This is a genomic window from Ehrlichia ruminantium str. Welgevonden, from assembly GCF_000026005.1.
GTDB classification, from domain to species: Bacteria; Pseudomonadota; Alphaproteobacteria; order Rickettsiales; family Anaplasmataceae; genus Ehrlichia; species Ehrlichia ruminantium.
The window spans coordinates 576,715-634,385 of record NC_005295.2; the positions used below are offsets into that span (position 1 = coordinate 576,715).

Here is a 57,671-nt window from a genome sequence, read left to right on the forward strand (position 1 = left end):
CTTTATGTGATAGTGTGATGTCTAAGAATGTATTATTGTTGGAATTACAAAAAGCTGGTTTAAGTCATTTAATAGATTATGTCTTCAAAAAAATGGTGGGTTTCAAATATAATACTACTTTATCGCATGATAAAAAAAATGATCATCTAGCAATTTCTAAAAAAGAAATAGAGAAAATAATGCTTGTTGAGCAATTACGGTATCTTCAAGAAGAAATTTTAGATTTACGTTTAAGTGGAAAGGACTCTTTAGCAGAAAAATTATCACATCAAGCTCAAGCTATAGATACTAGGTTGAGAGAATTATGGGATTATTAGAATTGAGAGATATGTAGATGCCTTTTGTTAGGTAATATATTTGTATTTTTTGGTAATTTATCACTTAGCTATGGAAGAAAAATTTTTAAAGTTGAATATTGTATTTTATAAGTTACTTCACTTATCTGTTTAGTGTGTTGTGCTTAATGATAACTTTTTTGGTATTCAAAAGATTATGTACTTGTTATTAAGTTTATTGTTGTATTTGTCATGTAAGATGTTAGTTTATATGGTTTATACATTTTAAATTGTATTAATTAAAACTTTTTTGTCATTGTAATACTAGGCCTAATTATATAGAAGAATTATTTAAGTTGTAAATAGGTGTAGTACTAGTTTAAAAATGTTTTATGTATAGTAGATAAGAATCTCTTATGATACTTTGTAGTATTTTTTTGTAATGTGTACTAATTGGTAATGCATTATTGGATTGATTATATTTGATTAAAGATTTCTCTAACTACATTCTGTAAATAGTATATGCATTTAGGTATTTAAGGGTTAAATAAAATTACTTATTAGGGTATCTTTACTGTTATTTTGGATAAAAATGCTTGTAGCTCCTTTTATATTGGGTAAGGTATAATTAATGAAGGTAAATATTTTTTATAACATGATCTTTAATGTATTATAAGCTGAATAGTTTTTTTCCTAATTGATAGGATTTGTATTGTTTAAATGTACTATTTAAATGGATGTTATATTAATTATGTATTTGTATTATAAAGATGTAAGAAATTAAACTTATAATTAAATATTACTGCTAGGGTTTTGTATATTTTTTTTTATCTTGTTATATTAAAACTTATAATGATTTTATGTTATAAGTGAGGGTGTTATATTTATTAAGCATATATGGAAGTGCTTACAGATTTGTATATGGAATCAAGATAAAGAAAACTTATTGTTTTTAAATTAAGTATTATTTAGAAAGTTTATCTCTTAAAATTACTCATAAAGGAATGTTTAAATGGTAAATACAGCTGTGTATTAAACTAATAACAGTAAAACAGATATAAATATAAAAATCTATCATTTATCAATTAGGTTTACCCGGGGGAAATCTATTATGGTATAACTATTGAGTTGATTGTAAAGTAGTAAAAGGTAATGAATATGGTATTAGATAATGTGTTAAATTATACTAATTGATTTTTCGAGTACTGTTATATGTACACATAGTGTGTATAATAATACTTTACATAATAATTTGCTAATGCTCAATTATATTATTTAATTTTTGTTAATACTATTATCTAAAATGTGTTTTATCATTGTTTGTGCTTTTTGTTGTTAAAAAGTATTTGATTTATTATGTATATAGGTAGTAGAAAAGCATAGTACTATAGTAAGTACAAAGCACTAGGTATGTTTAAAGCTTCCCTTATCGAGTGTAACTACTATATGCCTAGTTCAATTATTCATTATTTATATTGTTTTGTTACAATAAAGAACTTTATTTAAAAAAACCCTCGTAATTTTCTTGCACGGCTTGGATGGCGTAATTTACGTAAAGCCTTTGCTTCAATCTGCCTTATACGTTCTCTTGTTACATTGAATAATTTACCTACTTCTTCAAGAGTGTGATCTTTTCCACCTTTGCCTATACCAAATCGCATACGCAATATTCTTTCTTCTTTTGGAGTTAATGTTGATAATACTTTTGTAGTAATTTCCCGTAAATCTGCAAGTACTGCTGCATCTTCTGGTCTTACTGCTCGCTTATCTTCAATGCAATCACCAAATGTACTACTATCATCATCCCCTATAGGACTCTCTAAGCTAACCGGGTCCTTGACTATTTTCATAACTTTACGTATCTTATCTACGTTGATGTTTAATCTTGCTGACAGTTCTTCTAAAGTAGGTTCTCTACCAATTTCATGTAGCATTTGTCTTAGAGTACGGTTAATTTTATTCACAGTTTCAATCATATGTACTGGAATTCTGATAGTTCTTGCTTGATCTGCTATTGCTCTGGTTATAGCTTGTCTGACCCACCATGTTGCATAAGTTGAGAACTTATATCCACGTTTATAATCAAATTTATCTACTGCTTTCATTAAACCAATATTTCCTTCTTGTACTAAATCAAGAAATTGCAACCCTCTGTTTGAATACTTTTTTGCGATAGATACTACTAATCTTAGATTTGCTTTTATCATTTCTTGTTTTGCTTGGGTTGCTGCACGCTCATGCTTTTGTATTTTTGTTACTAAAGATTTAAATTCAGCTAAACTATTTTCTCCAGAAAGTAATTTTATTTTATTATACATACTAACTATGTTAGTTTCTTCTTTTTCTATCATATTATTCCATGCAGGAGATGTACCTTTTTTTTCTAGTACAGAATTAGTATTATATGCATCGAGGAATTCTTTACGTGGTATACCATAACTTTCTGCAAGGGAAATAATTTTTGCTTCTTCTGCTGCAATCGATTTATTCAGACTGTAAATTTGTTGTGTAATTGACAATACTGCAGAATTACTGAGTTTAATCTGATATATCATTTCCCATATATTATCATGTAAATCATTATATTGTTTTTCAATATCTTTAGTCAATTTTCCTTTATGTTGCTTCTTAAGCTCCAGAATCTTTTCTGCTGATTCAATTACTGCATCTAAAATACTTACTACTTTAGGGAGTAATGCACTTTCCATTTCAAGGATTGAAGCATTTATTGAAGTATTATCATCGTCATCATCATCATCTGAGATATCATCAGTATCATCTTCGTCCATTAAATCTTTATCATAATCTAAAACACTCTCATCATCAACGTCAGAGAATTTTTCAGGAAATTCATAACGATAATTTGCATCTAAATCTATTAAATCCCTTAACATTATTTGTTCATTTACTAAGTCGTCTCTCCATGACATAAACGTGCGTAATACCATTGGTGATTCTACTAACGACCTAAGCATATTAACTTTTTCTGATTTTATTTTCTTTGCAATTTCAATTTCTCCTTCACGAGATAATAATTCAACTGAGCTCATTTCACATAAATACATGCGTATAGGATCATCTGTTTGCCCAAAATCCCAAGATTTTATACTTGTATCTGAAACATCATCATCGTCAATACCATCTTTGAGCCTGCCACTTTCTACTATACTACTAGCTTCATCTTCATCACTCTGTTCAAGTACGTTGATACCTGAGTCTTGAAGCAGTGAAATTGTTTCATCTATATTATCAGCTGATAATACATAATCAGAAAAAACATCATTAATGTCATTAAATGTAACAAAGCCTTGCTTTATCCCTTTACTAACAAGGGTTCTTATTAGCTCCTTATCTGTCTGTAGATCTTTCATAATTAATGTTTAAGGAATGACAAATCTCACCAAGTACCATACTATAAATATATTGTCAATTATAAAACGTAATAAGAGAGCATACATAATATCATAATTTAAGAATTTTATAACTAAGAGGGTTTTTAATTCTTGTAATAGGTAAAGTTAATTCTGTGAAAGAAATTTATAGATGTGTTATCAACTTAAAAGACAGAGTATATGTATGGTCTTATTAATTAGTAACAGTTTGTTATAATTAATTGATATTTTAGTAATATAATAAAAGTTGGTTATGTAAAGAATTCGGTAAGTATATTGTTAATTATAAGAAGATAAAGGATATTGTCTGATATAACATAATTTTTAATGCTTGTTATAATTTAAAATAATTAATTATTGTAAGATGATCAAATTAATTATTTGAAAAGAATCTAATGCATGTATTATTACCTATATAAATATATGATACATTTTGTGTACAATAATTGCATTTAAATGTTTATATTAATTCACATGGTCATTAATACCTTTATATAAGGTAAATGTTTTTTATGAAATAACCTGATGTGTATACTACAAGTTATTGTATGCAGCATCACAATGTAATATCACATATAAATGTATTATTATGATTTTAAAGATAATCAATATTTGAATAATAGAAAAAAGATTACTTTGGTGAGAAAAAGTTTAATATTTGATCTCTAATAAATTGATGATTGTTTGAACAGTTGACTTTACTTCTAAATTCTGTAGAGTTTTCTAGGCAAGCGCTGTACCAGCCTATATGTTTTTTTGATATCTTAACTCCAATGTCCTTTCCATAATGTTCTATGATGTTGTCGTAGTGATTTATAATAATTTGTAATTTTTCAGATACTGTTGGATCTGGTAAAATAATACCTGATTTTATAAATTGTAGTGCTTTATTTATAATCCATGGTTTACCATATGCACCTCTTCCTATCATTATTCCATCAGCTTGTGACTCTTCTAATGCTATTTTTATATCATCTAGAGTTTTTATATCGCCATTGACTATAATCGGAATTCTAACACATTTTTTTATGTTACTGATGAACTTCCAGTCTGCTTTTCCGGTAAACATTTGTGCTCTGGTTCTACCATGTATGGTGATCATTTTAATACCAGTGTTTTCAGCAATTTTTGCTAATCTAGGAGAATTTAGGTTCTGACTGTCCCATCCAATACGCATTTTTAATGTTACTGGTACTTTTACTGCTTTTACTACAGCTTCTAAAATCTTTGCAGCTGTTATTTCATCTTTCATTAGTGCTGATCCAGCATAGCTATTAACTACTTTTTTTACAGGACATCCAAAATTTATGTCAATAATTTGTGCACCCATGTCTTCATTAAGTTTTGCTGCTTCTGCCATTATTAGTGGATCGCATCCAGCTAATTGTACAGCAGTATTAGATTGTATATGTGACTTCTGTAAACTATCTTTAGTTTGTTTGATCATTCCACGGCTTGCTATCATTTCTGACACTAATAATCCTGCTCCAAGGTTTTTGACAAGAGAACGAAATGGAAAATCAGTTATACCAGACATAGGTGCTAATATTACAGGATAGTCAGAAATAAATTGAGACAAATTCATGTTTGTTAGGTTGCATAACTAGTTTATTAAATAATTGTGATATAAATTCACAATATTATCAATCATAATACTAAAATGTAATTAAAGAAAATATACTTAATTTTTATCAATAATTGTAATTTATTGTTGTTATTTTACAGAACTGATAGCTTAAGTTTTATTGTATACAGTTCAGAATTAGTCTCAGTAAAGGATATTTATAATTTTATGGACAAATTATTGTGTTGAAAAAGCTTAGTATAATTAATTTTTGTAAGTTGTATAATTATTTTATTAGTTTCATTGTAAGGTAGTTTTAAATTATTGTGTTAACTTTACGGTTAATTATGTGTTAAAAATTAGCTAAAATAGAAGTTATAAGATTATTTTTGATTCCTAATATTTTTCACGTTCCTTTATAGAAATTTTATCACTTTCTGTATACCTGTGTCTTTTGTAAATATATTATTTAGAAGTTTAGTATACTCTGTTTTGGATTTACACTACAGCATTACTTTAGTAATTTGTGTTGTGTAGTAATATATGTGTTAAAGCTTATAATATTGGTTTTATAATCTGTAGTTATATAAGTACATGTTTAACTTTTGCATATTATAAATAAATATTATCTTAATACAGATCTTGCATTACAAATTAACTTTAACTAATCATCTTGTCTTGCCGGTAAATTATTGCATGTCGGAGAAGAAAAAGTACATGCTATTTTTTTTGTACATAACTTACTAATGATTACTGATGTTTATAATGAGTAAGTGTTATATCATTCCAGGAAATTAATTTATACTTTTTCTAGTATATATTTATTGTATTATTTTTATGAAACAGTATCATATTAAAAATTTATTAAAGTTTTTTATGATAACAGAACACGTGATACAAATTGCCTAGTGTAGTTAATCAGTATGTATGGTATACTAATGTGGTATTAAAAAAATATTTATGTCAAAATTTTTAGTTAAAGCGCCAGCAAAAATTAATTTATTTTTGCACATTCTTGGTAAGAATAGTAATTATCATTCTTTAGAGTCTTTGCTTGTTTTTGTTAATATTTATGATATTTTGGAGGTAACTATAGATGCACCAAGAAGTGGTGTATATTTTACTAATTTAAAGATTAATAGGTATAACAATACTATAACTAAGGTGATTTACCTGTTGTCACAACATAGTACTTCTTCTGTTAATGTTTTTGTTAGTGTTATCAAAAATATTTTAGTTTCTGCAGGTTTAGCAGGTGGTTCAGCTGATGCTGCTGCTGTTATGCGTTTATTAGGGAATGTATGGGATATTCAACCTCAAGTTTTGGAGGAATTAGCTTTAGAGATTGGTAGTGATGTTCCTGCATGTTTACACTCGAAAACTCTTTTCGCTAGAGGGAGAGGAGAAGATATATTGTTACTTCCTGATTTGTGTTTACCTAAATATATTGTTATTGTTGCTCCAAAAGGTAAACCATTAAGTACTGTAAAAGTTTTTAATAATTATGAACCATCTGCTTTTTCTTCTCCGATATGCGATAATTTACCAGTAAGACAAGATGATTGGTTAGAGTTAATTTATAATGCAAGAAATGATTTATTAGATACTGCATTAAAGTTTGTACCTGAAATAGAAGAAATACTTTTTGTATTGAGAAAATTCAGAAATTGCTTAATAGCACGTATGACTGGTAGTGGGGCAACTTGTTTTGCTTTATTTAATGAGTTAAGTGATGCTGAAGTTGTAGTTAGAGAATTACAAATGACTCGTCCTGATTGGATAGTATTTAATGCAAAAATACTTTAAGGTATAATATATTTTAATAATGGATACATTTTTGTAGAATATGAACTTTCACGAGAATTATAATATCTATTTTGTAATATAAACATCGTACTTTATATGTTATAACAACATTTGTTTTTTAAATCTGTAAGTTATTAGAGAGTATGAGCAATAGAAGCTTTTTGTAATTATGTTTTTTTAATTAAATTAGTAATAGGATTTACTTTTCTAATAAAGTATTGCTGATCCAGTGTAAAAACTTATCGTTTACATGTGTAGGATCTATAGTAATAATTGCAGGTGTATCGTAAGGGTGTATTTCCTCTAGCTTGCTAACAGCTTCTTTAGTTAAGTGTTTTGTTGTTTTTAGTATCATGATATATTCTTCAGTAGTGTGTATTTCATCTTTCCAGTAATATATTGATGTTACGTTATTGAATATATTAGCACATGCTATTAGTTTATCTTCTAAAAGGGTGCTGCTTATATAATATGCATCTTCATAGTTAGAAATTGTAGTATAAATTAAAGAAATGTTATTCATAATCATATTTTTTAAATTATCATTTTTCATGTTATTATGAATATAAAAATAAAGTAAAGATATAACATGATATAATTTCTATCTAGACTTATAATAAGAGTAATTTGATTAAGTATTTTGTTATGTAAAACTGCCTAATATTTCTGATACTTTTTCTGTTAATTGTTTTAAGGTGAAAGGTTTAGATAAAAAATTTATTTTACTTGCATCAATATTGCTGTGTTTATTAAATACTTCTTCGGCGTATCCAGAAATAAAAATAACTTTAATGTTTGGTTGAATTTTTAATATTTGATCTATTATTTCTGGTCCACTAATTTTTGGCATGACTACGTCACTAATGACTATATCTATGTTTTGGTTTTTTATTATGTCTATAGCTTTGTCTCCACAATTTATATCTATTACATTAAATCCTTTTTTTACGAGTGCTTTTGTGGCAAATATTCGTACTGGATCTTCGTCTTCAATTAATAAAATGTTTTTGGTTGTATTATTAATTTCTTGTGTTACAGCACCTATATACTCTGAATCTTGATTAGATTCTAGATTAGTGTTGTTGGTGTTATGTAATAAATGTACTGTTGGAAGAAGAATAATGAAAGTTGTACCTATACCTATTGTACTTGTGACATATATATATCCATCAGTTTGTTTAACTATTCCATATACTGTAGATAAACCTAATCCTATGCCTTCTGTTGTTTTTTTTGTTGAGAAAAATGGATCAAAGATTTTCTTCATCACTTTTTCTTCCATTCCATGTCCAGTATCTGATATTTCTATTGCAACATATTCTCCATCTTCGATTTGTTCTTTATCAGGTGAAAACATATCTTTGAGTAATACTTTTAAAGCATCTGCTTTTATATTATAGGTTTTTATAGTCAACTGTCCTCCAGTTTCCATAGCAGATCTTGCATTTACTACTAAGTTTATAATTACTTGTTCTAATTGACATAAATCTGCTTTTATTAAATTAATATTTTGTTCATATTGAATTTTAAGTTCTATACTTTCATTGATCAGTCTTTTGATCATATGTATAAGATCTGCTATTATATTGTTTATATCTAAAATCTTGGGTTGTAAAGTTTGTTTTCTTGAAAATGCTAACAGTTGTTTTATTAAATTTGTGGCTCTATTAGCATTCTGTTTTATTTGCATTATATCTGAAAATGAAGGGTCTGTTGTGGAGTGTTTTATTAGTAATAAATCACAAAATCCTATTATTGCAGTGAGAATATTATTGAAATCATGTGCTATTCCTCCTGCAAGTTGGCCAATAGCTTGCATTTTTTGTGACTGTTCTAATTGTATTTCTAAGTTTTTACGGTCTTTACTATCAATTATGTAGCATATAATTAACATATCATTGTTGTGTATAAATTTATTGAAATAGATTTTAACATACGAATTATTATGCAATTGTGCTTCTAATGATAAGTCTTTGACGATATTGTTTTCTAAATATTTCTTTATTTTTTTGTTATATGATGGTAGTACATAGTCATATATATACTCTTTATTGTGCTTTACTAGCCTTTTTAATGTGTTATTGGATTTAATAATTTTACCATCTGTATTGCACTGTAGGATAGCTATAGGTGCTTCCATAAAACATGGATGTAAGTGATAATCATGAATTCCGGAATTTATTGGTGTTAACAATCCATAAATGTAACTTTGGTTATTTTTATCATAAAACGCAACTTGTGAGATATATGCCTTGAATTTAACTCCTGTAGCTGTTAATAGGTTTACTATGTTACTATCTGTAGTTTTTTCTTTATTGTAACTTTTTACTAAGAAGTTGGTGAATGTTGCTCCATTTTCAATGAAGTCTAGCTCTAGCATTTTTAAAAAGCTATTATTTGAATGTAATATGACTCCTCTACTATTTAGTAAATAAGCTCCTACACAGTGTTCCTGAATTAATCTTTCATATACTTGTTCTTTACTGATTTTAACAGCTTTCAGTACGAAGTATTCTTGAGGCCTTGCTATAGGTGTGAAAAATAGGTTTGTAATTTTTGTACAATTGACCTCTATTTCTGGGTTTTCTACTACTGGGTCTAATATTAATGTGAAGTTAGAAGTTTTATTTTTTGTATTAAGTGAAAAGTAAGTGTGAATAGATGATTTGTTTTTTAAAGCATTATTGAATAGCTCAATTTCTTGATTACTAATGTTACCTAATTTTAATATAGTAGGCAGGTCTAATTTCTTGTCTTGGTTCTTGATAAACCTTTCATAAAATCTTGCATCTGCGTAAACAATTTCTCCGTTATTTTTTATGATTAAGCAAAATTCTGTATTGTGGTTTAAGGCATTTGCAAAAATCATATTTTGATATTCTATAGAAGCTATAGTACGTAAATATTGTTTAATTTGTATTGATATTGCTAATATACTTATACTGGTAAATATACAATTGATTATTATATTGATATAACTATCATATATATTAAAAACATATAATACTAGTATAAATAGTAGTGGAATTATCAAAAATATAGATAGTTTAGCTACTGATAATCCATATCTTCTTATGACAAAATCTACTTTATTATTATGTATTGTATTATCAGTATGTCGTTTTTTCATTTAAAAATATTTAAAAAATATATTGTATTATATATAATGTATGTAAAATTGCTATATAATCTATTTTTATAATCATACTATTAACGATATAATTAACGTTTTCTTGAAAAACTAGAATAATTTTAGTGCTATTGTCATGCCTTCTTCAGTGGGAAGTAAAGTTGTGAGGTATTTATTTTTATTAGATAGTCTTTTATTAAAGTTGCACATATTGTCTATTGTATTTTTAGATACCTTTTTTGTAATATTATCAGCATATACGTTACCAAAGAGTAGGGTATTGTCTGCAACAATTATACCATTCTTTTTTATATTTATTTCTGCCCAATCTAGGTAATCACAATATTCTGATTTTTTGGCATCTATAAATATCATATCAAATGGAGACATAGAAGTTAGTTGGTTCAATGCTACTATAGCAGTATTATTTATGATTGTTATTTTATTAGATAGATTATATTCATTAAAATTATTTTGTGCCTGTTGTGCATTAATGGAATTGTTTTCTATGGTATATATATGTCCATTTTTTGGTAAGACTTTAGCCATACACATAGCGGAAAATCCAATAAATGTGCCAATCTCTACTATAGATGTTACGTTATTCATTTTTATTAGTAATTGTAATATCTGTCCTTCTGTGGGACTGAGTTGCATAGATGATATGTCTTCATTGATTGATTTATTTATTGATATAAGTTCTGTATCTGTTACTGAAAATAGATCATGTATATATTGTGATTTTTTATTTAATATTTTACTACGCATAATAATAATTTTCTAAAAATGAAATTTAATATATTTTACTATATAATCTTGTTTGTAATGTGATAAAAGTTTTTATTCAATTATTGATACGCATTAAGTGATAATAAAATCACACTTTTCTTTAAAAATGTGGTATATCGATAATTTTTTGTATAGTTTTGCTATGATTGTATGATACAATTAACATTATTAAATAGTTATAAAAACTAATAATATAGTTAATATGGCGAGGTAGTGATAGCAATGAGTTTTTACACACATGATGTAATAAAGAAACAAATACCAGAAACTTTTAATAAAACAAGTAGTAATACCTACTCTGTTCTGAATGATCCTGCATATCGTGATAGATATAGGGAGAAGTTCTTAGAAGCTCAAAAGAAAGGTATGGATATGGTGGTATATTATGATGGCACTATAGCACTAATAGAAAATAAGATTGCAATGTATCAATATGGTTGGCATAAGAAAAGACGTGAGTTTGAACGTATTAAGTTTGCTTCAGAAACAAAGAAAAAAAGGGGTTAGCTTTAATATCTATCTAGGATACTAAATACTTCTTATGTAAGGTTATTCTTGTATTGTTAATATTTAGCATGTTATTATTTTGAACCTTATTAATAGAGAATAATGGCTATGATAGTTTTAAGTGCTGCCCAAGTACTTGCTTGTGAGAATCGGTGTAGTATACCGATTGCTAGTCTTATTCAAAAAGCTGGTAAGGCTGTAAGTGATGTAATAATTAGTTCATTTCAAAGGCAGGGTGTAACTATATTAGCAGGTCCAGGTAATAATGGAAAAGATGGTATTGTTGTTGCAAGAACATTAAAAAGTTTTGGTTGGCCAGTAACATTAATGCTGTATTGCTGTGATACTGATATATATGAAGATTGGATAGTTTCATTAACTTATGATGGTATCGTTAATTGTACAAATAGTATAATTGTTGATGCATTATTTGGGATAGGTTTGTCACGTGATGTATGTGATGATTTGTCTAAAATATTTAATTATATTAATTCTTCCAATAAAATAGTTGTTGCAGTTGATATTTCTAGTGGGGTGAATTGTGATACAGGTCAGGTTATGGGGTGTGCTTTACGTGCTGATCTTACTATAACTTTTTCTGTATTAAAGATGGCACATGTTTTATTTCCAGGTTGTTATTATTCAGGAAGAGTTCATGTTGTTGATATTGGTATTGATATTGACGATAGTGTGGTTAAAATACACAAGAACACTCCTATTCTGTGGAAGGATGAGATACCTAAGTTAACATATACTTCAAATAAGTATAATCGTGGATACACACTAGTATGTTCTATAGGTAATAAATCAATTGGTGCTTCAAAACTTGCTGCGATGTCTGCATTAAAGGTAGGTTCAGGTATTGTGAGTATAGCTTGTGACAGTGTTGCTCTAGATTTATATGCAGTTTGTTTGACATCAATTATGTATAAACTTTATGATGATGTTATTGATGACGATAGAATTACATCTGTTTTAATAGGTCCAGGTTGTGGCACTAGTGATATAACAAAACAGAGGGTTATTAATGTTTTACAGAAAAAAAAATGTGTTTTAGATGCTGATGCTATTTCTGTATTTTCTGGTTCATCAGATGTTCTATTTTCGCATATAAAAAATGATGTGATTATGACTCCACATGAGGGAGAGTTTAGGCGCATCTTTCCATTTTTAACTGGTAGTAAGGTGGATATGGTACGAGAAGCGGCAAATATTTCAGGTGCAGTTATTGTTTTAAAAGGTGCTGATACTGTAATTGGAGATCCTGATGGCAATATTGTAATAACCAATCCTCCATTTACCCTAGCTACAGCAGGAAGTGGTGACGTATTATCCGGAATTATTGCTGGATTATTGTCTTCTGGTATGAGTTCATTTAGTGCTGCATGTTGTGGTGTATGGATACATGCAGAATGTGCAAGAAGTTATGGAATAGGATTAACTGCAGATGACATAATACTGCAAATACCAACTATACTGAAGAACTTATTATATAGGAATTATTAGCTATTATATTTTCTTTATTACATAAATTTTGATATTGTTAAATAGGTTTTAATATCTCATTACATTTTAGGTAAATTATGTAATTATACATTTTTTATTTAGCTTTATTTTTTGTACTAATAATATTTTTTTTAATTTTATCATATGTATTATTGTATAAAATAAAATGATGATTTAATATAAATTTGTGCATTATCTTATTAGAAATTGGTATGTAAAATACTTATGTTTATTTAGATAATACTTTATTATTAACTTTTTTAGTAGTTGATTTAAAAATATTTCTGTACTTTTTGGTTATTAGTTTACATATATATAACTTGTTATATATATTGAACAATTTTTCTTTAAAGTTTCAGGTAATACTAGCTGTTTATATAAAAGATGATACTTGTTTATTTTTTATAATGTGTATTTTTGTGTAAGAGAACTAGTGATTCAATATCAATTTGTATGTTATCTTACTAGAAGTTGATATGTTAAGAATACATATATTTATTAGTATGTTACTATATTTTATGATAGTTGCACATATTTATCGTTTATTCTAATAGTGTAGGTAGATATTTCCACATTAATTATATACTTATTAATATAAAAAGCTGTGTTTTTTTGATGTAAATGGAAAAGATAATATCTTGTTATGTTTAAATGGTTTTTTGTAAAGTAATTTTCTATTGTGGAGTGCAGATTCAATATTGATACTTTTTTAAGGTTAGTACTAGTGATTTTTATATATCAGGCTATGCTTATTAGAAGAATAGTGTTAGTGGTAATCATTTTATTTTATATATTCATGTAATGTTTTTCTACTATTTTGAAGTATTTGATAATCTTTATGTGTTATTATTTTTCTATATGGTAAACGGTATTTTACTATTGAAATTGATTAATAATTATCAGTAAATATTATAATGCTTGTAAAATAAAAAAAAATACTCAATATATATGTGGTGGAATATATAATATTTGAGTGTTTTTTAGGTATTTATGTAGTGTACTGTATTTAGTATTATTTGGTGTACTCCTGTAATAAGTTTAAAATTCTTTTCAAATTTATCATTTTATAATATTAATCTCTTTTTTTTCATGCGTAGATAAGCAATATTTATATTTTTTTTTGGGTAGTGACTTTAGGTATATGAATGAGTTTGATTATAGTGGAATCTCCGTCTAAGGCAAAGACTATAGGTAAATATTTAGGTAGTAAGTATAAGGTTGTGGCATCATTTGGACATATCAGGGATTTTCCTGCAAAAAGTGGTTCTGTTGATCCTGATAAAGATTTTGCTATGACTTATGAAATTATTGCTAAATCAGAAAAATATGTAAGCAAATTAGTACAAGTAGCTAATAAGGAAACAAAAGAAATCTACCTTGCGACTGATCCGGATCGTGAAGGTGAGGCAATAGCATGGCATATTGTAGAAGTGTTAAGGGAAAAAAATGCCATTAATAATAATATTGTAATCAATAGAATGGTCTTTAATGAAATTACAAAGAATGCAATTCTTGCATCTGTAAAGAATCCAAGAAATATCAATATGGATCTTGTATATGCACAGCAAGCACGTAGGGCTTTGGATTATTTAGTTGGTTTTACTTTATCTCCTTTATTATGGAGAAAACTTCCTGGGAGTAAATCTGCTGGTAGAGTACAATCTGTTGCTTTGAGATTGATCTGTGATAGGGAAAATGAAATTGAAAAATTTATTACTCAGGAATATTGGGATATTGAAGCTAAGCTTCAAAATGTAGAAGGAAGAGAGTTTTCTGCATATTTAAAGTGTTATTCTGGTAATAAACTTGAAAAATTTGATATCAAGAATGAGGAAGATGCTAATAGATTATCAGCAGAGATTAGACAGCGTAGTTATTCTGTTAGTAGTGTTGAAAAAAAACACACAAAACGTAATCCATATCCCCCATTTATTACGTCGAGTTTACAACAAGAAGCATCAACTAAACTTGGATTTTCAGCAAAAAGTACTATGTTAATTGCACAAAAGCTTTATGAAGGTGTTGATATTGGAGGGGAAATTGTTGGATTAATTACTTATATGAGAACAGATGGTGTGTATATTTCAGATGAAGCAGTAGAACATATTAGAAGTGTTATATCATCTATGTTTGGTAAGGAATATTTACCCGAGTCTCCTCGTAAATATGTGAAAAAGATCAAAAATGCTCAGGAAGCACATGAAGCTATAAGACCTACTAATATTACAATTACTCCTGATAGTTTGGTTAGTTATTTAACACAAGAACAATTAAAGCTTTATGACCTTATTTGGAAGAGAACAGTTGCTAGTCAAATGAATTCTGCTGTATTAGACCAGGTGATTGTGGAATTAAGTTCTTTAGATGGAATAGTAATTTTACGTGCACTTGGATCTTCTTTATCTTTTGATGGGTTTTATAAAGTATATGGTCATGATGATGATAGTAAGAATAGTATACTACCGTTACTTAATGAGAATGATCATTGTCCTTTAAATGATGTTATACCCAATCAACATTTTACTAATCCTCCTGCGAGGTATAGTGAGGCGAGTTTAGTAAAGAAAATGGAAGAAATAGGGATAGGTAGGCCTTCTACTTATGCTTCTATTATTTCTGTACTACAAGATCGGCAATATGTTGTATTAAACCAGAAGAGATTTTTTCCTACTGAAAGGGGAAGAGTTGTAAATATATTTCTTGTTAATTTTTTTAATCGTTATGTAGAATATGATTTTACGGCAGATCTTGAAGAAAAGCTTGACCTTATTTCTAATGGGAAGATTGGTTGGAAAGAAGTATTACATCAATTTTGGTTTTTGTTTATTGATAATGTTAATTCAGTAAAAAAATTAGAGTTTACTCAGATATTAAATGCTATAAGTTCTGAGATGGAAAGTCATATTTTTCCTTCTGATGTTTCTGAAGTTGATAAAATGTGTCCTGTATGTAATGTTGGCACACTGAGTTTGAACATTAGTAAAAATGGGGTATTTTTAGGATGTTCTCAATATCCAGAATGTAAGTATACAAAGAACATAGGAGATAGTACTGTAGATAATACTGAAGTTTCTCAGTATCCTAGAGTATTAGGTAGTGATGCTGCAAGTGGAGAAGATATATATCTAAAAAAGGGTCCGTATGGTATTTACTTACAGATTGGTAGTGGTAAAGATGGTAAGCGTGCTACGCTTCCAAAAGATATAGATCTCAACCTATTGGATTTAGAAATGGCAAAAAAAATATTGAGTTTGCCGATAAGTTTAGGTATGTATCCTGATACTAATAGTGAAATTAAATTAGGACTTGGTAAATTTGGAGCATATATATTCTATGAAGGTAAGTATTTTTCAATCAAAAAATTTGAAGGTAACTTTTTAGATATTACTCTTGAAAATGCTATTGCTATTATTCAAAAGAATCGTACTAACGGAGTTATTAAATCTTTAGGTATGAGTCAGGATAATAAAGAAGTGTTTTTGTGTAAAGGCAGGTATGGTTTTTACTTAAAGTATGATAAGTTGAACATTGCTATCAAAAAAGGTATTGATGTTGAACAAATGTCTTTAGTTGATGCTCTGAAATTAATATCGGAAAAGTTATGATATTATTATAATACTGTGTGATATAATTTTAACCAACCTATTAAAGCACTAAAATACTGATAATGCTTTTTATAATTCTGTGTATTAGATTTGATAATACTGATGCTTCATATATATTACAACATGTAGTATTTTGTAATATGCAGTTATTATGAGAAATAAGGTTATATCTAAAGTTGTCTATTAAACCTACAAAAATGTTTTTTATGTGCAGATTCTAGACCAATAGGAGATAATTTAAGTCATGAGTTTCACATATTAGCAAATTATTGAGAAAAGTACACTATATAAGGTTATCTATAGATGTTTTGATTAAAATTATGAGTATTTGATAAACGTTATTGTTTAGTATATGTATTATAAGTAGGAACCCATTCTGCATTATTGTATGTATATGATTGCTTTTTGCTTTTTAGCCATACAGTTAATCCTGTTTTTGGTTCTATAAAATACCATTGATTAATGTAATAGTATGTTAAATAGTCTTTCTTATTTTTCCATTCTGGTATTGTTGGTTCAGGTCCAATGATATACATATCTCCTGATAATATTTCTTTTACTGGGGTATTACATTGTAATTCTAGTACGCAGTTATTCATAAGCATGTCTATTTTTATTAATGCTTCGTTAACAGTAATTTCTTTATGTGCTTGATTGTGCATAACCAAATCAAATTTGAGATTTATAGATTGGGTCATAGTTTCTCCTTGGAAAAAATTATAGTAGGGGTATTTTTACTATTAATTATTGATTGTTGATTTTTTATAATATACTCAAGTATAATGCTAATTGAGTATTAGGTAGTACCTAATTAATAGAATATTATTAATGATACTTGTAGGTACGAATTAGATGTCCTTACCAAAATGCTAAGGACGAGAAAATCATTAAATAAGCTATATAACTTTAATATAATATAGTAGTTAGTTAAAACTGTGAAGCAGAAAAATTCACTTTTTAAGAAATGTATCTATAAAAATGATGTTGTCTTGAGAGTTGTTCTTATCCTCTTTAGGACAGTCTTCGCTGTTATTATCTTCTTCTTTTATTATGCTATTAATATACGGTTTTAAATCTAATGAGAAGCCTTGGTAAGCATCTACATATTTTGTGATAGAACAGTATGTTATAGTTACTGCTTCTTCTTTTCCATTAAAGCTGAGTACAACACTGATATGATTATCATGTATACAGAGATGCCGGAATTGATGTTGTAGCACTATTGTTATTTCATTTGGATAACTATTTTTTACATGATCTGGTAATATAACTCCTTTGTGTTGTGTTAAAAACGATATAACAACATGTATGCTATTACAATATTCTGGCTTAGCTATTACGGTTAAAGCATCTTTTATAACCTTGCACATAGCACTATGCATTAATTTTTGATAATTTACTATGTTACTCATAAATCAGTTTGTAATATAAATAAAAGTGAGGGGTTTTTCTGTTACCCGGAAAACCCCAAAAAACCGTGCTAATTTTAAAACTAAGCAGCTACTAAGTTAGCAGTGCTATTATTATCATTAGCAGAAACGAAATTATCGTTTGCACTTATAAGTTTTGATCACTTGAAACGGCTGTTTTCTCACCGAGCAAAAGCTATCCCCTTTACTATGCATGTCGAGCCTGTTTCATCCCCATAACAACAGTGGAGATGCCGAGCACTGCCCTCGGGTCCAATACATTTATTCTAAGATGCATTTATTGCCATAGTGCAAAAGCACAGCTGTATTTTATTACTATACTGCTTATAAGTCAATAAAATATATTATTATGAAAAGCACATACTGCAAATAACAAAGCTGTTAATATGCTAAAATTTACAAAGTTTTAACGCTCCCCGGGCTGGATTCGAACCAGCGACCGATTGGTTAACAGCCAATTGCTCTACCAACTGAGCTACCGAGGAAAAAAGCATATATAATATACACAGTGTGCCTTTGATATGCAATAAAAATCTGATAATAATTGTTTTATATATGTGAAGTACTTAGTAATAATAGATATTAGATTGCCTAATAGAGCGTTATTTATGTACAAAATAAGTGTTAATGCATTTAAGTGTTTGTCCTAGCAATTGCAGTATAAGAAATTTTTATGATAGTATTATATATGAATATGTGGTGGTTTCATTGTAGTATATAATATAAAATGAATATCAAGTAATAAAAACTAATTATATATTTTATAGTCAATATTTATATGCTAGTTATAGTATTTTTTAGGAATTATGAGAATTAGCTTTCTTGCATATATTAAATAAAAATTTAGGGACTAATGTTGATAATTTAAATTATATAGTACTGTAAAGAAAGCTATTTAGGTTTTCTTTAACAGATGTTCTATATTTATTAGAATCTATGTAGATATATAATTATATATCATTAGTGTGAATGTGGTTATATAACAGTGATTTATTTTTTAATATATGAGAAACTTAAGAGATATACAAATTTCTTTATGTAATTATATGATAAGTTGTATATATAGTGTATGACATACTATGCTAGTTATAGTATTTCTTTGTATGATTATAATATTTATTTAAATGAGATAGTTGTGTTTGTTATTATGCATATTAACAATTTACTTTAATATGTGAGACTTCATTCATATATATTTCTTCATATAACTAGGTTGTATAAGTTCCTCTATAGGATTTAAAAAATACATAACTTATAAGGTTGCTTATTTGTTAAGAGTATTTAATTTGCTTATCTATAGTAAATTTTTTTAGATTACTAAATGACATGTAGTTGTTTGATTATGTAATATAGTTTGAATTTATTTGTGTATGATTTTAGTGTAAGGTTACTTACTGTGAGTATATATCATCGTTAGAAAAACTTTAAGTTTAAAGAAAATATTTTGTTCATATATTAGATAAACTAATGAAAGTATGTAATTTTTTTAATATTCCATTATTAACATAGAGTTGTATAATATTTATGTTTAAGAATTGGAACTTTGATAAACTTGGATTATAAAATCTGGTATATAATGTAGTCATTTACTTATGGTATAGTATTATTTATATACATATTTGGTGTGTATGTTATTAGTCAAATTTTATTTATGTTGGAGATAAGTTTCTTGAATATATAGCGTTTAAGCATTTGTTGACTTTTCTTTAGTTTGTTATGTGGTATTAGTTAGATATACTCTTAGGTTATTGAGAAAATATTTTTTATGATTTAAATCAGTAGACTAACTACTACTATATGGGTCATTATTATGATTCTTTATGTAATATTATAAAGGCTATAGCATAATCTGTATCATCACTTAGAGATAATTCAGCTTTGTAATCTATATTGCTTTTCTTAACAGTTATTTGTGGTTTACCATATAAAGTATTATATGTTGTAATATCAGACATTTTTATAGATTTTCCAAAACCTGTTCCTAATGCTTTGACATATGCTTCTTTTGCAGCAAATCTTTTTGCAAAATGTCTTGCCTTACCTTCACAACTTGTATATTTATTACTATCCTTAATTTCTTCTTGTGAAAATACTTTTTTCAGAAACTTATTACCAAACTTTTTCCATAAGTTTAATATACGTGGGATATAAACTATGTCTATACCAATTCCTACTATCATCTTATGATTTTTTAAAATTATTAAGAAACTGTTCTGTAGACATTAATAATGACTTCTTACTAGATCTTTGCCTAACTTCTATGAGACCATGTTCTATTGTTGTTTTTCCAATAATAACTTGCCATGGCATACCTAATAAATCCATTCTTGCAAATTTAATACCTGTACTGTCTTCTGTGTCATCGTATAATACATCATTGCTGCCTAATTTTGCATATAAATTTTCTGAAATATTGTGACATTCTTTATTTGCTGAAAACACGTTTACTAAAGAAAATTTAAATGGTGCTATTTCTTCTGGCCAAATAATACCATTATTATCATGGGAAACCTCAATGATTGCACCTACTAATCTTGACACTCCTATACCATAGCATCCCATATGTAATAGCTGAGTTTCATTATTCTGGGAGAATACTGCGTTCATTGTTTTCGAGTATTTATCACCTAAATAAAATATATGACCGATTTCTATACCTTTACTTTTTTTTATGTTAGATGCTGGAATAGGGCAAGTTTCTGAATTGTGTAAATCATCTGCAGCAGTATAAGTATTCTTTATTTTTTCAATATCAATATTATCATTGTTAATTAAGTTAATTATATCTTGATCGTAATATAGTGTACTTTCTCCAGAATTTGCTAATATGTGAAACTCATGACTTAAATTACCTCCTATTGGTCCAGAATCTGCTTTAACAGCTATTGGGGTTAATCCTAATCTCCTAAAAATTTGTATGTAGACTTTAAACATTAAATTATAAGATTCAATTGCACTATTAAAATCTTTATCAAAGCTGTAAGCATCTTTCATTAAAAATTCTCTGCATCTCATAATTCCATATCGTGGACGTAACTCATCTCTGAATTTCCACTGTACTTGATATAAAATAAGTGGTAAGTTTTTATAGCTTGTTAATGTTGTTCTTAGTAGATCTGTTACAACTTCTTCATGAGTAGGTCCAAATACCATTTCTCGGTTGTTTCGATCTTTGATACGTAACATTTCAGATCCATAGTCATTGTATCTTCCAGATTCTTGCCATAGTGATGCTGGTTGGATTAGTGGCATTAATACTTCAAGAATTCCTGATTTATTCATTTCTTCTTTTATAACATTCTCTATATTTTTTAATACTTTTAATCCTAGAGGAAGCCATGCATATATACCAGATGCAACTTGTCGTATTAACCCTGAACGTAGAGAATACACATGTGATGTTACTGATACATCAGCTGGTGTTTCTTTTAATGTGGGTATATAATATTTTGATAAACGCATGAAATACTAACTTTGGTTAGATAAGTGTAGGAAAATATCATATATAGGTTTAATAGTCAATGTTAAGCTTTCTTATGATGTTTTAAGTCATGTTATATAAGTTTTATGATATAATCTTGAATGATTTTATATAGATTTTAATTTATATTAATATTTTTCACTAAAAGTGAGCATATTATATGTTAGCTCAACTTTACTAAGTAATGATCAGATATAAAGGTGTTTATTTGACTTATATATCATATAATTTTGTAAAAACTAAAAGTTTGTGGTGAATATACTTTTAACTATAAATTAAGAGTATCGATGTGTTGTAATTATAAAAGTAAATGACGTATTTTTTATACCTTAAAATTAGTAGCCTTAATAAATTGCTTTGATATAAGTTGAGTGAAAATAGTTTTTATAGTGTTTTAAGAATTCAATATGGCAAATGTTTAAAATAACTAATTACTGTATGTATTTTTGTCTATATATCCCTAACTGATTATTTTGTTTTGAAAATATAATACTACTATTGCCAAATAGTACTGTAAATAATCTAAGAGTAGCAATAATTAGCTCAAAGTTAGCAACCTATATGATATTTATTTCCGATAAAGAAAGTCATTTATAATTGCAAGTGCAGATAAAGTTGCTTCGTGCTTTTTTGTATTTTTATTAACACTATCTTGCTGATCATATTCTTCTTCTTTGAAAAGCTTAACAGCATTAATTGCTAATGCTTCTGGATGATCTTGAAATAAAATATTGCCATTTTTGTCTTCAATTACTTCAATAATACCATCATCAGAAAACCCAACTATCTTATACCCTAAAGATTCAATTTTTTTAATATTTTCAATACTATTATTTACTACACCTCCATGTGCATCAGGAAAGTATATTGAAATCCAACCATTGTCATCTGGTCTTATGTATTTTGAAACAATGCTTGATAACCTGCTACCAGGTGCAACTCGTAGTCTATGGAGACCTACATCCTTTTTGTGAGGATCAGGCATTGATATAGAGTGTGCTGCTATTGCTTCCTTGGATTTTACAATCTTTTTTACTCTTATAACTTCTACTCCTACAGCATGCATTATACCCTGTAAACCACCACATACTCCTATTAGATGAATTTTTGGATTATCTGCAACTATTTTTACTATTGCATTAGTGATAAGCTGTCTGTTTGGTGTTGGTGGGTAAGGTTCAGTATCTACGTTATAATAATTCCCTGGAATAAATATTCTATTGATTTTGTTTTGTTCTATAAACGAGAGAACAGCTTGTTGGATCTTATCTGATTCTATTTTTTCAAGAAGTGAAATATCATTCTTAGCCTCTTCTAAGGATTGGCTTTTTATTGCCTTGAAATCCACTATTGTATTGTAGTCAAGTAGTATAACTGTTGCTCCTAATTTTTTTAGCATCTCAGCTATATTATCTGAAAATGTCCATTCATTAGGATATGTTTCTTCAGCTGTACGAACAAAACCTACAACTATTTCGTCAGATAAAGCAGCCCGCACTGTAGTTACTGATATAAATATCAAAAAGAACAAAAGTAGTGTAAAATAACGCATCTGACACTCCAAAAATCAAATAAGTGTTTATGTAGGGAATGTATTACAAAGTGGCTTGAGTTGGAATCGAACCAACGGCACAAGGATTTTCAGTCCTTTGCTCTACCGACTGAGCTATCAAGCCAGATATACTATAAGTAAACACCGTACTACAAGAATTTTTTATTTTTTATAATAATGCTAAGAACTTATATACTATAAATACGAATCATTCAAGAAAAATATAATGTTAAATTAATTAGTATATTGTAATATAATATTATTTTATAAAATTAGTGATTCAAGTGAAAATAGGGATATATCCTGGTACTTTTGATCCTATTACCTTTGGTCATATTGATATTATTAAAAGGGCTTATAATCTAGTCGATAAGTTAATAATAGGTGTTGCTAGAAGTTGTTCAAAAAAGACAATTTTTTCTGCTGAGATTCGTGCAGAGTTAATTGAGCATGAGATGAAATTACTTAATATGATGGTTGATACTGTAATTTTTGATGGGTTATTGGTATATTTTGCACAGAAGAATAATGCGTCTGTTATTATTAGAGGATTAAGGGCGATCTCTGATTTTGATTACGAATTTCAGATGAGTTGGGTGAATTATAAACTTAATCAAAACATTGAAACAATTTTTTTACCAGCTGCGGAAGATACTCAATTTATTTCATCGAGTTTTGTCAAAGAAATAGCACGTCTTAAAGGTGATATTAGTGTTTTTGTCTCTGAAAATGTTGGGCAGTATTTGAAAGACTTTTACTGTACTAGTAAAGAGAACATTTAAGGTAGTTGCGTGGTATGATAGAATTAAGTATGAAAAATATTTTAAGTTTATTTACTATAAGCAATAGTGTAGAAATTTTATACCTAATAATATATACTAACACACTTAATATATTTTAATTAATATGTCTATTTTTATATTTTGCTTAATAAATAATTACCATTGTTAATATAATAGAGTCATTGATTTTGTATATTTATATTTTCTATATTGACTATAATATAGCTTATATAGTAACTGTTTTTAGTTATTAAGGTTAAATTTTTATTGGTGAATGGAAAAATTACTATGAGCAATAGTTTTTTTATGATAGTAGAGTAATAAGAAAATATTATTAATTAAAATAGTACAGCATGTTCTCTGTATATTTATGTGTCATCATTGTATAGCAATTATATTTGTAAAGTTAGTGTGTAGATTATCATATTTTTACTGTTATTAAGGATGTTGTAATGTTTCCTATTATTTCATACGTTATAGCAAATTTCCTATATCTAAGAATAACGTGTTATATAGGTTCTAAAATAATTGAAAAATGTCATATGCTTACCTATTAAGCATTGAAACTAAAAAGTAGTAAAGTAAGTTTTGTATAGAATAGCTATTGTAATATTAAGTAAATGTGAGAGTTGGTAATAGATATAAATTATATACTATAAGTAGGGATCATTCATGTGATTTTGATGTGTAATATAGTACTGCATTTTGTTACTTATGTTAATTTTATACTGTAATATGTATTTTAAGTTATGAAATGTTATTTATTATATAGTAATATATGGTGTTAAGAAATAATGTAAAGTTTATCTCATGTATATAGCCTATAGTTCTATTTCTAGCTTACTCAAATAAGTCAATTTTTTTATTTTGTATACAATGTATGGTGTGAATTGTATAATAATATAATAGATGTGAGAATTTTTGATAATATTATTTAAATATTGCAAAAGTATATACTGATATACAAGTTTATTATGTGTGTCTTAGTAATAAATTTATATAATGTAATATACTGATTTAACATATTGCAAAGAAATGTGTTTTCCTTATTGAAACAATTGTATTTATCTAATTGGGTGTGTTTATAGAAAATAGCATATAAAGTTAATCTTTTCTATTCTTGAAATATATATTGTTATTATGCAAAGTGTGAGAGTTTTGTATTATACATTAATTATGAGAAAAGAATTATTCTTAAAGCAAGAAGTTTTGTTATTTTACTTAATTGTGTACTTGAAAAATATTGAGATGGAATAATATTATAAATATAGCATTGTCTTTTCTTAGAATATCATTATGATTATAGTACAGTGTTTATAGCTTAGTATTAGTTAATCTTTCTATACATAATCACATAGGAGCTTTTACTTTTTTATATAACTTAAAATGTAGTATTCTAAGATTATATACTGTTTATATACAATAACATTGTTATCAATAATATTTACCTAAATTGTGATCATAAAAGAAATTTGTAGTTATTTAAATAGAAAATATTTCTTTTATATGGATGATGCAAAGTAATTTGTAAGTACGATTTTTTCTATTGTGGAGTATGTTATTATTGTATAAAATTTCATAATTAATCTTGAATTTTAAAGGAAAAAATGTTTTTGTTTAAATGCATTGAGTAGTTGTAACAGATTAAAATCCTAATTTTAGGAGTTTATGTTTTCTAAGATAATAAATATGTTGAATAATGTAATTGTAGAATATACTAGCGTGTTAGCTCTATGATAAATTACTAAGAATGTGTATTAATAAACACATATAACATGTTATTTTAGAAATATATTATCAAATTGATGATGTTTATTTTATTACTTTTTCTACATAGTAACATCAAAAAGTCTATTATATTTTTAGTATAAAGGTGATTAAGAATAAACTTCAAATGATTGTGAAGTTTGTTGAATATTGTATCAGAGATGTTTTGTAATATCTATGTGCCATTAGTATAAAAACGCGTAACACATTGTGATAATAATACATCTAGTTAGGAATGTTATAACTACTTTAGTTGTCAGAAAGAAACTTTGCAGCTTCTATTGCTGCCATACACCCTGAACCTGCTGCAACAACAGCCTGCCTATATATTTTATCTTGTACATCACCTGCAGCAAAAATTCCTGGACAACTAGTTACTGTGCTATTTGGATTAGTAATAATATATCCTTCATCATCTAGACTTACTATATTTGTATTATCTGGTTTCTTTAGAATCTTAGTATTTGGAGCATGTCCTATAGCAATAAACACTCCTTTTACTGGAAGAGTAGTAGTATTTCCAGTGTTTGTAGATTCTAATATTACTTTTTCAACAGTGCCATTTTCTTTATTACCTAGTATTTCTTTAACACTACTGTTCCATATAACTTGTATTTTGTCATTACTGAATAACCTTTTTTGTAGTATGGGTTCAGCACGTAATTTATCACGTCTGTGTATTAAGAATACTTTTGTTGCATGTCTGGTTAAATATAGTGCTTCTTCTACAGCAGTATTACCTCCTCCTACTACAGCAACATCACTTCCGCTAAAAAAAACTCCATCACATGTAGCACATGCTGAAACTCCCTTACCTTTAAAAGCTTCTTCGCTTTCTATATTTAGCCACTTTGCTTGAGCTCCTGTAGCAATAATTATACTATTTGCAATGTAATGATCATCAAATATTCCTATACATTCAAATGGATACATGTCTGTACGTATTTCTTTAATTTCATCAGAGATAATTTTAGCTCCAGAGTTATAAGCTTGTTGTTGCATTTGTTCCATAAGATTTGGACCTTGTACTGCATGTGCAAATCCTGGAAAATTTTCTACATCTGTAGTAATTGTGAGTTGACCTCCAGGGCACATTCCCGTAATTAATATGGGTTGTAAATTTGCACGCGCAGCATATATAGCAGCAGTACATCCTGCTGCTCCAGATCCTAAAATTAAAACTTGAGTTTTATATATTTGTGTCATTTATTTGTCCATAATACTTTTTTCAAGATTATCTATATGTGATTTTAAATAGTCCTCGATGCCATGTTGAGAAGCTTCCATTGCTGGATCTCCCTTTATCCACCCAGCAGGACATACTTCTCCATGTATTTGGTGATGTTTTATTGCATCTATAATTCTTAACAATTCGTCTACATTTCTTCCAATAGGTAAATCATTAATTGATTGATGTCTTACAATAAAGTGGTCATCTATAATAAATGTTGCTCTTAGTGCAATGCTGTTATTGTATAACACTCCGTAATTATTAGATATTGAATGTGAGTCATCTGCGATCAATGGAAAGCTAATTTTATCAATTCCACCTTTATTTACACTAATGTTACGCCAATGACTATGACAAAACTCTGAATCTGTACTGATTCCTATAATTTCAGTATTTTTCTCTATAAATTGTGGTATTCTGTTATGTAAGGATATGATTTCTGTAGGGCATACAAAAGTAAAGTCTCGTGGGTAAAAAACTAAGATAGCATACTTGCCACTAATGTATTGCTTTAAATTGAATTCGCAAATTTTATCATCTGGCATTACAGCTTTTGCTGTGAAATCAATAGCTTGTTTTGTGATGAGATTCATAGAATTACCTAGTTAGTTAAAATGAGCAATGATCATAAAATACTAAATACTACAATTAAATAGTTTTGTAATTATATTTTATTATATTTTTACAATTAAGATTATACTATTACTAGCTTTATTTATGTAAAATGTCATATCATAATGTGTTACCATTAGCTTATTTATATTGTATATATTGTAAAATGAAGCAATTTTTGTTATAGATAATAGCTGTCTATGATTGTTCAATGCATAGTTATGATATGAAATATTATAACATTGTAATAACAGAATTCAGTGTTCATTTAAATGAGTTGTTATTTGTGATAGAAATAATAATATTGAATATTACTTGAAGTCTATGATAGAATACACCTATTGTTAAAAAATTACTCAGATAATTATGTCATTTCTGTCTAAAAGAATGGAGTGTATTAAGCCTTCACCTACTCTTGAAATTGCGAGTCAGGCTCAAAAATTAAAAATGTTAGGAAGAGATATTATTTCATTAAGTGCTGGGGAGCCGGATTTTGATACACCAGAACATATAAAACAAGCAGCTATTAACGCTCTTAATTTAGGTAAAACTAAATATACGGCAGTTGATGGAATTATTGAATTAAAGAAAGCGATTATTAGTCGGTTAAAGCAAGATCATAATCTTATATATGATGTTAGTCAAATTTCTGTTGGAAATGGAGCTAAACAGTGCATTTATAATTTATTTATGTCTACACTAAATGATGGTGATGAAGTAATAATACCTGCTCCATATTGGGTATCTTATCCTGATATTGTCAAGATAGCTGGTGGAAATCCTGTAATTATTGATTGTAGTAGTACATCTAAATTAAGTGCTGAATTGCTCGAAAATGCAATTACTGATAAAACTAAATGGTTAATTCTGAATTCTCCTAATAATCCTAGTGGATTGGTGTATACATATGATGAACTAAAAGATATTGCACAAGTTTTACTAAAATATAGCAATGTTCATATAATGACTGATGATATATATTCAAAAATAGTATATGATGACCTTAAGTTTTTTACGATTGCACAAGTAGAAGAGGATTTATATAGTAGAGTGTTTTTAGTAAATGGAGTGTCAAAAGCTTATGCTATGACTGGATGGAGGATTGGATATATTGCTGGTGCATCAGAAGTTATAAAGGCTATTTCTGTTATACAATCTCAAAGTACTACAAATCCTAATAGTATAGCGCAATTTGCCGCGGTGGAAGCATTGACTGGGGACCAAAAGTTCTTGGAAGAAAGAAATAAGGTATTTATAGAGAGGCGTGATATTATGCTAGATATGATCAATAATACGCCACTATTATCTGCTGAAAAGCCTCAAGGAGCATTTTATGTATTTATTTCTTGTAAAGAACTCATAGGTAGAACTACAAAAAGTGGTTTCTGTATAACAAGTGCTATGGATTTTACTAAGTATTTATTAGAAGATTATAATATTGCTGTGGTGCCAGGTGAGGCATTTGGAGTACAAGGATTTTTTAGAGTATCATATGCTACTTCGACTCAATGTGTGTCGGAAGCCTGTGATCGTATTTTAACAGCATGTAATGAGTTGATATATTAAATAATATATATGTATGTGCAAATGTATTTTTAATATTAAAGATGTTGAAACTTCTGTAGTTTAGTTAAGTGGGGTTGTTATATATTTAGCTTGCAATGTTTTAATATGTGGCTCTACAAACCTGGAATTTTTTTAGTTTTTATTATTTATAAATTATTTAATAATATCTTAATAAGGTATAGTACTACTATATGCAATACGTCCATGTAGAAATATATTTTTTATAGTGAAACTTCTATGTATTTAATAAGATAGAGTTATCTTCTGTTATGTATTGGGTTTAAAATGTTTAATCTATGTCTACATGTAAATTGTAACAATATTTAAATAAGTGACAGCATTTTATAGTATGTAATAAATTGTCAAGTATATAAATTTGTAGCATTTTTATGTGGAAGTTTTTGTAGTGAGTACCATATTTTCTATTAATTAAGTTAAAATATTTTAACTTATGCCTGATAAAAGTTGTGATTTTTTGGTTTAGTATATGTATTCTTGTATGATTTGATCATATAAGAATTTTTATATAATGATGTTTGCTTGAAATATTTGGTAATAATCTGAGCTTTATGATATTACATATAATGTGTATTATAAATCATTGTGTATAGTAATATTTTAAGATTAATTATTAATATGATATTAATAACTAAAAAACGCCATTTTTATTTATAACATAGCAAAATTAAAAGTTAAATGCATTATAGATTAAGTATAACTAAAATTTGTGTATCTATGATTAAATGTTTTATTCTCTAAATATTGAATCTGAAGCATTTTTTAAATATGTGTATGAAACTTGTTATTTTATTATCATGAGATAGTAATCGATTATCAAAATAGTAACTTATGAATAAAAGATAAAAGTATGTTGTTATAGTAAGATGTTTTTAGTTAATAGAATTTAAATCAGTATAGGTGATAAAAATAATTGTATATAATTATTAAAACTGTTCCTTTTATATATGCTATATAGCATATTCTGATGGCTTATTTAACATTATATCATTATATGTTTTATTATAGAAAAAGTGCTAATCTTATTATGATTTAGTACTTATTTTATTATAGATAAATACTTTGTACATGATTGATGTTTTTACATATTGCTGGTTAATTATGCAGCAGATAAAAATGTTTCTAAATGAGAGTAAATCTTGGTGTATTAGTTATATTCTAATCAAATAGGAAGATTATTCAAAAGCTAGAGTATAAATTGAATTGCAATAAGTATTTTTTATATTTGTTATAAAAATAGAGATTGTTACTTTGTATAGATGTTGTGTTATATTGTATAGATTTGCATTTATCATAAAATTGCAAGATATACAGGAACTTAGATGTTATAATATATTAACTAATATTCATATTTAAAGATTATAAAGTTTGATATGGATTTGTATTTATTGTGAAATAAAAATAACATTAAAACTGGTATTATGTACTTAAAAATATGCTAAAGTTGCTTTTTTTATTAGTGATTAATTCCAATTATAATAATGAGAACTATTAATTAGTAAAAATGCATTATATAATAAACTAATATTTATGAGTTAGATTTTCACATTATTATCATGATGTAATCATATTATTTGTGAGTTATAAAAAACTATTCTATATTCTCAATAAGCTTTCTATTGATTTTTACTGAGTATTTATTAGTTAAGTATGTTATAAGCTGATTTTTTAAAGATTCTGTATTATTATTACTTAACTTTTCTTGTGTAGCTTTTAAGTCTACAGTGCTTACTTGTTCTGGATTTTTTATATCTTTAACTACGGCTATGAGCATTTTTTGTTCAGAAGGATTTTGCTCATCATAATAGTTTTTACTAATTTCTCCTTTTTTTAAGTTAAAGATTTCATTAACTAGATTACTAGGATAGTTCTGACCTGGATTATCTATGGAAGCTACACTATTTCTATATACTACCTGATTAGGCTTTAGTAATACACCATCAATATTTTGTATATCTATACCTGATTTGAGTTTTATTAGTATTTCTTGTGTAAGTTTAGATAGCTTTCTGCTCTTGAAATTATTTTGCCATTCATCTACTAACTCTTGCTTACTTTCATCAAAAGTTTTTTCTCTTGCTTGATCAATTTTTATGACTCTTACACTAAAAAAGTAATCTTCATTGTCAATAAAGTTAGATGTTTGATTTAACTGTGATGAAAAGCCAGTAAGTATTATTGAATTAGGGTTTGCTTCTGAAATACTTACTTTTTTACCTGATAAATTATATCCTGATATGTCTGTTGTGATAGTTTTTATTGGTAAGTTGTATAATTTTGCTATTTCTTTAATGGAAGTGCCATGATTAATTTTGTCATTTATGATTTCAATTTCTGCGAGTAATAAATCAGTAGCCTTTTTCTTCTTGATACTTTGGCTTATTTTTTTGTTTAATTCTTGTAAATCATGTTCTGATATTTTATGAACACTTGTCACTTTTATTATATGCCAGCCAAACATACTATGTAGTATAGGGCTTATCTCACCTTCTTTTAAAGAAAAAACCTGATTTCTTATATCGTCAGGAAGAGTATTTTTTGTAATGTTTTTTAATGTAATTTTATCTAAAGTACTGTGTGCAAGGTCTGTTACTATACTGTCAAAAGTTTTACCATTGTTGAGTTCACTTAATGCATTTTCAGCATCAGATTTAGCACTAAATACTAAATTTAATATATCTATTTGATCATCTAGCCCTTCAGCTTTTATTTCACTATCTATTTCTTCTTGTGAGACTGTTGCTTTAGTTATAAAGTTTTCATAGTTAATAGTAACATACTCTATATCACGACTTTCTGGGAAAACCAGACTATTGTTTTTCTTTTTTTCTTCATATAAACTTTTAAGTTCTTCCATGTTAGGAATGGAAATATCGTTTATTACAGGTGATATTTCAATGATATCGACGGTACGAGATTGATGAAGATTCTGTAAGATTTTTTTTGTTAAATCTGGATAATATTGTAAGTAATTATTTTGTGGTCCACCAAATAAACAGTTCATCATTATGGAAATAGGAAAAGCTGATTCTAATTTACTGATATATAGTCTTTCTGTTAATCCTGCATTTGATAACCCAGCGTTGAACTTCTTTTTATCAAAGTTTCCATTCTCATCTTGGAAATATTTTATACTTTTTATAAAATTTATTACACTTTCTTCACCAACTTTAAGGTTCAATGAATTAGCAAATTTTGTAAGTACTTTATTTTCAATAAGCCTGTTTAATACGGAAAATTTCACATTAAACTGCACAATTTGTTCGGGTGTTAAAGGACGATTTAGGAGTTGTTGTATATATCTTAATTCATCATGATAAGCAGTTGTAAAGTCTTCTATTGATAATTTTTCTTGCCCAATTTTTGCTACATATTGCTTATTACTAAAATGATTAGAAAATAATGGCACTCCTACTGATACAGAAATTAGAGAACATATTAATACTATAAGAAGTAACTTTGCAAAAAAAGCCTTAGATTTCATGATATATGTACATGTAAGTATAAAACATGCTTAATATACCAAACAAAAACGCTCATGCAAATCTTTTCATTATAGCTATATACAATATTTTACTTTAACAATATTTTTTTAATAGAATATGAATTTTTTTAAATATTTATAATATTAGATTGAAAGTGTTTATGAAATAGCAAGTTGTTCAATGTGGATTATAGTGTAGAGTCATTTTTTATATTAGTTAATAACTTACATTGTAATTAAGTATGTCATATATAACTCATGAAGTATATAATTATATATAGAAAGTGATATATCTATAACTAAGGGAGGAAATACATACGATTTATATTACAATGCTTAATTATATTGTATTAAAATATATGGGTGTAGGGTTTAATATTGGCAGATTATTCTCTAACTTGTATTTATAAAGAAGAGCTGCAGTTTTTGCATTTAAATTATCTGATGTTATGGGTATTATATTAGGTAAATAGGTAGAGTAATTATTTTTATCGAAAATTTGTATTTTAGTTAATGCAACTAATTTATGATTAAATTTTTGAGAATATATATGTTTTTGGGAAACTTCAATTACTGATAATATTTCCTTGTCTTTAATTTTTCCTGAATTTAATGTTAAGTATGCTTGTATTTCTAAAGTACTTATACCATGCAGAGTTACTTTTGATGCTAGGTGTATTCCTTGTGCAGCAGATATCCCAACTCTTACTCCAGTGAAGCTGCCAGGTCCTACTACTACTGCAAGATTTGTTATTGTATCATATGACTGGTGAGATTGCTCTAGTAGTGAGTGAATTATTCTAAATAAAGATTCAGAATGTTGGTTATGTGAAGTATTTTCTTCATAATAGATGGTGTTCTTTTTATTAAGAATAGCAACTGAACATATAGGACCTGATGTATTAATTGTCATGATAGACATAATTTTTGTTATTTTGTTTAATTTTTCATAGTACCACAGATAAATATGTAAGGAAATAATAGTACTGATAATTTTATTTCTTAAAGGAATAAATTATTATTTAAATTTTGTCTAAGTTTTAATATGTCCTATTTAATATCTTATCAGTGGTTATATTGATTGAGGTATATTTACTGATGATATTTTAAAAAGATTTGAGATAATGAATGGATTTATGCTACTTTTTAAAGTTTTACTATAATAAATAGTATATTGATTATATATTGTTTATCTTATAATGATTTTACTATAAATTTATATTTGAACAATTTGAAAATGCATTTTTGGTTTAAGTATTACATATTCATTATATAGATATTTATGTATAACCTACAGTTTAGGTTTCTATCTGTACCTGTATTTTTATTGTGATATGTCAATGGGAAAACATGAGACTTATTTTGTAATTAATTAATAAGTTTAGCATGATATGTTAAGTAAACATTGTTTACTTAATTGATATATTTGCAATACTTACTTATTTAACTCGGTATAGTATGTCAGTATCAATATATAACTCATTATATGTTGATATCTAATGAAGAGTGAATTGATCATTAGTTTTTATCTTATGACTATTGGATGTTATATATTTTAAATTACTCGTAAAAAGTTTCATCTCATGTGCTTTATAGTACTTGTTATTTAGATTGAAGTATATGAATGTCAAAATATGTTTATTATTGTAACAAGTAGTGAGTGTATTTCTAGGTTATGATATTCAGTGAGTTCATATAATAGGTATTATTAATTAATATTATAAATGCATTAACTGAATAAGATGTGTTGAAGTACAAAAAAGTGCACCCTGAGCGATTCGAACGCCCGACCTTTTGATCCGTAGTCAAAAACTCTATCCAGCTGAGCTAAGGGTGCAAATGCTATAGCTTATAACTCAATTTTGTATACGTAAATGAATTTTAAGATATAAAAATATAACTACAGTAATATAGTGATATTTTTTGATTGAATCAATCTGAAACTTTTAATTTAATTGTTTTGATATTTGTAGTAATTATAAATGCTTAGGTTAATTTAATAGTTTGGATTATTTCTTAAAAAGAAATTTGTAATGTTAATATAAGTATATATTATTTTATTAGTCATAGTACAGAGAATATAGGAAGTTATGTAATTAGAATAACTTATCTATTTTTATTGTCATTTGTTATATTATGTTAATTATATAAAAAAATGATATTACTGATAATTTTTTTATACTGGACAGTATAGTCTTGTTAAAATTATATTATGAAAAGTATATAGTTATGATATTCTAATGACTATGTTGTATAGATGTGTATATGTAATATATTTGTTAGTAGTTATTTTAGTGGATAGGGATTTTATAAATTAATGAAATTTTTTGTATGTGTGTAAAATAATGTTTTACACTATTTAAGAGGTATTTTGTATTTATTGAATCTAATATTCTACTCTTTCATGATGATAAATAAAATTATTTGTAATATTTAGGTAATGATACTCTTAATATGAGTTTATGCTTAAGAATGAAAGAAATATTATTTTTTTTAATATCACATACATATGTTACTAGATAAGCTTTAGTTGATAAGATGTTGGTATTGATTTACTATGTATCTTCTTAATTATCATACTTTAATTATATTATGACAGGTAGTTTTTAAGGTTATAAGGAAGTTTGATATATTATGTAAGTTAATATCAATTGATAGTATGTGATAGTAATAAATTTTTAGATTATATTTACTTATTTAAGTGTGTATATGAATTTAAATTAATGTATATAGTGATAAAATACAGTATTCTAAAATTTACATGATATTGAAAATTTCAGTAATATATCAGTAGTATAAGTAAATCATCTAATGTAATTTAGATATTTTGTGTACCTTGTAAATTTATTTATAAATATATAAGATTGTGAGTGAGAATATTGTGAAAGTATTTTTAAGTAGGTTACGTTAATATTTTACTTATGAAGTTATTATTTATTGAACAATTGATAATATACTAGAACTTATATAGTTAATAAAGCCTCATATTAGAATTTTAATTTATTACTTTGATATTCATGTAATATATTAGATATTTAATGAGCAAATATTTTTGTGATATTCTTTAAATTATTCTATTGAGTATTTAACTTAGATCTTGATTAGTATAATCAACATTGTTAATATTTTCTAGTTTTAGAGAATCTATTTAATTATTTAGAAGATAGTATTATGTATGGTTGGATAAATATAGATAAACCATGCGGTATAAGTTCAGCTTCTGTTGTGAGTCGTGTTAAGAAGATTTTGAATGTTAAAAAAGTTGGTTATGCAGGTACATTAGATCCTTTAGCGTCTGGAATATTACCTATTGCTATTGGTGAAGCTACAAAGCTTATGCCATATGCTGTTGATGTGCAGAAATCTTACATATTTACTGTGCAGTGGGGTGAACAAAGGACTACTGATGATGCAAGTGGAGAAATTATAAAAAAAAGTAATATAGTTCCACACTTTGAAGAGATAAATAAAATTATTCCAAATTTTATTGGGATGATAGAGCAGGTGCCACCTAATTTTTCTGCAATACATGTAGATGGAGTTAGGGCATTTAAATTAGCTAGAAATGGTCAGGAATTTGAATTAAGTTCAAGATATGTTAATGTAGTACGTTTAAAACTATTATCATTTAGCCGAGAAAATAATACTGCAGATTTTTACTTGCTATGTAAGAAAGGTGTATATGTTCGTTCTATAGCAAGAGATCTTGGAATACGTTTAGGTTGTTTTGGATATGTAGCAAAATTGCGTAGAGTACGGGTAGGTTATTTTAAACAAAAAAATGCTATTACATTAGACAAGTTAAAGATATTACATAATAATGGTGATACTCATAAATATTTACTACCATTATGGTATGTATTACAGGATATCAAGCATCTTGATGATGTATTCTGTAGTGTTGAAATATCAAAAATCAAAAATGGCCAAAATATTCAGTTAAATAACTTGTATATGGTTAAGAATTGTGATATGTGTTATGTCAGCACACATAGTGTGCCAGTGGCAATTTGTAGTATAGCTAATAATGTTATAAAGCCAGTACGTGTTTTTAATGTTTAGAAATTTGGTATTTTAATTATGTCAGTTACACCCGAGAGAAAATCTGAATTAATAAGTGAGTATTGCCTTAAGAAGGGTGATACTGGATCTTCTTTTGTACAATGTGCAATTTTATCTGAAAGAATACGTAATTTAACTGAACATCTAAAGATTCATAAAAAGGATTTTCACTGTAGACGTGGTTTAATGGTATTGGTTTGCAGGAGACGTAATGAATTACAATACATTAGAAGAAAATATGGTAATGATAGATATCTAGCTTTAGTTAAACAACTAGGTATCAGAGACGTTTTTCACTGATTGATTTATAAGGTAAAGTAGGAAGTAATAGTATGTTTAATTTGATAAGGAAGTCTACAGAGTGGGGAGGAAAGACCTTAGTTTTAGAAAGTGGTAAAATAGCAAGACAAGCTAATGGTGCTGTAGTGGTAACTTATGGTGGAACTACAGTATTGTCAACAGTGGTAGCAGGTAAGGCTAAAGAGCCTGTAGATTTTTTACCATTAACTGTACAGTTTGTTGCAAAAAGTTATGCTGTAGGTAAGATTCCTGGTGGTTTTTTAAAAAGAGAAGGTAAACCATCTGATAGAGAAACTTTAATTTCTCGTTTAATTGATAGAAGTATTAGGCCTTTATTTCCTTCAGGTTTTTATGATGAAGTTAGTATAGTATGTAATTTATTATCATATGATACAGTTACTCCTCCTGAAGTGACTGCGTTAATTGGTGCAACAGCTGCTCTAGCTATATCTGGTGTTCCTTTTAATGGAATGGTGGTAGGAGCAAGGGTAGGATACTTATTGTCAGAAGATAAGTATTTGTTGAATGCATCAGCTGATGAGATGTTGTCTAGCTCTTTAGATTTGTTTTTATCAGGTAATAAAGATTCTGTGTTGATGGTTGAGTCTGAAGCGTCTGAACTTTCTGAATCTCAAATGTTAGGTGCAATTTCTTTTGGGCATCAAAATTGCCAAGAAGTGATAAAATTAATTGAAGAATTTAGAGAAGAAAGTGGAATATTACCTTTTGGCTTTATACCACATGATATTACTTCACTTGTTGATGATATAGCTTCCTCTTATACAGAGAGTTTTAGTATAGCATATTCTAATATTGTAAAAAAAGAGCGGGTATTAGAATTAGAAAAATTACGTGACCAAGTGTTGTCTGATATGTTGGCAAAGTATGAGCAACCTAATGGTAACTTACAATGTCAATATAGTAGTCAAGATATTATTAGTGCATTAAAAAGTTTTGAAAGGTCTTTAGTACGTTCTAAAATTATTGAAACTTCTTCTAGAATAGATGGACGTGCTTTTAATGGAATACGTGATATCGAAATTGAAATAGATGTTTTACCTAAAACACATGGTTCTGCATTATTTACTAGAGGTAATACGCAAGCACTTGTTGTTACTGCATTAGGTACTCCACAAGATGAACAAATAGTTGATGATTTAGATGGCGATAGGAGAGAGAATTTTTTATTGCATTATAATTTCCCTCCATATGCAGTTGGTGAGTCAGCAGCGTTACGTGCTCCTGGGAGAAGGGAAATAGGTCATGGTAAGCTTGCATGGAAGGCTATTCGCTATGTATTGCCTGAGAAGTCAGACTTTCCATATACTATTAGGGTAGTTTCTGAGATAACAGAATCTGATGGTTCATCTTCAATGGCTACTGTCTGTGGAGCTTCTTTAGCTCTTATGGATACAGGGGTACCTATTAAGGCACCTGTTGCTGGTATTGCAATGGGTCTTATTAAAGAAGGTGAGAAATTTATCATTCTTTCAGATATATTGGGTGATGAAGATCATCTTGGTGATATGGATTTTAAAGTTGCTGGTACTTCATCAGGTATTACTGCGTTGCAGATGGATATGAAAATTTCTGGTATAAGCATTGAAGTGATTGAGAAATCATTACTTCAAGCTAAAGATGGTAGAATGCATATTTTAGATAAAATGAATTTAGTTATACAAGAGTCTAGAGAGTGTATAAAGAACCATGCTCCTAGAATAGAGTCTATTTTTATAAACAAGGATAAAATCCGAAATGTTATAGGTAGTGGTGGAAAAAATATCCGTGAGATTTGTGAAAAAACAGGTGCAAGGGTTGAGATCATGCAGGATGGCACTGTGATGATATATGCAATTAATAATGATGCAGTAGAATATGCTAAAAATATGATTATGGATATTGTATCTGAACCAGAAATAGGAAAGGTTTTTGATGGTACTGTCATTGAGATTGTAAAGTTTGGAGCTTTTGTTAGCTTTTTGGGAGGTAAACGAGGTTTAATTCATATTAGTGAAATAAAAAATGAACATATTAATGCAGTAGGTAGTGTCATTTCTGTAAATGATAAAGTCAAGGTTTTAGTTATTGGAATAGATCGTGAATACGTTCAACTTTCTATGCGTAGGGTAGATCAAGAAACTGGTGAACCTATAGATGGAGAGCTTTATAATATAAGAAAAACTAATTCTGATTCTGATGATTCATTTTTATCGTCAGGTAGTGTTAATAATAGACATGGAAGTGAGAAAAAAAGACGTGGTAGTGGTAGGTCTCGTCGTAGTAGTGGTGGATCTAGTTATCATAGGGATGATCTACATAACAACGGTTTTGGTAATGGTAACCGTTCTTTTAATGATAACAGAAATGGTAATGAAGTTCCTAGAAAACCTAGGTTCTTTTAGTAGTTTTTTGCTACAACAGTAATCTTGTTATGCTTATTTTTGATCGTAACCTTGTGAGGTTATATAGATATAAGGCATCTTTTTATAATAAGGCTGATTCTTTTATATTTTCTGAAACTACTAATATTATTTTAGATAAGTTAAGTTTGTTTCCAGTAAGTAACGGTTTAATTTTAAGTATAGGGTGCAGAACTGATTATCTTGTTGAGAATTTACTACAAAGAAAATTGATTTTTTGTAAAGACCAAGTAGTTCAGTGTGATGTATCATACTATGTATTGTGTAGAGTTCATGATGGTTATAGAGTAGTAGCTGATGATGAACAATTACCGTTTTGTCATAAAGTATTTGATATTGTTGTGAATCATCTATGTTTACATAACGTTAATAATTTGTTTTATAACTTGTTAAGCATATACAATTTAATAAAGAAGGGAGGCATTTTTCTTGCTTCATTATTTGGTAGTAAGACTCTTTATGAACTCAAACATTCAATTATTAGAGCTGAAATGGATATAGGTATTGCACCTAGAATTATGCCATTTGTTAATGTACAATATATTATTTCTTTATTACAGAAAAGTGGATATTCTAATATTGTGATAGATGTTAATATTATTCAAACACAGTATAATGACATATATAATTTATTTAGAGATTTGAGGAGAATGGGTGAAGGTAATGTATTATATGTTAGAAATAGACGTCAATTAACTAAATCTGCTATTAAGAAAATTTTTGAATATTATAAAAAGTATTTTTCAGTAGATGGAGTTAGTATTCCTGCTACTTTTGAGATTATTACTCTAAAGGGAGATAAGGCATAGAACTATAGTAATGGTATGAGGATTAGTTTATATGGATAAAATTAATATAAGAAATTTTGCTATAATAGCTCATATTGATCACGGGAAATCTACATTAGCTGACCGTCTAATTGAAGAGTGTAATGGTCTAGAAAAACGGGAAATGAAAGACCAAGTTTTAGATTCTATGGATATTGAGCGAGAGCGGGGTATTACTATAAAAGCACAAACTGTGAGGTTAATGTATACGGCTAAAGATGGTAAGGTTTATTATTTGAATTTGATGGATACTCCAGGGCATGTAGATTTTTCATATGAGGTTAGTAGAAGTTTAGCAGCATGCGAAGGTTCTTTGCTTGTTGTAGATAGTACTCAGGGAGTTGAAGCTCAAACTTTAGCAAATGTATATAAGGCTATAGATAGTAATCATGAGATAATTCCAGTATTAAATAAAATAGATTTAGCATCTTCAGATCCAGATAAGGTAAAGTCTCAAATAGAAGAAATCATAGGAATAGATGCAAGTGAGTCACTACTTGTATCAGCAAAATCAGGTATAGGTATAAAAGATGTATTAGAGGCTATAGTATCTAGGTTACCAGCTCCATCTGGAAATTTTGATAACCCCTTGAAGGCTATTTTGGTAGATACTTGGTATGATACCTATCTTGGAATAGTAATTTTGTTACGTGTGGTGGATGGTGTAATAAAAAAAGGTATGAAGATTGTTATGATGTCTAGTAATGCTGTATATCAAGTTGATAATATTGGAATTTTTACTCCACATAAAAAGATTGTAGATCAACTTTCAGTAGGTGAAATTGGATTTATTACTGCATCTATTAAAGAATTATCGGATTGTAAGATAGGTGATACAATTACTGAAGAGCAGAGAAGATGTGATAATCCAATGCCGGGGTTTAGGACGATTCATCCTGTAGTTTTTTGTAGTATTTTTCCTAATGAAGCCGGAGATTTTGAAAGATTGCGTGAGGCTTTAAAGAAATTACAACTTAATGATGCAAGTTTTACTTTTGATATTGAAGTATCAAATGCACTTGGATATGGATTTCGGTGTGGATTTTTAGGAATGTTGCATTTAGAAGTTATACAAGAAAGATTGGAAAGGGAATTTAATTTGGACTTGACTGCTACAGCACCTGGTGTTGTATATCAAATTATATCTAAGAATGGGATTCTTCGTGAGGTTCATAATCCTCATGATTTTGGTGATGTACAAGATATAGCTAGTATAAAAGAACCTTGGATTTGTGCTACTATTATGGTGCCAGATCAATATTTAGGTGTTGTAATGTCGTTATGTAACAATAAGAGAGGGGAAAAAGTAGATCTATCATATTCTGGTAATACTGCATTATTAAAATATAGGTTACCATTATCAGAAGTTGTTTTTGACTTTTATGATAGAATAAAATCTATTTCTAAGGGTTATGCAAGTTTAGATTGGGAAATGGATGGATATATGGATAGTGAGATTGCTAAATTAACTATTTTAATAAATTCTGAGCCAGTTGATGCTCTTGCATGTATTGTTCATAAAAGTAAAGTTGAACAACGAGGTCGAGAAATATGTTTGAGATTAAAAGATTTAATACCAAGACAACAGTATAAGATAGCAATACAGGCAGCGGTAGGAAGTAAGATAATCGCGCGTGAGACTATATCACCATATCGTAAAGACGTTACAGCAAAGTTATATGGTGGTGATGTTACTAGAAGAATGAAATTATTAGAAAAGCAAAAAAAAGGAAAAAAAAGGTTACGAGCCATAGGTAATGTTAATGTACCACATAATGCGTTTATTCAGGCTTTAAAGATTATAGATTAATTATTACGTATTATTTTTCTGTTCTATATTTGAGCAATAATAATTTTTTTGATAAAAATGCTTATTTAACGTGTATCTCATATATGGTATGTAGATATTATGTTTAAGCAATCTATTGATAATTAGTATGTAAATATAGCTATATGTTATAAACGTTTGTGTTATTCTGTACTAGATTAAGTTGTTTTTTATAATATTTTTTATATTCAAAGTAATTTTAATTAACATTAAAATATTGTATGCTAAATAAAAGGTTATTTAAGTTTTAGTATAATACTAAAGTTATGAAGATATTATTTTAAGTAATATTAAATTTTAATTATCTATAGTTTGTTATAACTGACAATTGTTAAGAAAAATCATAATCAAATAAATTAAATTTTAATTATTAAATGATATAAATTAATTATTCAATACATATTAGTATGTATTTAATTTAAATTTTAATATTTATAAAAATACTTAAAAATTTCAATCAAAAAAAACAAAATTCTATTTAATTTATCATAATTTCCTTAAGGTAAGTTTATGCAGCTAAAGAATTACAAACTAAGTACTATAGGTACATGTGTTACAATAATTATAGGTAAGGCTATAGGAATTGGGTTAAGTTGTTCACAAGACTTACCTATTGGAGCTAGAATTGGAATAATTTGTGCAACTGCTGTATGTTCAGTTATAGCTTCTATTTTGGTATCTGTGGTCCTTACATTCTATAATAAGCATAAAATAAATAAGTTATATACTACTTTAACTGAGGCTAAACAAGCTAAACTAGAAGACATACCGTTGGATGTAATTGATACGTCTCAAAAGGACAAGTTATCTGATAAAAGTGAAGATAAAGGTGAAGATAAAAGTGAAGAATCTCAAAAAACTAGTGATGTTGACAAACCTGATATGGGCAAAGATGATGATATTGTTAGTACTTTTAAGGGGTCTATTCCTGAACCAGCTTCTAAAGATCAAGAATTACTTGGTGAGCAGGTTGCTAGAGGACAAACTGCTGATATTCCAGTATCTAAAGATGAAAAATTATCTACTGAATCTAATATAGATGGAGATAATAATTCTGTTAATATTTCTACATCTGGTCTTAATGCAACACATGAAGATCAAAAATTATCTAGTGAACAGACTGTAAAACAACAAATTGTTGGTATTCCGATATCTAAAGATAAAAAATTATCTGCTGAATCTAATGATGGACATAATGACGTTGCTGATGCTTCTATATCTGGTATTGTTCAGCAAACATCTGATGGTCAAAAATTATCTGATCACACGACTGATCAACAACAAGTTAAGAATATTATATCTACTCCAGTTAGTGCAACTAAGACAGTACAGGAAGAAAAGAGTATTAAGAGCTTAGCGGATGCAGCTTCAATACTGATGCGCAAACAAAGGAAAATATTACATGTTCAAAGTGATGGTACTTATAATACATATACTTCTGAAGTGCAAATGAGAGAATCTGACAAAATTTCTAAGGATTCTAAGAAATCTCATGATAAAGCAGATGAACCTGACGTTAAAAATAAGCTAAAAGAACCTGAAAGTCCATCTATTGAGTTAGATGAGCAAATGTTTAATAGTAATGTTGGTAGATTACAAATGTCAAGGGCAAGTAAAAAAAGTCAAGGAAGATATGCATAATGTTTATTATTATCAATGTTATAACTAAATAATAATATTTTAATATTATAAGTTTATAAAAGTAAAGTTTACAGAAATTACTAATATCAATATTTTATTATTTGTTAAATGTATATTCTGTAAATATTTACTTTATAATGTAATAAAATGATATTTGTATAATTTATTATACATGTGATATCTAAAGTATAGATTATTATAGATATAATAATTATATTAATTAGTAAATAATATATCCTTAAATATAAATTATTTGTTAGAAAAACTATTTTAAGTATCATGTCAATTGTTTAACAATAGTACTATTTAACATTTATTATGTATAACTTATAATGTATCGAACAAAATTTAATTATTAGTACTTAGTGTAATTATACATGTATGTAATCTGTTGACTTAAGTTAAAGTTGTGGTTTTTAATAAAATATTTAATATATTAATATATGATACTAATAATAAATTTACTATAAATATTTATATAGTAAGTTTTAATAAATTATTAAATTTAAAAAATTAATATTAATATAATTAGTATTATAAAATTTTAATTTTATTATAATTAAGGTTAGTATTATGATAAAGAATCATAGAAAGGCTATTGGTTGTAGTTCTGTATTGGTAATAATTTGTGCAACAGTAGGACTAGTGATGTCATCTGTAGAGGACAGTATGCCTGCAAACCGTTTAACAATGTTTGTAGCTATATTTACAATCCTTTTAGTAGCTGGTTTTGTAGCACTATACAGTAATTATCAAGATATAAATTATGATAAAAAACTTGCTATTCTTTATTCTAGGGGAGAAGATGATGAATATAAATATGTTCCTAGAAGAGAAAAAGAGAAGAATAATCAATTTTTTCCCAAATTGATGAATTTTTTGTTTCGTAAAGAAACTCAAAGTAAATCTGTCGATGTTGATTATGAATTAAGTGATGATAATATTGTTACTTCAGAATCACCTCAAACAGTGGGTTATAGTCATGAAGAAAAATTTGCGCGTAAAGGTACTGAGAAAAATTATGGATCTATTGAAACGACATCTCATAATTTTGGTAATCCAGATGGAAAGCTAGCAGCTAATAGTATGATAGAATCTGCAGAACTAGATATAAAGAAATCTTGTATACAACGTAAATAATTCATATTTCTTTAATCAACGAAAGTATACTAATTTTACAAATTATTAAAAATATTAAATATAATAATTTAAAATTTAAAAAAGTAATATTTATGTAATATAGCTTATGTAAATATATAATAATGCCTATTATATATAAAAGAAAAATTTCATTACCATGAAAACTTATGGTGTTAATAAAAAAAATTGTATTCTAGTTTTTTATTAGATAGTGCAGATTTTAGTATATTAAAAACTATATCTTTACTATTTAACATATGAAAAATTCCTAATAATCAACTCTTAAAATTAGTATTTAATAAGTTTTTATCATATATTTTATTAATAAATTTTTATTTTTTAATAAAATATATGATATAATACAAATTAGTTATAATTTTTATTATATGAAATATAGGTTTTTTATATGATAGTTTCTAGGAATAATGGTATTAAGGTTGCGTGTATCGTCGCAGTAGTGTCTTCTTTAATAATAGTACAAGTGCTTAAAAGTATAGGTATAATAAAAGACAATGAAGCTGAAATATTGTCTATTGTTATAAGTGTAATATTGATTACTGGTATTGCAGCGGTGTTATTTCAGTGTATGTGTACAAATGGCATTACGTTAGGAATACTTGATTCATTGAGTGAAAGTGACTCACATGTTGCAGATGGTGATATAGATACATCAGATATTGCTGAGGTTTGTAAAGCTGTTGATCCTGAAGAGAATTGTCTTGGTAAAGATGAATCTCCTGCATCAACTTCTGGTCAAAATAATGCTTCTGAAGGTGAATTACCTAGAGTAGCTCCTAGTCAAGATCATGCTTCTCAGGATGGATTGCCTAGAGTAGCTCCTAGTCAAGATCATGCTTCTCAAGATGGATTACATAGAGTAGCTCCTAGTCAAGATCATGCTTCTCAAGATGGATTACATAGAGTAGCTCCTAGTCAAGATCATGCTTCTCAAGATGGATTACATAGAGTAGCTCCTAGTCAAGATCATGCTTCTCAAGATGGATTGCCTAGAGTAGCTCCTAGTCAAGATCATGCTTCTCAAGATGGATTACATAGAGTAGCTCCTAGTCAAGATCATGCTTTTCAAGATAGATTATCTACAGCTCCTGTTCAAAATGATGCTTCTAAAGATGGATTACCTACAGCTCCTGTTCAAAATGATACTTCTAAAGGTGGTGGATTGCCTACAGTTCCTAGTCAAGATGATGCTTCTCAAGATGATTTTCTAGAAGGATTACTTGAGCCAATGTTTAGTGAAAATGTTACTGATGTACGTTATAATGAAGAGTCTGATGGAAATGCTATTGATCAGAATCAGCTTTTAGGTGATGGAAAAAAATCTAGTGATGATTCTAGAGATGATGATAAGAGTTGTGTAAGGCCTGAAATTAAAAACAATTCTATTCCTTTTTTGTCTGTAACTACAGCTGTTAGCCCAACAGGTGATAATGATCCGAATCTTATAAATTTAGAAGAGGGTGAAAAAAGTGATGAAGAAGCAGGCCAATCTTGTAGTCCAGGTTTGTTATATAATGTTAAGTTATGTGAAAGAAGACATATGAATGTATTAATGTAATAAGAACAGATTGGATTAATGCTTAATAAAGCACCATATATTTCTCACTATTTATTATTATAGTTAAATATATAATTGGAATATATTACTATGAGCATGATGATTCTTTAGAATTAAAAGGTATAGCTAATAATGGTATTCTAGTGATATAAGTATGATATAAAACAAAGCTTAACTAATATAGCATGAATTCAAGTTAAGAAAGGTAATGGTAACTCTCAAACTTTTTTAATATTGAAAGTTATTTTTAATAATGTTTAGCTATAGTAATGGTAAAGATATTTCTAGTGTTGGACATATAGTATATTGATTATTTAGTAAAAATTGTCATGTTATTTGCTAAAAAGTTTATATTTAGATTGTGCAAGAGTTGCTTTAATTTAACTTGCTATAATAAGGTATTGTGGTGATAATATGCTTAATATGTTGTCATATTAATTTTTCTAGTTATGTTTTTTAACTTCTAAAACCACTTACTTTAGTGTTATATAAAAAAATTTAATCACTTATATTTTAATGTAATCTGATATTTATCTTTCTTTTTTTAATACATGTTATGTATGTGTTTTTACATGTGTTAGATTATAAAAAGATTTTTAATAGGACTAAGAATGTATAGTTATTATATCTCTTTAAGATTTTATGCGTTATTTGTAATTATGTGATAGGACTATAATTTATTGAACAATTTACGTATACTTAACAGTTAATATAAAGTTATAAGTTATATATAATATTAATTAATATTATCATCTTGTATTGATAAAGAATTTATTAATACATATTTCTAGCATTTTAAATAAATTAACATGATACTTGGTTAGTTGATAAAAAGAGAAAGTATTAATTATCAACTTAAGATATGTAGGGTATTGTAGTCAAATAGCATTACTATTTTTTAATATAGGGAAATTTAAGAGATTATATGCCATTTAATTATTTTACTATTATTAAATTTATTAGATGTACTATTAAAATAAATTATATATATTATATATGACTAATATTATTTTTTTTTACTTGTAAGAGATATTTATCTTAATAAATATTTATAAAATATAATACTATAATTCTTTAATCTATATATGTTTATTTTTATTAAAATTAATTAATATTATTACTAATAGGTTATTGATAGTAACTAAGTGTTTTATAATTGAGATAAATACATGTTATAAAACTTCTTATTTAATTACATAAATTATTAATATTAATTATTAAAATATCATATATTGATACGTTATGATAAAATTATAATAAAATTTTTAGGTTTTTATTATTATGAATAAATTACGAGTAAAATTTTTACCAATTACATTAGGTGTCATTTTAAGTGCTACTGCTTTAACTTTTATAATGTTATATAGGCAATTTGGTAATAATATTCCTTTATATGTTCGTAGTAGTTTTATTTCTGTTTTAGTGGGGTTGAGTGCAGCTTTTATTGGCACCTTAGTAATTTGTGCATTCTATAGTCAAGGTGTTGCTATAACTATGAGGGATAGTAGGAAGCGTTTAAAGATTAATCTAGATAAACAAGTTCCTCTATTTATACAGATTTCACGTGAAGAATTATCTAAATTAGATACTAATAGTAATATTATAAAGCTGTCATATAATAACTCTGGATCTAAGTCTGAATCTAAGTCTGAATCTAAGTCTGAATCTAAGTCTGAATCTAAGTCTGAATTTGAACTTGAATTTGAACCTGAATCTAAACCTGAACCTAAACCTGAACCTAAACCTGAACCTAAACCTGAATCTAAACCTGAATCTAAACCTGAATCTAAACCTGAATCTAAACCTGAATCTAAACCTGAATCTAAACCTGAATCTGAATTCTCTAGAAGTGTCGTAAGTGTAACACAAAATCGAGGGTTATCATCTGATCTAGATGTGGAAATAAAAAGTAAAGGATTAAAATTACTATTTAGTGAAGAGGATATTAATAATATAAGTAATGTTCCAGGGTTATGTGTTATACTTGAATCTGATAAATTGAAATTATTAAGAAACATAAGACCATCTATAAACAGAGTAGAGTTAGTTAATGGAAAATTATCTTTATCTCTTTCTTATACCAAGATTGAAGATAATACTCAAGATGTAGAATATATTGCAAGCGATTTTCATGATGCTTTGATGGCAGAAATTATGGATAGTAATTATTCTACTTGGTTGTTGAGTCAAAAGATGACTGTTTATGATGAGATAGCATTAAATATTTTGTATAAGTGTCCTATTAAAATATCTGATTATGGTTCTTGGCTTACTGACACAGAAGATGGTAAGGTTGCTGCATGTTTTTTTAGTATGTTTGAGTATGACCGTAATTATGGAAATTTATTTTCCCCTCAAGTAAATCAAATGTTAAAATCACACATTGAAAATATTAACAAATATGTCAGAACTCATAAAATAGAACCAGATGATAAAACAAAGATGCATGTATTTGGCTTAATAAAGCACACATATATGAATAAATCCTATGAAAGGAATAATTATGAATTTTTGTATAAAAATTATTATGTTGATAGTTTTGGAAGTAATATTGCTAGTCTAATAATGTCTTCTGTTTATAAGGATGATTTGTTAAAATACATTTATGCTCTTGCTTCGTATTATACTAATGGTAATGGTGATGATAAAACAAATGATTTTATTAAAAATATATTAACACATGTAGGATATGAAGATGATATTCATCATTTTTGCAGATATATAGAGTGTATTGAGAATAAACAACCTTATAAGAGCGAAAAAGCGGAGTACGATAAATCTAAAATGGAATTCATTCTTTCATGTGTACTAGATGAGTTGTGTCTGAGAGAAGATACTGACATTAAAACTGTAATGGAATCTGCAAGACAATATTTTATGAATGAATGTAAAAAGCATATGGTATTTTCTGCAACTAGTAATTTAAATTTAGATATGAAAATAAAGGATATGATTGTACATGATCATCATAGAACAAAAACAGATGATCCTCAGATTGAACTTGTGAATAGTAATGTTTGTGTTAATAGTATATTTTAATGTACTGAATATATTGTTGGTGTTAATATAGTTTGTAAATTTTATTTATTGTTTTGTGTTATAAAGTACTATGTAAAAATGTTTAGCAGTTTTTCATATGTTGGAAATGTGGAATGTCTTTTTGTAATACATATTTAATGTATACTTAATTAATAAAGTATTGTGTGATTCTTTTAATTTATTATACAAATTGTTATCTTGAATAGTATTCTTTTTAATAGAAACTTACACTATATACTAATGTTGTTTATTATGAATGACACATATTTTTTGCGAAGTTTTGTGGTATAATTGATTTATCATATGTATTAATATTAAATAAATATTACAATATTGCTTATTTAAGCCTTAGGTTAATAAGTTCATAGTTATCATTTACTGAATGATCTAGTAAGTCAGCTTTATTGAATTCTATACATTTAACAAAAATTTGCAAATTAAGTACATATAACCTGAAATAAATGAGAAAAACATAATCAATAATGTACGTGCTACGTGTATTTTAGTACTAGTAAGAACAATTGTACCATTTTTAGTTTCTATATAGTTATGTAGTATCCATTTATATGTACCTTCAGGAAGGTATATGATTTCTCAACTTATATGTGTTATGTTTCAATCAGTTTTATACATTTTTAATATTGATATTGCTTTATTTTAACTAATATGTAAGTTCTAAGATCTTAATACTATTAAGTTATTTATTATATAACACATTATATATGTTTTATTAATTAAGTGAGTTGTTATACCATTGATTTCTCACTTTAACTAGATGGTATATATCAATAAATTGTTTACAATTCTTAAATTTTTTATCATTGATATTGATTTTATTGTATATTAATGCGTTGTTTTAGAATGCTATAATATTTTATTAAAATAAAGGAAGCAACTAAATAATTTTCTGTATATTGCGAAGTACTATTAATATATAATTTCTATAATCTATTGAAGGTTATGTTGTGTTGTAAAATAGAGGAAATAATCTTGGAACAGAAGTAAAAAGAAGAATATTAATAGGAGCATACGCATTGTCATCTGGATATTACGATGCATATTATAACAAAGCGCAATGTATTAGACGTTTAGTAACAAATGACTTTGTCGAATCCTTTAAGAGTGTTGATTACATTCTTACCCCTACTGCTCCTAAAGAAGCATTGCAATGGATGAACAATTAGATACATTAACTATGTATTTAAATGACGTATTTACTGTTCCAGCAAGTCTAGCTGGATTGCCAGCTATTTCTATACCAATAGGATTATCAAAAAAAAAAAATTATAATAGCATTTTATAATTTATGGTTTAGTCTGAATATAGTCACAATATGTAAAGTGGTTAGTGGTATCTGTTCCGTTATATTTCGTAATAAAAAGTAAACCATAATAATGTTTATATTCTTGATTTATAATAATATTATATCTGTTACTAGATATGTGAAATATAATATATTGTAAGATTTTTTTCTTATATTTGTATTTTTGTACATCTGTATAAATAATACATAATTTATAATAAGAAACTCACTATAAATCTACTATTGCTTTTAATAAAAATTATAAAAAATTCTACTAATATTGTTTTTTTCTCATAACTTTGATATAAAGGTTGTATTTGTCTGTAGGTAATACTAAAAGATGAGAAAATACAGTATCTACCTTTATTTGGTTTGTAGTGGTTATTATTTATAGTTTTGTAATATCTAAAACTTATGTACCAATATATATATTCAGCAATTTACTTTGAATCAAGAGTATATTGTATTGATAATATACTACTGTAATTACAGTAACATTATAAAATCTATCGTTGATTATTAATAATTTTTTTTAATGTATTAAAACTACAAGAAACATCAATATGTAACATAATCGTTATGTTATAAAAAAACATAATAAGTTTTTTTTATTGTTTTTGAAAAGAGTATTGACTATTGTTGTGAGATTCAACATTACTTAGGTTTTTGATATTAGTTCTAACAGTAGGAGAAATAATAACTTTCTCAACATTTCCTATATCTATTAGATATTCTCTCTCACAATATAATTTTATATGAGGTCTACACTGTTCCATGATATAGTTTTTTGCTGCAGATATTAAACTAGAATCAGAGTAGAATTGATTATCCCCCAATAATTCTTGTAGTATGTCATTAATTTCTGGGTTTGTATAGTATTCTCTGTTTCTAATAATTGTTGGATCATCGATTAATATATAGTGAACCATATTGTAAGCATCTGCACAATTTTCTAAATGTAATAACTCATCAATAAACATATCTGTTGGATTATGGAAATCACCATTGGAATCAAGACTACTATAACTAGCAATTGCACAAATATACTTGTATAATCTATTATGCTTAATTCTGTGGCGTATAAGATCAGCAATATTTTCACCACGTCTATTCACATAACGATTTTCGTACAAATTATCATAACTATTTATATCACAAGAACGTTGAAAATATATATTCTGTATCATCGATAATACTTTTCTCTCACTTACAGGATCGTGTTGAGGTGTAACATTATATAAGATATAGCTTTCAATACATAAAGCTTTGCATTCTAAAGTTTCATCTTTTAGATGTGAACATAAACCATTTTCCCCTAATATATCTTTAGTACCAAAAATATTAAAAAAACTTAATGCCATTTTACCGATCTCTGAAGAATACCAATGGTCTTCATTACTGTAAAATTTTTCCATTGGGCACATAGATAAAAAATACTCTGCGATAACTTGATATATTGTTTTATTAGGATCTTGATGATCAATAACTTTTTTCTTTAGAATTTCTTGAAAATCTTTTTTTGTGAAACAATACTTACTTACATCATCACAAAACTCTATGTATTTACAAGCTAATGACAGATTGTTATTTTTTAATATTGGGTATAATATTGTAAAATCTGTACATCCTTGAATAATTTTCTTAACATCTTGTGTATTGCTTTTCGTGACAATACATATGCCTGGAGTATTTATATCAGCAGCATTTTTAATATTATATAACAACTCAGACTTTATAGTAGTGTCTAATTGTATTTTTAAATTCTTAGAAGACAACATACCTCTGTTTTGTTTTATCGCTAAAATATTATCTTGTATACCTGACATAGAATTGCATGTAAGATCTGTAATATTGTATTTGTGATCTATTTTACTCAATTCTTCAGATGATATAGGTAAAAATATACCCATTTGTTGCTGTATATTATCAGTTGATTTCTCTATATGTTCTATAGGTAACCCTCTGTGCAACATAATCGTATGTGCTAAAGTAGCGATAATACTTAAAAATACTAGAAACAATACCGTATTAATAATACCTATACTTAGATTAGAGTTAAACTTCTCCATTAAGCTAAAAAAGGTAACTATAATTGCGATAAAAAATATGCATAATATGCATAACAGCCAATAAGATCGCAATTTATTCATAAAACCCTAAAAAAAATATAAAGGATTATAATATGAAAAATATAATAAATACAACTATAAGAATTAATGTATTACAGGTAGTTTACTTTATCAATTAAGCAACTATAAAAAAGTGATACACTATACGCTAGTTTTTGTAATTTTTTTGTTTATTTATCAAAATAATAATTATGCTAAAATTTATGTTTGTAACATTTTGTCTACTTTTTTGTTAATTTCTAATAAAAATTTGTGTTTATTTATGTAAAAAAAAAAGAATATAAAAGATCCATTTTGTAGATATTAAAAGGGAATGAATTTATAATGAATGCTAATTTGATGTTGTAAATGATCCTAATTATTATCAAGTATGGTCAAAATTCGATTTGTCATTACATAATTAAGGAATTTAATTTTGTAATTACTGTTGATAATATCTTGTTAAATATTAATAATGATGAAAAGTTTACTCGAGATGATATTACTGAAAGTAATATTTCAAAAATAGTTATTGTTTTTCAGTTTATTTTACTGACATCTCACTTATAGAAAATACAATGCTAGTTAGTATATATAAATGAAATACTATAACATCTACCTTTGCTTATAAAAAATGATAGGACTTGTAATTCTTCAATTCTAAGAACTTATTAAAGATGTTAACAACAAAATAATATGCTGATAATTAGCTGTATCCATCTTGAAATTGTGTATAAAAAATATTTAATCTACTATAAATAGTAAACTTACATGTGATGTACTAAAAAATATCAAGTTACCTACAATTTCTTCATTTAGCTGTTTACTTAAACCAATATATTTGTATTAAATTATACATGATACTGTAAAAAACTACAGTATCATGTATATTGTTTTTAAAATAATGAACTTTTAAAAATATGTAATAACTAGAAAACAATAAGATTAATACTTTACTAGTACTGTGGTACATTTATTATATGCTCTAGCATTTTCTAGGTATACATACTATCTATTGGTAGAATATTATTTAATTCCTACTTTCAAGTTTAACATATTACTAAAAAAGCCCTTTAGCGTATTTTAAATATCTTCTATAAGAAATTTTATTATTAGCATAATTATACATACTTTTAATTTACAGTTACTGATTGTGCATTTTTGACTTAGTCTCTGCATTTTGTGATACCAAGTTAGGGTCAGACAATACGTTGTCTATTTCTTGATTAGGATTGTGTAATATTATTTTATCAATATTTCCCATATCTATGGTTCTGTATATGTCAAAATATATCAGCGCATGTTCTTTACAGAAGTTCACAATATAACTTCTTGCAGCACTGATTAACTGTGCGCTGGAAAAGCTACTATAGCCTGATAGTAATTCACTTAGTACATTACTTAACTCAGAATCTTCACATTTAGCAACGTGACTAAAATACCTTGCCGCTTTACTAGTGCCAACTATTTTAGAAGCTTTTGTTATCGCATTTTCATAATTTTCCTGTTTCAATAAATTACTTAAAAACTCATTAGTATTGTTGTTTATTGGAAGCTTTGTATCTTGTATAGCAATAGCACATATTAACCTAAACGTGCTATTTAACTTCATTTTACTGCGTAATGTATCACTTAAACGTCTACCAGAAGGGCTTATAAAAGGATTATTATATAGTCTGTTGTACATACTAAATTGACTGTCAAGACGTATATAGTATTTTGCTACTAAATTAAATGCTTGTTTAGTAAAATATTCGTTAGTATATTCACCATTTTGTTTTACAAAATTAATTACTTGAGTTCCTAGTTGAGATAGTTTACTATTATTTGTACCTCTGAAATTAAATATACTAAAGAAAGCATATAATAACTTAGCTTGATCGCAATAGTTCCAATTTCCATTTATAAGTTTGTCAACAGAATTTTCAGTAAGTATATGTTCTAATATTATATCATATAATGTTCTATTATGAAGAGTTCCGCTTCTGTCATCAACAATGTCTATTTGAGATTTCAATATATTTTCAAAATTTCTCTGAAAAAAAGATATATCATCCTTTGATAATACTGCATGTGTTTTATGGGGAAATATTTTGATACCTTTACATACTAAAGATATTGATCCGTTTTGTTTGATAATTGGATAACGTACTTTAGCGAGTGTCATCTTATTAAATTCTTGTAGAACAGTACGTTTATTAGCATCAGTAACGATGCATATACCAGAACCTGATTTATTAAGTTCTGTGTATTGAGAACCATGTAATATTTTTACATTTTGAGAAGTATCCAGTGGTACTTCTAATTTTTTCTTAGATGTTATTCCTAGAGTTTGTGTAATGTTTAAGGTGTTGATTTTGCTAGTGCTAGGTACTAAAGAACACGTGATATCAGTGATGTTATATTCACTATTTATATTATTAAGATTTTCTTCAGATACAGGAAGAAATACACTAACCTTATCTTGTATATCTTCTATGTCTTGATCCTTTGTAGATTTTACAGAAAATCCCTGTGAAAGAAAAGCTATATGTACTACTAAGCCAACAATACCTACACATAGGACTGATAAACTTATGATTAGAGCAATACCTAGTGCGCTGTAATTATAACCTTGAGTTTGTAGTTTAAGATAAGCAGCGATCGCTGCAATACAAAGTGCAACTAATATGCCTAGTAATAGTTTAGAATATACTTTATTCATATGTAACACACCATAAGTAAGAAAAAACTTAATAATTATACTATAGAAATACACTTATTAAGAATATATTTTTTGTATACTTACAACTGGTGAGTTTGTTATTTTTAATATTATAGTAAGAAAAATGAGATTAATTGTAATATTTGAAGTAGTATTCACTAATTTTTATGTTGTGTGACAATGATAAACACATATTTAAGAATTATATTATTTACTTAATTTTAATTTTCTATGAAGATTTATGTTATAAATAGCATGTACAAATATATGACAAAGTATATAAATTGTTCTTACATAGATTTGTATATCTGGAAATTAAGATAGTGGTTAAGAGTTTTAGGATATTAGTCTTTAAATGTATACAAGCTGTACTAATTTTCTATGATATATTAATAGCTTTTTTATCAATGTAGGAAATAAGATGATTGAAGTGTTTCTAGGAGAAATACATGTTACATTGAACACACTATAATATTAGTAATATTACTATGTTATCTTTAAGATAATGTTAAGCATAAGATGATAGTGTGTTAGTAAATAATGTTATATTGACATTATATGTTAATGCTATATTAATGCTAATACCTATAGTTACTGTCAAAAATAATCACATGTTTTTATGATCAATAATATGTAATCTTAATACATTGTGTTTGTATTACTTATCAAGAAATTATGAGTTTTTGCTTAAAGACAGTTAAAACTACACTGTAGTATATATATTTATGATTGAGTGTATTTTGAATAGCTGAAATTAGCAAAATTTGTATACATTTATTGTATAAAATACATCTTAATAAGATTGAGTAATAATTTTATTTAGTAATACAATATTAACTAAGAATTATCTACTTAATATATGTGCAATATATTTAAAATTGTATTGATGACATCATAAATGTTTTTTATCACATATACAAAGTGTTATTTTAATATAAATTTGTTTATGTAGTAGAAATTGTATTTCTACTAACTATTGTATTATATAAAATACTACGTATACAATTATTAAGTATTACACTTAATATTAATTATTTTACTCAGAGAAAGTGTAATAATATTACTACAATTATTTACAGTATGAAATGTTACTTAATCCTAAGCTGATGATACAGTAGTAGTAGCATTTTTACACTGCATGCCCTATGTAACTTGGGTTTTTAATATCAGTATTATTTACAATACTAGGACTTTTTGTAGCACTAGAACATATGGTAATATTATCAACATATCCTGCATTTAATTGGTAATATTTTTCGCAGTATAATAAATTCATATGTTGTTTACAATCTTTCATAATATAATCTTTAGCCTTTTGAATCAAAGTAAATATATCATATGAAAGGGTAGTTGACCCTAATAATTCCTTTAGCACAGCACATAGTTCTTCATTTTTAGATTGATCAAGTGATGCCATAATGTCCTCTCTTTCATTAGGATTGGACATAAGAGGTGCAATATCAAGATGTGGTGTTTCAGAAGATAATATATTATGAAGAAATTCATTTGTTTTTTTAGATAATGGATTTTTACTATCCTGAGAAGCAATAGCACAAATGTATTTGTATAACTTATTTTTCTTTATATTCTCATGTATTTTGTCACTAATACGCTTACCAGTGTTACTTATATAACGATTCTTATATAATAAATGATATTCTGTTGTCTCATCACATTTTTCAAGATACAAGTTTTTTATTTGATTAAAGATCACATCATCATATGACATATTTCCCTTGAATGTAATATTAGTAATATAATCTGTAATTGCTTTGAGTTTGACTGCTAATTGCTTGTTACTTAATTCTTGTCCGTATAACATACGTTTAGCATCGAACATAGAAAAGAATCTTATAGCTGTTTGACCACCTTCAGTCTTAGCCCAGTTATTATCGTTGTCTATTGGAGGGCAATTAGATAAAATTCTTATTGCTATAATATCATATAATGGTCTTACTGAGCTCTTATCACTTGTAGATTTAACCTTATAACGTAGAATTTGTTCAAACTCTTCTTGACCATAAGGATCTTTAATTGCTGAATTATTTAGTAGTTCACTACTGTAAAACCTAATATATTTACAAGTTAACAATAGTTTGCCATCTTGTAATGTTACATACAGTATTTCATTACCTACATGTTTCTTAATAGATTGTGATAGTAATAACTTATCAACATTGACTGTGATATATAATCCAGTATCCTTAGTACTAACATTATTATGGT

34 protein-coding genes, 3 tRNA genes, 1 other RNA gene and 1 pseudogene (2 of these 39 only partly in view) are annotated in these 57,671 nt (G+C 27.0%); 18 read left to right on the forward strand and 21 right to left on the reverse strand.

The features are described from left to right. Window positions 1-317, forward strand: partial view of a DNA primase gene (gene dnaG / locus ERUM_RS01800; protein ID WP_011155012.1) — the 3' end only. It extends 1,462 nt beyond the left edge of the window; only the last 317 of its 1,779 coding nucleotides appear in the window; its start codon lies beyond the left edge, outside the window; its stop codon occupies window positions 315-317. A 1,460-nt stretch (window positions 318-1,777) separates the two neighbouring features. On the opposite strand, the gene rpoD is transcribed toward dnaG, so the two are convergent. Both rpoD and dusB read right to left on the reverse strand, forming a co-directional pair. Beyond that, on the reverse strand, window positions 1,778-3,646 hold the full coding sequence (gene rpoD, locus ERUM_RS01805) for an RNA polymerase sigma factor RpoD (RefSeq protein ID WP_011155013.1): 1,869 nt from the start codon (window positions 3,644-3,646) through the stop codon (window positions 1,778-1,780). A 652-nt stretch (window positions 3,647-4,298) separates the two neighbouring features. Next, window positions 4,299-5,252, reverse strand: a complete 954-nt coding sequence (gene dusB, locus ERUM_RS01810) for a tRNA dihydrouridine synthase DusB (RefSeq protein WP_011155014.1) — start codon at window positions 5,250-5,252, stop codon at window positions 4,299-4,301. 939 nt (window positions 5,253-6,191) lie between these two features. On the opposite strand from dusB, the gene ERUM_RS01815 reads away from it, so the two are divergent. After that, window positions 6,192-7,037, forward strand: coding sequence for a 4-(cytidine 5'-diphospho)-2-C-methyl-D-erythritol kinase (locus ERUM_RS01815; RefSeq protein ID WP_011155015.1), 846 nt, complete (start codon window positions 6,192-6,194; stop codon window positions 7,035-7,037). A 199-nt stretch (window positions 7,038-7,236) separates the two neighbouring features. Here ERUM_RS01815 and cutA read toward each other — a convergent pair whose 3' ends face one another. The 3 genes from cutA to ERUM_RS01830 all read right to left on the reverse strand — a co-directional run bounded on the left by cutA (window position 7,237) and on the right by ERUM_RS01830 (window position 10,935). Beyond that, window positions 7,237-7,590: a divalent-cation tolerance protein CutA gene (gene cutA / locus ERUM_RS01820; protein ID WP_011255488.1), complete on the reverse strand. Its 354-nt coding sequence runs from the start codon at window positions 7,588-7,590 to the stop codon at window positions 7,237-7,239. 90 nt (window positions 7,591-7,680) lie between these two features. Continuing rightward, window positions 7,681-10,167, reverse strand: coding sequence for a response regulator (locus tag ERUM_RS01825; RefSeq protein ID WP_011155017.1), 2,487 nt, complete (start codon window positions 10,165-10,167; stop codon window positions 7,681-7,683). Between the two features lie 111 nt (window positions 10,168-10,278). Further along, entirely contained in the window at window positions 10,279-10,935 is a 657-nt protein-coding gene (locus ERUM_RS01830; RefSeq protein WP_011155018.1) for an O-methyltransferase, read from the reverse strand. A 243-nt stretch (window positions 10,936-11,178) separates the two neighbouring features. Here ERUM_RS01830 and ERUM_RS01835 point away from each other — a divergent pair, with 243 nt between their 5' ends. The 3 genes from ERUM_RS01835 (at window position 11,179) to topA (ending at window position 16,574) form a co-directional block, all read left to right on the forward strand. Then, the gene (locus ERUM_RS01835; protein WP_011155019.1) at window positions 11,179-11,463 is read left to right on the forward strand and encodes a DUF2671 domain-containing protein; all 285 of its coding nucleotides are present in this window, start codon (window positions 11,179-11,181) and stop codon (window positions 11,461-11,463) included. A 102-nt stretch (window positions 11,464-11,565) separates the two neighbouring features. Continuing rightward, entirely contained in the window at window positions 11,566-12,969 is a 1,404-nt protein-coding gene (locus ERUM_RS01840) for a bifunctional ADP-dependent NAD(P)H-hydrate dehydratase/NAD(P)H-hydrate epimerase (protein WP_011155020.1), read from the forward strand. A gap of 1,145 nt (window positions 12,970-14,114) precedes the next feature. Continuing rightward, a complete protein-coding gene (topA, locus tag ERUM_RS01845; RefSeq protein ID WP_011155021.1) occupies window positions 14,115-16,574 on the forward strand; it encodes a type I DNA topoisomerase in 2,460 nt (819 codons plus the stop codon). Window positions 16,575-16,912: 338 nt separating this feature from the next. Here the strand turns inward: topA and ERUM_RS01850 are convergent, their stop codons facing one another. From ERUM_RS01850 to ERUM_RS01880, 8 genes are all read right to left on the reverse strand, one after another. Then, complete coding sequence (locus ERUM_RS01850) at window positions 16,913-17,236, reverse strand: DUF2793 domain-containing protein (protein ID WP_231837242.1); 324 nt, start codon at window positions 17,234-17,236, stop codon at window positions 16,913-16,915. Window positions 17,237-17,524: 288 nt separating this feature from the next. Next, window positions 17,525-17,986: a ClpXP protease specificity-enhancing factor SspB gene (locus tag ERUM_RS01855; RefSeq protein ID WP_011155023.1), complete on the reverse strand. Its 462-nt coding sequence runs from the start codon at window positions 17,984-17,986 to the stop codon at window positions 17,525-17,527. Window positions 17,987-18,012: 26 nt separating this feature from the next. Further along, window positions 18,013-18,343: a transfer-messenger RNA gene (gene ssrA / locus ERUM_RS04870) on the reverse strand. Between the two features lie 73 nt (window positions 18,344-18,416). Beyond that, a tRNA-Asn gene (locus ERUM_RS01860) sits at window positions 18,417-18,489 on the reverse strand. Window positions 18,490-19,812: 1,323 nt separating this feature from the next. Beyond that, the gene (locus ERUM_RS01865; RefSeq protein ID WP_011155024.1) at window positions 19,813-20,184 is read right to left on the reverse strand and encodes a holo-[acyl-carrier-protein] synthase; all 372 of its coding nucleotides are present in this window, start codon (window positions 20,182-20,184) and stop codon (window positions 19,813-19,815) included. 1 nt (window position 20,185) lies between these two features. Continuing rightward, complete coding sequence (gene proS, locus ERUM_RS01870) at window positions 20,186-21,466, reverse strand: proline--tRNA ligase (RefSeq protein ID WP_011155025.1); 1,281 nt, start codon at window positions 21,464-21,466, stop codon at window positions 20,186-20,188. A gap of 587 nt (window positions 21,467-22,053) precedes the next feature. Next, window positions 22,054-23,037, reverse strand: coding sequence for a type 1 glutamine amidotransferase family protein (locus ERUM_RS01875; RefSeq protein WP_011155026.1), 984 nt, complete (start codon window positions 23,035-23,037; stop codon window positions 22,054-22,056). A gap of 51 nt (window positions 23,038-23,088) precedes the next feature. Next, a tRNA-Phe gene (locus ERUM_RS01880) sits at window positions 23,089-23,161 on the reverse strand. A gap of 151 nt (window positions 23,162-23,312) precedes the next feature. Here ERUM_RS01880 and coaD point away from each other — a divergent pair. Next, the gene (coaD, locus tag ERUM_RS01885; protein ID WP_011256059.1) at window positions 23,313-23,819 is read left to right on the forward strand and encodes a pantetheine-phosphate adenylyltransferase; all 507 of its coding nucleotides are present in this window, start codon (window positions 23,313-23,315) and stop codon (window positions 23,817-23,819) included. Window positions 23,820-25,835: 2,016 nt separating this feature from the next. On the opposite strand, the gene trxB is transcribed toward coaD, so the two are convergent. Both trxB and ERUM_RS01895 read right to left on the reverse strand, forming a co-directional pair. Further along, window positions 25,836-26,792 carry a thioredoxin-disulfide reductase gene (gene trxB, locus ERUM_RS01890; protein ID WP_011155028.1) on the reverse strand — a complete coding sequence of 319 codons (957 nt, stop codon included), beginning with the start codon at window positions 26,790-26,792 and terminating at the stop codon, window positions 25,836-25,838. Further along, window positions 26,793-27,410, reverse strand: coding sequence for a peroxiredoxin (locus ERUM_RS01895; protein WP_011155029.1), 618 nt, complete (start codon window positions 27,408-27,410; stop codon window positions 26,793-26,795). A 385-nt stretch (window positions 27,411-27,795) separates the two neighbouring features. Between ERUM_RS01895 and ERUM_RS01900 the strand changes: the two genes are divergently transcribed. Continuing rightward, window positions 27,796-28,995 (forward strand): pyridoxal phosphate-dependent aminotransferase, encoded by a 1,200-nt coding sequence (locus ERUM_RS01900; RefSeq protein ID WP_011155030.1) that lies wholly within the window; start codon window positions 27,796-27,798, stop codon window positions 28,993-28,995. A 1,609-nt stretch (window positions 28,996-30,604) separates the two neighbouring features. Here the strand turns inward: ERUM_RS01900 and ERUM_RS01905 are convergent. The 3 genes from ERUM_RS01905 to ERUM_RS01915 form a co-directional block, all read right to left on the reverse strand. Further along, the gene (locus ERUM_RS01905; protein ID WP_011155031.1) at window positions 30,605-32,497 is read right to left on the reverse strand and encodes a peptidylprolyl isomerase; all 1,893 of its coding nucleotides are present in this window, start codon (window positions 32,495-32,497) and stop codon (window positions 30,605-30,607) included. 340 nt (window positions 32,498-32,837) lie between these two features. Further along, window positions 32,838-33,419, reverse strand: a complete 582-nt coding sequence (gene tsaB / locus ERUM_RS01910; RefSeq protein ID WP_011155032.1) for a tRNA (adenosine(37)-N6)-threonylcarbamoyltransferase complex dimerization subunit type 1 TsaB — start codon at window positions 33,417-33,419, stop codon at window positions 32,838-32,840. Between the two features lie 841 nt (window positions 33,420-34,260). Then, window positions 34,261-34,334 (reverse strand) — tRNA-Arg (locus ERUM_RS01915). A gap of 1,334 nt (window positions 34,335-35,668) precedes the next feature. Here ERUM_RS01915 and truB point away from each other — a divergent pair. From truB to ERUM_RS04875, 10 genes and pseudogenes are all read left to right on the forward strand, one after another. After that, window positions 35,669-36,559: a tRNA pseudouridine(55) synthase TruB gene (truB, locus tag ERUM_RS01920; protein WP_011155033.1), complete on the forward strand. Its 891-nt coding sequence runs from the start codon at window positions 35,669-35,671 to the stop codon at window positions 36,557-36,559. Between the two features lie 18 nt (window positions 36,560-36,577). Continuing rightward, window positions 36,578-36,859: a 30S ribosomal protein S15 gene (gene rpsO / locus ERUM_RS01925; RefSeq protein WP_011155034.1), complete on the forward strand. Its 282-nt coding sequence runs from the start codon at window positions 36,578-36,580 to the stop codon at window positions 36,857-36,859. Window positions 36,860-36,891: 32 nt separating this feature from the next. Then, the gene (gene pnp, locus ERUM_RS01930; protein WP_011155035.1) at window positions 36,892-39,261 is read left to right on the forward strand and encodes a polyribonucleotide nucleotidyltransferase; all 2,370 of its coding nucleotides are present in this window, start codon (window positions 36,892-36,894) and stop codon (window positions 39,259-39,261) included. A 29-nt stretch (window positions 39,262-39,290) separates the two neighbouring features. Continuing rightward, entirely contained in the window at window positions 39,291-40,088 is a 798-nt protein-coding gene (locus ERUM_RS01935) for a class I SAM-dependent methyltransferase (protein ID WP_011155036.1), read from the forward strand. Between the two features lie 31 nt (window positions 40,089-40,119). Continuing rightward, window positions 40,120-41,916, forward strand: coding sequence for a translation elongation factor 4 (lepA, locus tag ERUM_RS01940; protein ID WP_011155037.1), 1,797 nt, complete (start codon window positions 40,120-40,122; stop codon window positions 41,914-41,916). A 528-nt stretch (window positions 41,917-42,444) separates the two neighbouring features. Then, a complete protein-coding gene (locus ERUM_RS01945; protein ID WP_011155038.1) occupies window positions 42,445-43,575 on the forward strand; it encodes a hypothetical protein in 1,131 nt (376 codons plus the stop codon). Between the two features lie 573 nt (window positions 43,576-44,148). Continuing rightward, the gene (locus ERUM_RS01950) at window positions 44,149-44,715 is read left to right on the forward strand and encodes a hypothetical protein (RefSeq protein ID WP_011155039.1); all 567 of its coding nucleotides are present in this window, start codon (window positions 44,149-44,151) and stop codon (window positions 44,713-44,715) included. A 406-nt stretch (window positions 44,716-45,121) separates the two neighbouring features. Beyond that, window positions 45,122-46,291 (forward strand): hypothetical protein, encoded by a 1,170-nt coding sequence (locus tag ERUM_RS01955; RefSeq protein WP_011155040.1) that lies wholly within the window; start codon window positions 45,122-45,124, stop codon window positions 46,289-46,291. Window positions 46,292-47,572: 1,281 nt separating this feature from the next. Further along, the gene (locus ERUM_RS01960; protein WP_011155041.1) at window positions 47,573-49,330 is read left to right on the forward strand and encodes a hypothetical protein; all 1,758 of its coding nucleotides are present in this window, start codon (window positions 47,573-47,575) and stop codon (window positions 49,328-49,330) included. A gap of 977 nt (window positions 49,331-50,307) precedes the next feature. Then, window positions 50,308-50,606 (forward strand): annotated as a pseudogene (locus tag ERUM_RS04875) (amidase family protein); the annotation flags it as partial. Between the two features lie 635 nt (window positions 50,607-51,241). On the opposite strand, the gene ERUM_RS01965 reads toward ERUM_RS04875, so the two are convergent. Next, window positions 51,242-52,783: a hypothetical protein gene (locus tag ERUM_RS01965; protein ID WP_011155042.1), complete on the reverse strand. Its 1,542-nt coding sequence runs from the start codon at window positions 52,781-52,783 to the stop codon at window positions 51,242-51,244. 327 nt (window positions 52,784-53,110) lie between these two features. Here ERUM_RS01965 and ERUM_RS01970 point away from each other — a divergent pair, with 327 nt between their 5' ends. Continuing rightward, a complete protein-coding gene (locus ERUM_RS01970; protein WP_011256065.1) occupies window positions 53,111-53,311 on the forward strand; it encodes a hypothetical protein in 201 nt (66 codons plus the stop codon). Between the two features lie 574 nt (window positions 53,312-53,885). Here the strand turns inward: ERUM_RS01970 and ERUM_RS01975 are convergent. Beyond that, window positions 53,886-55,445 (reverse strand): hypothetical protein, encoded by a 1,560-nt coding sequence (locus ERUM_RS01975; RefSeq protein WP_231837243.1) that lies wholly within the window; start codon window positions 55,443-55,445, stop codon window positions 53,886-53,888. A 1,129-nt stretch (window positions 55,446-56,574) separates the two neighbouring features. Further along, window positions 56,575-57,671 carry the 3' portion of a hypothetical protein gene (locus tag ERUM_RS01980; protein ID WP_011155044.1) on the reverse strand. It continues 463 nt past the right edge of the window, so only the last 1,097 of its 1,560 coding nucleotides appear in the window; the start codon falls outside the window, past its right edge — the gene reads right to left on this strand; it ends in the stop codon at window positions 56,575-56,577.

Bases quoted from the DNA above. Each gene is read 5' to 3' on its own strand.
- rpoD (WP_011155013.1), bottom strand. From the start codon at position 3,646: ATGAAAGATCTACAGACAGATAAGGAGCTAATAAGAACCCTTGTTAGT.
- dusB (WP_011155014.1), bottom strand. From the start codon at position 5,252: ATGAATTTGTCTCAATTTATTTCTGACTATCCTGTAATATTAGCACCT.
- ERUM_RS01815 (WP_011155015.1), top strand. From the start codon at position 6,192: ATGTCAAAATTTTTAGTTAAAGCGCCAGCAAAAATTAATTTATTTTTG.
- cutA (WP_011255488.1), bottom strand. From the start codon at position 7,590: ATGAAAAATGATAATTTAAAAAATATGATTATGAATAACATTTCTTTA.
- ERUM_RS01825 (WP_011155017.1), bottom strand. From the start codon at position 10,167: ATGAAAAAACGACATACTGATAATACAATACATAATAATAAAGTAGAT.
- ERUM_RS01830 (WP_011155018.1), bottom strand. From the start codon at position 10,935: ATGCGTAGTAAAATATTAAATAAAAAATCACAATATATACATGATCTA.
- ERUM_RS01835 (WP_011155019.1), top strand. From the start codon at position 11,179: ATGAGTTTTTACACACATGATGTAATAAAGAAACAAATACCAGAAACT.
- ERUM_RS01840 (WP_011155020.1), top strand. From the start codon at position 11,566: ATGGCTATGATAGTTTTAAGTGCTGCCCAAGTACTTGCTTGTGAGAAT.
- topA (WP_011155021.1), top strand. From the start codon at position 14,115: ATGAGTTTGATTATAGTGGAATCTCCGTCTAAGGCAAAGACTATAGGT.
- ERUM_RS01850 (WP_231837242.1), bottom strand. From the start codon at position 17,236: ATGCACAATCAAGCACATAAAGAAATTACTGTTAACGAAGCATTAATA.
- ERUM_RS01855 (WP_011155023.1), bottom strand. From the start codon at position 17,986: ATGAGTAACATAGTAAATTATCAAAAATTAATGCATAGTGCTATGTGC.
- ERUM_RS01865 (WP_011155024.1), bottom strand. From the start codon at position 20,184: ATGATAGTAGGAATTGGTATAGACATAGTTTATATCCCACGTATATTA.
- proS (WP_011155025.1), bottom strand. From the start codon at position 21,466: ATGCGTTTATCAAAATATTATATACCCACATTAAAAGAAACACCAGCT.
- ERUM_RS01875 (WP_011155026.1), bottom strand. From the start codon at position 23,037: ATGCGTTATTTTACACTACTTTTGTTCTTTTTGATATTTATATCAGTA.
- trxB (WP_011155028.1), bottom strand. From the start codon at position 26,792: ATGACACAAATATATAAAACTCAAGTTTTAATTTTAGGATCTGGAGCA.
- ERUM_RS01895 (WP_011155029.1), bottom strand. From the start codon at position 27,410: ATGAATCTCATCACAAAACAAGCTATTGATTTCACAGCAAAAGCTGTA.
- ERUM_RS01900 (WP_011155030.1), top strand. From the start codon at position 27,796: ATGTCATTTCTGTCTAAAAGAATGGAGTGTATTAAGCCTTCACCTACT.
- ERUM_RS01905 (WP_011155031.1), bottom strand. From the start codon at position 32,497: ATGAAATCTAAGGCTTTTTTTGCAAAGTTACTTCTTATAGTATTAATA.
- tsaB (WP_011155032.1), bottom strand. From the start codon at position 33,419: ATGTCTATCATGACAATTAATACATCAGGTCCTATATGTTCAGTTGCT.
- truB (WP_011155033.1), top strand. From the start codon at position 35,669: ATGTATGGTTGGATAAATATAGATAAACCATGCGGTATAAGTTCAGCT.
- rpsO (WP_011155034.1), top strand. From the start codon at position 36,578: ATGTCAGTTACACCCGAGAGAAAATCTGAATTAATAAGTGAGTATTGC.
- pnp (WP_011155035.1), top strand. From the start codon at position 36,892: ATGTTTAATTTGATAAGGAAGTCTACAGAGTGGGGAGGAAAGACCTTA.
- ERUM_RS01935 (WP_011155036.1), top strand. From the start codon at position 39,291: ATGCTTATTTTTGATCGTAACCTTGTGAGGTTATATAGATATAAGGCA.
- lepA (WP_011155037.1), top strand. From the start codon at position 40,120: ATGGATAAAATTAATATAAGAAATTTTGCTATAATAGCTCATATTGAT.
- ERUM_RS01945 (WP_011155038.1), top strand. From the start codon at position 42,445: ATGCAGCTAAAGAATTACAAACTAAGTACTATAGGTACATGTGTTACA.
- ERUM_RS01950 (WP_011155039.1), top strand. From the start codon at position 44,149: ATGATAAAGAATCATAGAAAGGCTATTGGTTGTAGTTCTGTATTGGTA.
- ERUM_RS01955 (WP_011155040.1), top strand. From the start codon at position 45,122: ATGATAGTTTCTAGGAATAATGGTATTAAGGTTGCGTGTATCGTCGCA.
- ERUM_RS01960 (WP_011155041.1), top strand. From the start codon at position 47,573: ATGAATAAATTACGAGTAAAATTTTTACCAATTACATTAGGTGTCATT.
- ERUM_RS01965 (WP_011155042.1), bottom strand. From the start codon at position 52,783: ATGAATAAATTGCGATCTTATTGGCTGTTATGCATATTATGCATATTT.
- ERUM_RS01970 (WP_011256065.1), top strand. From the start codon at position 53,111: ATGATCCTAATTATTATCAAGTATGGTCAAAATTCGATTTGTCATTAC.
- ERUM_RS01975 (WP_231837243.1), bottom strand. From the start codon at position 55,445: ATGAATAAAGTATATTCTAAACTATTACTAGGCATATTAGTTGCACTT.